At 75.3% G+C, this 55229-nt stretch carries 55 protein-coding genes, 1 tRNA gene and 2 pseudogenes (2 of these 58 cut by a window edge); 31 read left to right on the forward strand and 27 right to left on the reverse strand.

What is annotated here, in order from left to right; all coding sequences use genetic code 11:
- The 7 genes and pseudogenes from CO540_RS02815 to CO540_RS02845 form a co-directional block, all read left to right on the forward strand.
- Positions 1 to 1362 carry the 3' portion of a DUF4012 domain-containing protein gene (locus CO540_RS02815; RefSeq protein WP_099160783.1) on the forward strand. 423 nt of this gene lie to the left of the window's left edge, so only the last 1362 of its 1785 coding nucleotides appear in the window; its start codon lies beyond the left edge, outside the window; its stop codon occupies positions 1360 to 1362.
- A gap of 13 nt (positions 1363 to 1375) precedes the next feature.
- Entirely contained in the window at positions 1376 to 2002 is a 627-nt protein-coding gene (locus CO540_RS02820) for a hypothetical protein (RefSeq protein ID WP_099160784.1), read from the forward strand.
- 99 nt (positions 2003 to 2101) lie between these two features.
- Positions 2102 to 2521, forward strand: coding sequence for a protein-tyrosine phosphatase family protein (locus CO540_RS02825; protein WP_099160785.1), 420 nt, complete (start codon positions 2102 to 2104; stop codon positions 2519 to 2521).
- Positions 2522 to 2610: 89 nt separating this feature from the next.
- Complete coding sequence (locus CO540_RS02830) at positions 2611 to 3879, forward strand: D-alanyl-D-alanine carboxypeptidase family protein (RefSeq protein WP_099160786.1); 1269 nt, start codon at positions 2611 to 2613, stop codon at positions 3877 to 3879.
- 91 nt (positions 3880 to 3970) lie between these two features.
- Entirely contained in the window at positions 3971 to 5140 is a 1170-nt protein-coding gene (locus tag CO540_RS02835; protein ID WP_099160787.1) for a glycosyltransferase, read from the forward strand.
- Positions 5137 to 5859 carry a polysaccharide deacetylase family protein gene (locus CO540_RS02840; RefSeq protein WP_099160788.1) on the forward strand — a complete coding sequence of 241 codons (723 nt, stop codon included), beginning with the start codon at positions 5137 to 5139 and terminating at the stop codon, positions 5857 to 5859. Before CO540_RS02835 ends, CO540_RS02840 begins: the two co-directional genes overlap by 4 nt.
- A gap of 89 nt (positions 5860 to 5948) precedes the next feature.
- Positions 5949 to 6845, forward strand: a pseudogene (locus tag CO540_RS02845) (D-alanyl-D-alanine carboxypeptidase family protein); the annotation flags it as partial.
- Positions 6846 to 7261: 416 nt separating this feature from the next.
- Here the strand turns inward: CO540_RS02845 and CO540_RS02850 are convergent.
- On the reverse strand, positions 7262 to 8287 hold the full coding sequence (locus CO540_RS02850) for a LacI family DNA-binding transcriptional regulator (protein WP_099160789.1): 1026 nt from the start codon (positions 8285 to 8287) through the stop codon (positions 7262 to 7264).
- A 206-nt stretch (positions 8288 to 8493) separates the two neighbouring features.
- Between CO540_RS02850 and CO540_RS02855 the strand changes: the two genes are divergently transcribed.
- From CO540_RS02855 to CO540_RS02870, 4 genes are all read left to right on the forward strand, one after another.
- Positions 8494 to 9459 carry an acetylxylan esterase gene (locus tag CO540_RS02855; protein ID WP_099160790.1) on the forward strand — a complete coding sequence of 322 codons (966 nt, stop codon included), beginning with the start codon at positions 8494 to 8496 and terminating at the stop codon, positions 9457 to 9459.
- Positions 9460 to 9469: 10 nt separating this feature from the next.
- Positions 9470 to 10327, forward strand: coding sequence for a M15 family metallopeptidase (locus CO540_RS02860; protein WP_099160791.1), 858 nt, complete (start codon positions 9470 to 9472; stop codon positions 10325 to 10327).
- Between the two features lie 94 nt (positions 10328 to 10421).
- Positions 10422 to 10928 carry a DinB family protein gene (locus tag CO540_RS02865; RefSeq protein ID WP_099160792.1) on the forward strand — a complete coding sequence of 169 codons (507 nt, stop codon included), beginning with the start codon at positions 10422 to 10424 and terminating at the stop codon, positions 10926 to 10928.
- A gap of 161 nt (positions 10929 to 11089) precedes the next feature.
- A complete protein-coding gene (locus tag CO540_RS02870; protein WP_099160793.1) occupies positions 11090 to 12130 on the forward strand; it encodes a zinc-dependent alcohol dehydrogenase family protein in 1041 nt (346 codons plus the stop codon).
- Between the two features lie 169 nt (positions 12131 to 12299).
- On the opposite strand, the gene CO540_RS02875 is transcribed toward CO540_RS02870, so the two are convergent.
- Complete coding sequence (locus tag CO540_RS02875) at positions 12300 to 13073, reverse strand: alpha/beta hydrolase family protein (RefSeq protein WP_099160794.1); 774 nt, start codon at positions 13071 to 13073, stop codon at positions 12300 to 12302.
- 170 nt (positions 13074 to 13243) lie between these two features.
- Here CO540_RS02875 and CO540_RS02880 point away from each other — a divergent pair, with 170 nt between their 5' ends.
- From CO540_RS02880 to CO540_RS02895, 4 genes and pseudogenes are all read left to right on the forward strand, one after another.
- A complete protein-coding gene (locus CO540_RS02880; RefSeq protein ID WP_253866392.1) occupies positions 13244 to 13576 on the forward strand; it encodes a hypothetical protein in 333 nt (110 codons plus the stop codon).
- A 100-nt stretch (positions 13577 to 13676) separates the two neighbouring features.
- A complete protein-coding gene (locus tag CO540_RS02885) occupies positions 13677 to 14084 on the forward strand; it encodes a hypothetical protein (RefSeq protein WP_099160795.1) in 408 nt (135 codons plus the stop codon).
- A 304-nt stretch (positions 14085 to 14388) separates the two neighbouring features.
- A tRNA-Glu gene (locus CO540_RS02890) sits at positions 14389 to 14461 on the forward strand.
- Positions 14462 to 14491: 30 nt separating this feature from the next.
- Positions 14492 to 15690: pseudogene (locus CO540_RS02895) on the forward strand (RtcB family protein).
- Between the two features lie 78 nt (positions 15691 to 15768).
- On the opposite strand, the gene CO540_RS02900 reads toward CO540_RS02895, so the two are convergent.
- The 3 genes from CO540_RS02900 to CO540_RS02910 form a co-directional block, all read right to left on the reverse strand.
- Complete coding sequence (locus tag CO540_RS02900) at positions 15769 to 15987, reverse strand: helix-turn-helix transcriptional regulator (protein ID WP_091574225.1); 219 nt, start codon at positions 15985 to 15987, stop codon at positions 15769 to 15771.
- A complete protein-coding gene (locus tag CO540_RS02905; RefSeq protein WP_253866394.1) occupies positions 15987 to 16307 on the reverse strand; it encodes a DUF2975 domain-containing protein in 321 nt (106 codons plus the stop codon). Before CO540_RS02905 ends, CO540_RS02900 begins: the two co-directional genes overlap by 1 nt.
- Before the next feature lie 211 nt (positions 16308 to 16518).
- Positions 16519 to 17112, reverse strand: coding sequence for an HD domain-containing protein (locus tag CO540_RS02910; protein ID WP_091577565.1), 594 nt, complete (start codon positions 17110 to 17112; stop codon positions 16519 to 16521).
- 138 nt (positions 17113 to 17250) lie between these two features.
- Here CO540_RS02910 and CO540_RS02915 point away from each other — a divergent pair, with 138 nt between their 5' ends.
- From CO540_RS02915 to CO540_RS02935, 5 genes are all read left to right on the forward strand, one after another.
- Positions 17251 to 18177: an LpqB family beta-propeller domain-containing protein gene (locus tag CO540_RS02915; RefSeq protein WP_099160796.1), complete on the forward strand. Its 927-nt coding sequence runs from the start codon at positions 17251 to 17253 to the stop codon at positions 18175 to 18177.
- A gap of 139 nt (positions 18178 to 18316) precedes the next feature.
- A complete protein-coding gene (locus CO540_RS02920; RefSeq protein ID WP_099164560.1) occupies positions 18317 to 19093 on the forward strand; it encodes a class I SAM-dependent methyltransferase in 777 nt (258 codons plus the stop codon).
- A gap of 55 nt (positions 19094 to 19148) precedes the next feature.
- On the forward strand, positions 19149 to 20150 hold the full coding sequence (locus CO540_RS02925) for a hypothetical protein (RefSeq protein WP_091574230.1): 1002 nt from the start codon (positions 19149 to 19151) through the stop codon (positions 20148 to 20150).
- Positions 20147 to 20800, forward strand: coding sequence for a hypothetical protein (locus CO540_RS02930; RefSeq protein ID WP_099160797.1), 654 nt, complete (start codon positions 20147 to 20149; stop codon positions 20798 to 20800). The genes CO540_RS02925 and CO540_RS02930 overlap by 4 nt, the downstream gene beginning before the upstream one ends.
- A gap of 21 nt (positions 20801 to 20821) precedes the next feature.
- Complete coding sequence (locus tag CO540_RS02935; RefSeq protein WP_253866396.1) at positions 20822 to 21718, forward strand: inositol monophosphatase family protein; 897 nt, start codon at positions 20822 to 20824, stop codon at positions 21716 to 21718.
- On the opposite strand, the gene CO540_RS02940 is transcribed toward CO540_RS02935, so the two are convergent.
- On the reverse strand, positions 21684 to 21998 hold the full coding sequence (locus tag CO540_RS02940; protein ID WP_099160799.1) for a hypothetical protein: 315 nt from the start codon (positions 21996 to 21998) through the stop codon (positions 21684 to 21686). The two genes, CO540_RS02935 and CO540_RS02940, sit on opposite strands and share 35 nt — an antisense overlap.
- A 60-nt stretch (positions 21999 to 22058) precedes the next feature.
- Between CO540_RS02940 and CO540_RS02945 the strand changes: the two genes are divergently transcribed.
- Positions 22059 to 22460, forward strand: coding sequence for a VOC family protein (locus CO540_RS02945; RefSeq protein WP_099160800.1), 402 nt, complete (start codon positions 22059 to 22061; stop codon positions 22458 to 22460).
- Between the two features lie 6 nt (positions 22461 to 22466).
- On the opposite strand, the gene CO540_RS02950 is transcribed toward CO540_RS02945, so the two are convergent.
- Positions 22467 to 22958 carry a MarR family winged helix-turn-helix transcriptional regulator gene (locus CO540_RS02950; protein ID WP_216642328.1) on the reverse strand — a complete coding sequence of 164 codons (492 nt, stop codon included), beginning with the start codon at positions 22956 to 22958 and terminating at the stop codon, positions 22467 to 22469.
- Between the two features lie 39 nt (positions 22959 to 22997).
- On the opposite strand from CO540_RS02950, the gene CO540_RS02955 reads away from it, so the two are divergent.
- A complete protein-coding gene (locus CO540_RS02955; protein ID WP_099160801.1) occupies positions 22998 to 23624 on the forward strand; it encodes a disulfide bond formation protein DsbA in 627 nt (208 codons plus the stop codon).
- On the opposite strand, the gene CO540_RS02960 is transcribed toward CO540_RS02955, so the two are convergent.
- Positions 23611 to 24411, reverse strand: a complete 801-nt coding sequence (locus CO540_RS02960) for an SDR family oxidoreductase (RefSeq protein WP_099160802.1) — start codon at positions 24409 to 24411, stop codon at positions 23611 to 23613. The genes CO540_RS02955 and CO540_RS02960 overlap by 14 nt on opposite strands.
- Before the next feature lie 137 nt (positions 24412 to 24548).
- Here CO540_RS02960 and sigJ point away from each other — a divergent pair, with 137 nt between their 5' ends.
- On the forward strand, positions 24549 to 25418 hold the full coding sequence (gene sigJ / locus CO540_RS02965; protein ID WP_172967779.1) for an RNA polymerase sigma factor SigJ: 870 nt from the start codon (positions 24549 to 24551) through the stop codon (positions 25416 to 25418).
- Between the two features lie 13 nt (positions 25419 to 25431).
- On the opposite strand, the gene CO540_RS02970 is transcribed toward sigJ, so the two are convergent.
- Genes CO540_RS02970 through CO540_RS02985 form a run of 4 tightly spaced genes read right to left on the reverse strand, consistent with a single transcriptional unit; the run spans position 25432 to position 28402 of the window.
- Positions 25432 to 26331 carry a GNAT family N-acetyltransferase gene (locus CO540_RS02970; protein ID WP_099160803.1) on the reverse strand — a complete coding sequence of 300 codons (900 nt, stop codon included), beginning with the start codon at positions 26329 to 26331 and terminating at the stop codon, positions 25432 to 25434.
- A 9-nt stretch (positions 26332 to 26340) separates the two neighbouring features.
- Positions 26341 to 27048 carry a methyltransferase domain-containing protein gene (locus tag CO540_RS02975; RefSeq protein WP_172967780.1) on the reverse strand — a complete coding sequence of 236 codons (708 nt, stop codon included), beginning with the start codon at positions 27046 to 27048 and terminating at the stop codon, positions 26341 to 26343.
- Positions 27045 to 27731, reverse strand: coding sequence for a DUF2064 domain-containing protein (locus CO540_RS02980; protein ID WP_099160804.1), 687 nt, complete (start codon positions 27729 to 27731; stop codon positions 27045 to 27047). Before CO540_RS02980 ends, CO540_RS02975 begins: the two co-directional genes overlap by 4 nt.
- Positions 27728 to 28402 (reverse strand): glycosyltransferase family 2 protein, encoded by a 675-nt coding sequence (locus CO540_RS02985; protein ID WP_091574238.1) that lies wholly within the window; start codon positions 28400 to 28402, stop codon positions 27728 to 27730. The genes CO540_RS02980 and CO540_RS02985 overlap by 4 nt, the downstream gene beginning before the upstream one ends.
- A gap of 145 nt (positions 28403 to 28547) precedes the next feature.
- Here CO540_RS02985 and CO540_RS02990 point away from each other — a divergent pair, with 145 nt between their 5' ends.
- Complete coding sequence (locus CO540_RS02990) at positions 28548 to 30023, forward strand: hypothetical protein (protein WP_099160805.1); 1476 nt, start codon at positions 28548 to 28550, stop codon at positions 30021 to 30023.
- 25 nt (positions 30024 to 30048) lie between these two features.
- Here the strand turns inward: CO540_RS02990 and CO540_RS02995 are convergent, their stop codons facing one another.
- The gene (locus CO540_RS02995; RefSeq protein ID WP_099160806.1) at positions 30049 to 31113 is read right to left on the reverse strand and encodes an NAD-dependent epimerase/dehydratase family protein; all 1065 of its coding nucleotides are present in this window, start codon (positions 31111 to 31113) and stop codon (positions 30049 to 30051) included.
- A gap of 189 nt (positions 31114 to 31302) precedes the next feature.
- On the opposite strand from CO540_RS02995, the gene CO540_RS03000 reads away from it, so the two are divergent.
- Positions 31303 to 32652: a molybdopterin-dependent oxidoreductase gene (locus CO540_RS03000; protein ID WP_099160807.1), complete on the forward strand. Its 1350-nt coding sequence runs from the start codon at positions 31303 to 31305 to the stop codon at positions 32650 to 32652.
- Positions 32645 to 33091, forward strand: a complete 447-nt coding sequence (locus CO540_RS03005) for a hypothetical protein (protein ID WP_099160808.1) — start codon at positions 32645 to 32647, stop codon at positions 33089 to 33091. Before CO540_RS03000 ends, CO540_RS03005 begins: the two co-directional genes overlap by 8 nt.
- 628 nt (positions 33092 to 33719) lie before the next feature.
- Here CO540_RS03005 and CO540_RS03010 read toward each other — a convergent pair.
- Entirely contained in the window at positions 33720 to 34952 is a 1233-nt protein-coding gene (locus CO540_RS03010) for an SLC13 family permease (RefSeq protein WP_099160809.1), read from the reverse strand.
- Between the two features lie 108 nt (positions 34953 to 35060).
- Here CO540_RS03010 and CO540_RS03015 point away from each other — a divergent pair, with 108 nt between their 5' ends.
- A complete protein-coding gene (locus tag CO540_RS03015) occupies positions 35061 to 40841 on the forward strand; it encodes a TIR domain-containing protein (RefSeq protein WP_099160810.1) in 5781 nt (1926 codons plus the stop codon).
- 106 nt (positions 40842 to 40947) lie between these two features.
- On the opposite strand, the gene CO540_RS03020 is transcribed toward CO540_RS03015, so the two are convergent.
- The 3 genes from CO540_RS03020 to CO540_RS03030 are packed head-to-tail and all read right to left on the reverse strand — an operon-like array spanning position 40948 to position 42492.
- Entirely contained in the window at positions 40948 to 41538 is a 591-nt protein-coding gene (locus CO540_RS03020; RefSeq protein WP_099160811.1) for a GNAT family N-acetyltransferase, read from the reverse strand.
- Between the two features lie 4 nt (positions 41539 to 41542).
- Complete coding sequence (locus tag CO540_RS03025) at positions 41543 to 41734, reverse strand: DUF397 domain-containing protein (protein WP_099160812.1); 192 nt, start codon at positions 41732 to 41734, stop codon at positions 41543 to 41545.
- Entirely contained in the window at positions 41725 to 42492 is a 768-nt protein-coding gene (locus CO540_RS03030; RefSeq protein ID WP_099164564.1) for a Scr1 family TA system antitoxin-like transcriptional regulator, read from the reverse strand. Before CO540_RS03030 ends, CO540_RS03025 begins: the two co-directional genes overlap by 10 nt.
- A gap of 123 nt (positions 42493 to 42615) precedes the next feature.
- On the opposite strand from CO540_RS03030, the gene CO540_RS03035 reads away from it, so the two are divergent.
- Positions 42616 to 42945, forward strand: a complete 330-nt coding sequence (locus CO540_RS03035; RefSeq protein ID WP_253866398.1) for a hypothetical protein — start codon at positions 42616 to 42618, stop codon at positions 42943 to 42945.
- A gap of 281 nt (positions 42946 to 43226) precedes the next feature.
- Here the strand turns inward: CO540_RS03035 and CO540_RS03045 are convergent, their stop codons facing one another.
- From CO540_RS03045 to CO540_RS03075, 7 genes are all read right to left on the reverse strand, one after another.
- Positions 43227 to 44465 (reverse strand): glycoside hydrolase family 16 protein, encoded by a 1239-nt coding sequence (locus CO540_RS03045; RefSeq protein WP_099160813.1) that lies wholly within the window; start codon positions 44463 to 44465, stop codon positions 43227 to 43229.
- Positions 44466 to 44618: 153 nt separating this feature from the next.
- On the reverse strand, positions 44619 to 45881 hold the full coding sequence (locus CO540_RS03050) for an MFS transporter (RefSeq protein WP_099160814.1): 1263 nt from the start codon (positions 45879 to 45881) through the stop codon (positions 44619 to 44621).
- The gene (locus CO540_RS03055) at positions 45878 to 46453 is read right to left on the reverse strand and encodes a winged helix-turn-helix domain-containing protein (RefSeq protein ID WP_099160815.1); all 576 of its coding nucleotides are present in this window, start codon (positions 46451 to 46453) and stop codon (positions 45878 to 45880) included. The genes CO540_RS03050 and CO540_RS03055 overlap by 4 nt, the downstream gene beginning before the upstream one ends.
- Before the next feature lie 60 nt (positions 46454 to 46513).
- Positions 46514 to 46951, reverse strand: a complete 438-nt coding sequence (locus CO540_RS03060; protein ID WP_099160816.1) for a VOC family protein — start codon at positions 46949 to 46951, stop codon at positions 46514 to 46516.
- Positions 46952 to 47065: 114 nt separating this feature from the next.
- Positions 47066 to 47557, reverse strand: a complete 492-nt coding sequence (smpB, locus tag CO540_RS03065; RefSeq protein WP_099160817.1) for an SsrA-binding protein SmpB — start codon at positions 47555 to 47557, stop codon at positions 47066 to 47068.
- A gap of 61 nt (positions 47558 to 47618) precedes the next feature.
- On the reverse strand, positions 47619 to 48176 hold the full coding sequence (locus CO540_RS03070; protein WP_157779045.1) for a hypothetical protein: 558 nt from the start codon (positions 48174 to 48176) through the stop codon (positions 47619 to 47621).
- Between the two features lie 44 nt (positions 48177 to 48220).
- Positions 48221 to 49927: a S8 family serine peptidase gene (locus CO540_RS03075; RefSeq protein WP_099160819.1), complete on the reverse strand. Its 1707-nt coding sequence runs from the start codon at positions 49925 to 49927 to the stop codon at positions 48221 to 48223.
- Between the two features lie 203 nt (positions 49928 to 50130).
- Here CO540_RS03075 and CO540_RS03080 point away from each other — a divergent pair, with 203 nt between their 5' ends.
- Both CO540_RS03080 and CO540_RS03085 read left to right on the forward strand, forming a co-directional pair.
- Positions 50131 to 51009 (forward strand): NAD(P)-dependent oxidoreductase, encoded by an 879-nt coding sequence (locus CO540_RS03080; RefSeq protein ID WP_099160820.1) that lies wholly within the window; start codon positions 50131 to 50133, stop codon positions 51007 to 51009.
- A 96-nt stretch (positions 51010 to 51105) separates the two neighbouring features.
- Complete coding sequence (locus tag CO540_RS03085) at positions 51106 to 52170, forward strand: PKD domain-containing protein (RefSeq protein ID WP_099160821.1); 1065 nt, start codon at positions 51106 to 51108, stop codon at positions 52168 to 52170.
- Positions 52171 to 52219: 49 nt separating this feature from the next.
- On the opposite strand, the gene CO540_RS03090 is transcribed toward CO540_RS03085, so the two are convergent.
- Genes CO540_RS03090 through CO540_RS03100 form a run of 3 tightly spaced genes read right to left on the reverse strand, consistent with a single transcriptional unit; the run spans position 52220 to position 54410 of the window.
- Positions 52220 to 52861, reverse strand: coding sequence for a lysoplasmalogenase (locus CO540_RS03090; RefSeq protein WP_099160822.1), 642 nt, complete (start codon positions 52859 to 52861; stop codon positions 52220 to 52222).
- Entirely contained in the window at positions 52858 to 53685 is an 828-nt protein-coding gene (locus CO540_RS03095; RefSeq protein WP_098744685.1) for a sterol desaturase family protein, read from the reverse strand. The genes CO540_RS03090 and CO540_RS03095 overlap by 4 nt, the downstream gene beginning before the upstream one ends.
- Positions 53682 to 54410 (reverse strand): FadR/GntR family transcriptional regulator, encoded by a 729-nt coding sequence (locus CO540_RS03100; RefSeq protein ID WP_091577582.1) that lies wholly within the window; start codon positions 54408 to 54410, stop codon positions 53682 to 53684. The genes CO540_RS03095 and CO540_RS03100 overlap by 4 nt, the downstream gene beginning before the upstream one ends.
- A gap of 143 nt (positions 54411 to 54553) precedes the next feature.
- Here CO540_RS03100 and htpG point away from each other — a divergent pair, with 143 nt between their 5' ends.
- Positions 54554 to 55229, forward strand: the start of a protein-coding gene (gene htpG / locus CO540_RS03105) for a molecular chaperone HtpG (RefSeq protein ID WP_099160823.1). Its footprint extends 1217 nt past the window's final position; only the first 676 of its 1893 coding nucleotides appear in the window; the start codon lies at positions 54554 to 54556; its stop codon lies beyond the right edge, outside the window.

Consider the following 55229-nt stretch of genomic DNA (forward strand, 5'->3'; position numbering starts at 1 on the left):
GTGCCGAAGCAGGGCAAGCTCGACCTGAACCGGCTGCGCGCGGTCTCGGCGGAGGTCTCCACCGCCGACCAGGCGGTCCGGCGCACGGCGCAGCGGTTGGCGGCCGTCCCGACCGCGGACCTGGTGGCGCAGGTGCGGGACGCGGTCACCGCCCTGCGTTCGGAGCTCGAGCAGTTGGGCGAGCTCACCTCGGCCGCGGACCGCGGCGCCCGCCTGCTGCCGCCGCTGCTCGGCGCCGGCGGCCCGCGCACCTACCTGCTCGTCTCGCAGAATCCGGCCGAGTTGCGGTCCACCGGAGGCATGTTCGGCGCCTACGCCGTGCTGCGCGCGGAGGACGGGCGGATCCGGATGGTCACCCAGGGCACGTCGAGCGAGTTGCGGTTCTTCGACCCGCCGCTCAAGGTTGCTCCGGAGACACGCCGGCTCTGGTCGGACCTGCCGGGAATGTATCCGGCCGACGTCAACCTCGACCCGGACTTCCCAACCGCCGCCGCGCTCTACCGGGAGATGGTGCGCCGCCGCACCGGGACCACCGCGGACGGGGTGCTGGCCGTCGACCCGGTGGTGTTGTCCTACCTGCTCGGCGCGATCGGTCCGGTGCCGGTGCCCGGCGGTCCGGCGTTGGCCGGCAGCACCGCGGTGCGGACCCTGCTGAGCGACGTCTACCGGGACCTGGACACGAATGCCCAGGACGAGTTCTTCGCCACGGCGGCCGCCCGCGTCTTCGATGCGATGTTCACCAAGACGGTGGATCCGCGGTCACTTTTGACCGTTTTCAACCGTTCAATCAGTGAAAGTCGGATATTGTTCTGGAGTGCCCGACCTGAGGAGCAGCGCGCGCTCGCCGGCAGCCGACTGGCCGGGCAGCTCCCGGAGAAGGACACGGTGCCGACGGTCGGCGTGTTCCTCAACGACGGCAGCGGCGCGAAGCTCGGCTACTACCTGAGGTTCTCGGCCGCCCTCACGGTCGGCGACTGTCAGCCGGACGGGCGCCGCGAGCTGCGGCTCCGGGTGACGGTGGGCTCCACCGCCCCGCGGTCGGGACTGAGCCGGTCGGTCACCGGCCTGGCCATGTCCGGCGACAAGTACACACCACGCACCTTCGTCTCGGTGTTCACGCCGACCGGCGGCGCCGTCCTCACCGGACGGCTGGACGGACGCGACACCGCGATGGGTAGCGGAACCCACGGCCGCCGCCAGGTGGCGGTGGCGACCGTGGAGGCCAAGCCGGGGCAGACCCGGACCCTCGACGTCACGCTGCTCACCGGCCAGACCGGCGCCGGCACGGCCGAACTGGTGCACACACCCACCGTCACCCCATGGACCACCCGAACAGTCAACGCACCAAGCTGTGAACAGTAGGAGGGAATCCATCATGCGGCTATCCCGCATCATCATGGCGCTCACGGTCGGCCTGGCCGTGGCGGCCGTGCCGACCGCGGCCGGCGCGGCGCAGCCGCAGCCACCGTACGTGCCGCCGGGCGCGGCGCTGACGGTGTCGCCCACGACGATCCGTCTCGGCGAGACCTTCACGCTCCGGGGCACCGGCTTCCAGGCCGGCGAGACGGTGCGGATCGACGTCGCCATCTCGAATCTCCCGGCCGCGGCCCCCGCCGAGGGGACCGCACGGCGCAGCGACGGCAGCACGGTGGCCATGGCCCCGGTCGCCTACACGCCCAACCGCGCGCAGCCGCAGCCCGCGCCGACCACCTTCACGGTGACGGCCGACGGCGACGGCGCCTTCACCGTGCAGTACCGGCCGACCCGCACCGGCCGGCACACCTTCACCGCCACCGGGCTGACGTCGGGTCGGATCGCCAGCGCCACCGGCACCGTCCTGCCCGTGCACGGACGGCCGACGACCCGGCCGCCGCACCACGGCGGTCTGCCGGTCACCGGTGACAGCATCGGCACGCCGCTGAAGCTCGGTGGTGGCCTGGCCGCCGCCGGCGCGGTCCTGCTGCTGGCCTCCCTGGCCTGGCGCCGCCGTCGCCTCGGCTGAGCCGAGGCGCGCCGGGGGAGGACCCGGCCGATCGTGAGTGCCCGCCGGACCCGGTCCGGCGGGCACTCACGCGTCCGGAACACGAGGCAGAATGACGTCGTGGCACCGACGCGACCGTGGGCCGACCCGACCGGCCTGCTCACGCTCCCCGGCGGCGCCGTCGTGCGCGGGCGGCGCGTCGCGGCGCCCGGCACACCCGCCGACTTCGCCCTGCTGCTCGCGCCCGGCCCCGACCCGGCCTGGCCGACCCGACGGATCGACTGGCCCGACTTCTGGGTCCCGCGCGACCGGGCGGACGCCCTCGACGCGCTGCGCGAGGGCCGGCGGCGCGCGTACGCGGGCGAGCGCGTCGAGGTCGCCTGTCGCGGCGGGATCGGTCGGACCGGCACCGCCCTGGCCGCCCTCGCGGTGCTGGACGGGCTCGCGCCGGGCCCGGCGGTGGCGTGGGTGCGTGCCCGCTACCACCCGCGCGCGGTGGAGACCCCCTGGCAGCGGTGGTGGCTGCGCCACGTCGACTGACCACGGCACGCAGCCGCGGGTTGGGCGCAGCGTCACCGGCCGGGTGAGCCGCGCCGGTCCGGGTCCCGGGCTGGGTAGGGTGCCTCCTCATGAGAGCCCGGGTCCTGGCCGTCGCCACCGCCGTCACCCTGCTCGTCGCCGGGGCGCCCGTCCCGGCGCGGGGCGCTTCCGTGGTCGCCGCCGCGCCGGTGGCCACCGCGCCCTGTCCCCGGCTGCCCGCGCCGAAGGTCTCCCGGCCACCGCGCCCCGTCCCGCCGGAGCCGGTGCCCGACCAGCAGGTCGTCGGCGGTGACGCGCTGGCCGCTCCCGGGCTGGTCGCCCCGCCCGGCAGCGCCGCGCCACCGGCGGTGACCGCCACCACCTGGCTGGTCGCCGACCTGGACAGCGGCGCCGTGCTCGGCGCGTGCGGGCCGCACGTGTACGGCACCCCCGCCAGCACCCAGAAGCTGCTGCTCGCCGCCACCATGCTGAGCCGGCTCGACCCGAAGCAGGTGGCCGTGGCCACCCGCGCCGACCTGGACATCGAGCCGGGCAGCTCGGCCGTCGGCCTGCTCGTCGGCGGGCGGTACGCGGTGGAGACGCTCTGGTTGGGCCTGCTGCTGCAGTCCGGCAACGACGCGGCGAACATGCTGGCCCGGCTGGGCGCGGGCAGCGCCCGGGCCGGGGTCACCGAGATGAACGCCGAGGCCCGCCGGCTCGGTGCGCTGCAGACCCGCGCCGTCACCCCGTCCGGCCTGGACGGTCCGGGCCAGTTCACCAGCGCGTACGACCTGGCGCTGATCGCCCGGGCCTGCTTCGCCGACGAGCGGTTCCGCCGGTACGCGCTGACCGAGCGGGCGCAGATCCCGGCCCAGCCGGCGCTGAAGAAGGGCGGATTCCAGATCCAGAACGAGAACCAGTTGATCTATCGCTATCCGGGGGCGCTGGGCGGCAAGACCGGCTTCACCGAGCTGGCCCGGCACAGCTACGTCGGCGCCGCCCAGCGCGGCGGTCGTCGGCTGGTGGTCACCCTGCTCGGGGCCGAGGCCCGGCCGGTGCGGGGCTGGCAGCAGGGCGCCCAACTGCTCGACTGGGGCTTCTCGCTGCCCCGCGACGCCTCCGTCGGCCGGCTGGTCGAGCCCGGCGAGCTGGACGCCGCGAAGGCCGAGCCGCGGCAGGCCCCGGCCGCCGCCGCGGCCCGTCCGGAGCCGTCACCGTGGCGCGGGCCGGCGGGGACCGCGCTGCGTCGGGTGGCCGACGGGGACTGGCAGGTGATCGTGCCGTTGGCCGGGCTGCTCGCGCTCGTCGTCGGCGGGACGGCGGCCGTGCTCGCCGCCCGCCGGGGCCGCTCCCGCCGACCGGGTCGCCGCCGCGCCTGACCGCCCGGGCGCGGCCGTCGCCGCGCCTGGCCCGCCGGCTGTCCGCCGGTTCCGGTCGCGTGGACGTCGCCGTCGTGGGTATGCGCGGCGCATGGAGCACCCGGGACGCGTCGTGGTGGTCTCCGCGGACATCGGCGCCGGGCACGACCGGGCCGCCGACGAGCTGGCGGGGCGGCTGCGCGCCCGGGGCTTCGCTGTGGACCGGCTCAACGTTCTGCACCTGCTGCCCGGTCCGCTGCACCGGGCCGTGCGCGAGGCGTACCGGGGACTGCTGCACCGGCTGCCCGGGGGCTACCACCTGCTGTTCCGGCTCACCAGCCGCTCGTCGGTCCCGGTGCGCGCCGTACGCGCGCTGCTGCGCCCGTTCCGCCGGGCGATGCGGCGGCGCATCCCGCCGGACACCCGGGCGGTGGTGACCACCTATCCGTTCGCGAACCAGATCCTCGGGCCGTTGCGCCGCCACGGGCGGCTGCGGGTGCCGGTGATCACGTACGTGACCGACCTCGTGGTCCATCCGTCCTGGCTCGCCCCGGGCGTCGACGTGTACTGCACGGTCCGGCACGCGGAGCTGCGGCCCTCGGACGGCGTCGACGTGACGGTGGTCGAGCCGCTGGTGTCGCGGGCGTTCGGCGCGTGCGACGGGACCGACCGCCGGCGGGCCCGGCACCGGTTCGGCCTGCCCCCCGACGGTGTCCTCGCGCTGGTCGTCGCGGGTTCCTGGGGTGCGGGGGAGGTGGCGGCCACGGTCGCGGAGGTCGGCGCGACCGGGGCGCGGCCGGTGGTGGTGTGCGGGCGGAACCGGGCGTTGCGCCGGCGGCTGAGCGGGGCCGGCCGGGACGTCCTGGGCTGGGTGGACGACATGCCCGCGCTGATGCGGGCCGTCGACGTGGTGGTGGAGAACGCGGGCGGCCTCACCTGCCAGGAGGCGCTCGCGGCCGGGGTGCCGGTGGTCACCTACCGCCCCATTCCCGGCCACGGACGGGCCAACGCCGCCATCCTGGCCCGGTCCGGCCTGACCCGGTGGGCCGGCTCGCCCGACCAGCTCGGACCCGTGCTCGCGGCGGTCACCGGGGCCGACCCGGCGTCCCCGGCCCGCGACGCGCGGTCCCTGGAGGACCCGGCCGGGCTGGTCGCCGAGGCCGCCCGCGCCGCCGCGCCCGCCGGACCGGCCGCCGCGGGCCGCCGGTCGCTGCTGGAACCGGTCGGCGACGCGATCGCCGTCGTCGCCGCGCTGCTCCAGGCCGGCGGCGGACTGCGATGAGGACCGCCGCCCTCGCCGGGCTCGCGACGGCGGCGTTCCCGGCGGTCCAGGTGGCGCCGGCGCTGACCGTGCTGCCCGGCCTCCGCCGCCGTCTGCTGCCCGGTCTGCACGGCCTCGGCCCGCCGGACCGCGTCGCGCTGACCTTCGACGACGGCCCGGACCCGGAGTCCACGCCGTGCTTCCTGGACCTGCTCGCGGCGCACCGGGTCCGGGCCACGTTCTTCGTCCTCGGCGCGATGCTGCGGCGCCGCCCGGACCTGGGCCGCCGGCTGGTCGACGCCGGCCACGAGGTCGCCGTCCACGGTTGGACGCACGACAACCTGCTGCTGCGCGGACCGGCCGGCACCGTCCGCGACCTGACCCGGGCGTACGACCTGGTGGCGGACGTGACCGGACGGCGACCGCGGTTCCTCCGCCCGCCGTACGGGGTGCTCACCGGCGCGACCCTGCTGGCGGCCCGGCGGCTGCGCCTGCGGCCGGTGCTGTGGAGTTGCTGGGGGCGGGACTGGACCGCCACGGCGACCGCCGACACGGTCGCCCGGACCGTCCGGGCCGGGCTGGCCGGTGGGGGCACGATCCTGCTGCACGACTCGTCCCGCGCCGCCGTGCCGGGCGCGTGGCGCGCCGGGCTGGCCGCGCTGCCCGACATCCTGGCCGAGTGCCACCGCCGCGGGTGGCGGGTCGGCCCGCTGGGCGCGCACCGGCTGCCCGCGCGTTGACCGGCGCACCCTATCCCGCGACCCCGGACCGGGGACGCGAATCCCGGAGCCGGCGACCCGTTCGGGTCGGCGTGGCTAGCCTGCGGGTCATGAGGACCTGGGGACCGTCCGTGGCGCTCGCCGCCGCCCTGCTCCTGCCGCTGTCCACGCCGCCGACGCCCGCCGTGGCCGCGGTCCGCCCGGGCGCCGCGCCGGCGCGCCGGCTGCCGGCCGCGGCGCCGCCCTGCCCGAACGTGCCCGCCCCGTCGACCCGGCCGCCGCAGCCGCCGCCCCCGCCCGGACCGGCGGACCGGGCCGTGGGTGGCGCCGCGCTGGACACCTCGGGCCTGGTCGTCCCGCCGGTCGCGACGGTGCCGCCCGCGGTGGCGGCGACGTCGTGGGTGGTCGCGGACCTGGACACCGGCGCGGTGCTCGGCGCCTGCGGCCCGCACGAGTACGGCGTGCCGGCCAGCGTGCAGAAGTTGCTGCTGGCCGCCACCATGCTGCCCCGGCTGGACCCGAACCGCGAGGTCACCGTGACCGCCGGCGACGTGGCGATCGAGCCGGGCAGCTCGGCGGTGGGGCTGGCCGAGGGCGGGCACTACCGGATCGAGACGATCTGGCTGGGCCTGCTGTTGAAGTCCGGCAACGAGGCGGCCAACGCGCTGGCCCGGCTCGGTGGCGGCCCGGACGGGCTGGCCGGCGGGGTCCGGGCGATGAACGCCGAGGCCCACCGTCTCGGCGCCCGGCAGACCCACGCCGTCACCCCGTCCGGCCTGGACGGTCCGGGCCAGTTCACCAGCGCGTACGACCTGGCGCTGATCGCCCGGGCCTGCTTCGCCGAGCCGGCCTTCCGCCGCTACACCGCCACCCGCACCGCGCAGGTGCCCGCCCAGCCGGCGTTGCGGGAGAAGGCCTTCCAGATCCAGAACGACAACATGCTGCTGGACCACTATCCGGGGGCGATCGGCGGCAAGACCGGCTTCACCGACCTGGCCCGGCACACGTACGTCGGTGCGGCCGAGCGTGGTGGGCGGCGCCTGGAGGTCACCCTGCTCGGCGCGGAGGTCACCACGCAGCGCGGCTGGCAGCAGGGGGCCGCGCTGCTGGACTGGGGTTTCGGGCTGCCCCGAGACGCCGCGGTCGGCCGCCTGGTGGAGCCGGGAGAGTTGGACCGCGCCACGCCCCCCGCCACGGGGGCGGCGTCGGCCCTGGCCGGGCACGCCGACCTGCGCGGCGGCGCCCCGCCCCCGGCTACCGGCCCGGCGCGGGACTGTCGGTCGCGGTGGGCGCGGTGCTGGTGGCCGGGGGAGCGGTGCTGCTGGCCCGACGTCGTCGGCACGCCGCCACGGTCGCCGCGTCGACCGCCGTGGTGCCGCGGGAGGGCGAACTTCCGGAAGTCGACTGAAACGACCCGGGCCGGTCAGCGGCCGGCCGGCCCGGCGGTGCTGTCCCGCACCACCAGCTCGGTGGCCAGCTCCACCCGGGGCGACTCGATCTCCTCGCCCTGGGCCAGGCGCAGCACCGTGCGGGCGGCGAGCCGGCCCATCTCCACCAGCGGCTGGCGCACGGTGGTCAGGGGCGGCGAGGCCCACCGGGCCTCGGGCAGGTCGTCGAAGCCCACCACGCTCACGTCGTCGGCGACGCGCAGGCCGCGCCGGCGTACCGCCTCGTAGACGCCGAAGGCCATCTGGTCGCTGGCCGCGAAGATCGCCGTCGGCGGGTCGTCGAGGTCGAGCAGGGCGCCACCGGCGGCGAAGCCGGAGGCGTGGTAGAAGTCGCCCGGCTGGACCAGACTGTCGTCGGCCGGCACGCCGGCGGCCGCCAGCGCGGCGCGGTAGCCGTCGAGCCGGGCGCGGCTGCACAGCAGGTGCGGCGGGCCGGCGACGAAGCCGATCCGGCGGTGGCCCCGGGTGAGCAGGTGTTCGGTGGCGGCCAGGCCGCCGGTCCAGTTGGTGGCGCCGATCGCCGGCACGTCCGTCCCGGCCACCCCGGCGTCCGGGTCGACCACCACCACCGGCACGTTGAGCCGGCGCAGTTGCGCCTGGACCGCCGGGCCCAGGTGCGAGGTCACCATGATCACGCCGTCCGAGGCCCGCCCGCGCAGGTTGTGCAGCCACTGCCGGGTCGAGCTGGACTCGCGGTGCACGGCCGAGACCACCGTGCCGATTCCGGCGGCGTGGTTGACGTCCTCCACCCCACGGATGATCTCCACGGCCCACGGGCTGTCCAGGTCGTTGAAGACCAGGTCGACCAGGTTCGCCCGGCGTACGGTGCGGCTGCCGCGGCGCCGGTAGCCGTGGTGACGCAGCAGCTCCTCGACGCGTTCCCGGGTGTCCGGCGCGACGTCGGACCGCCCGTTGAGCACCCGCGACACGGTGGGCACGGAGACGCCGGCCTCCCGTGCGATCGCGGTGATGGTCACCCTGCGCTCGTCGTCCGCGTTCACCCCGAGTCCCCTTCGCCGGCTGCCCGGAACCGACCGGCAAGCCGTGCCGCCCCACCGACATCTTGCCGTACGGCGTGGTCTTGACGACAGGTCGGGCCGGTCCTAGCGTTCGCACGGGTTGCGGAAAGCTTCCGGAACGCGGCGGGGCGCCTTTCGGCGACCCGTCGTCGTCCTCCCCACCACCGGACGACGAGGAAACGTCAGGCGTGTTGACCGACCTGCCCGAGGCGGAACTCCGCCGCCACCGCAGCGACCTGCGCGAACCATCCGACTTCGACGCCTTCTGGGCCGACACGCTCGCGCAGGCCCGCTCCTGCGGCGAGCCCGTCGAGGTGACACCCGTGCCCACCCCGCTGGCCGGGGTGGACGTGTTCGACGTGACCTTCCCCGGGTTCGCCGGTCAGCCGGTGCGGGCCTGGCTGCGGGTGCCCCGCGGCGCGTCCGGCCCGGCGCCGGCGGTCGTGCAGTACGTCGGCTACGGCGGCGGGCGCGGCCACCCGCTGGAGAACCTGCTCTGGTCCGCGGCCGGGTTCGTGCACCTGCAGATGGACACCCGGGGGCAGGGTTCCGGGTGGAGCCGGGGCGACACCCCGGACGTGGCCGCGGCCGGACCGCAGGCCCCCGGGATGGCCACCCGCGGGGTGGAGGACCCGCGCCGGTACTACTACCGGCGTTTCCTCACCGACGCCGTCCGCGCGGTGGACGCCGCCCGCGGCCTGCCGGCCGTCGACCCGGACCGGGTCGCCGTGCTCGGCCACAGCCAGGGCGGCGCGGCCGCGCTGGCCGCCGCCGCGCTCGCGCCCCGGGTCCGTGCCGCGGTGGTCCACGTGCCGTTCCTCTGCGACGTGCCGCGCGCCGTGACGCTCACCGACTCGGCGCCCTACCGGGAGATCCGGGACTACCTGGCCGTGCACCGCGACCGGGAGGAGCAGGTGCTGCGCACGCTCGGCTACGTCGACGGGGTGGCGTTCGCCCGCCGCGCGACCGTGCCGGCCCGCTTCTCCGTCGCGCTGATGGACGACATCGTGCCGCCGTCGACGGTCTACGCCGCCTACCACGACTACCGCGGCGACAAGGAACTGGCGGTGTGGCGGTGGAACGGCCACGAGGCGGGCGGCGTCGACGACGACGCGGCCGCGCTGGACTTCCTCCGCGCCGCCCTGGACGGCTGACCGGCGGTCGATGCCGGCCCGGGCGCCGGGTCGGGCTGGTAGACACGGCAGGGTGGGCACCGGCAGACGCGCGGCGACGGTCCTGGCCGTGGCCGCCGTGGCGCTCGCCGCGGCCTGCCAACGGCCGGCGCCGCGTCCGGCCCCGCCGTCGCCCACCCCGACCGGCCCGCGCGCCCCGGCCGACGTGGTCGACCTGGCCGCCGTCGACCCGACGATCCGCACCGACATCCGGTACGCCGGCCCGCACAACTTCGTCGGCCGGCCGATCGACGGCTACCCCGAGCCGCTCTGCCTGCTCACCCGCCGGGCCGCCGAGGCGTTGCACCGGGTGCAGACCGCGGCGCTGGCCGGCGGCCACAGCCTGAAGGTCTACGACTGCTACCGGCCGCAGCGGGCGGTGGACGAGTTCGTGGCCTGGGCCAAGCGCCCCGACGAGCAGCGGATGAAGGGCGAGTTCTATCCCGACGTGCCCAAGGACCGGCTCTTCGCCGACGGGTACATCGGCGCGCCGACCGCGCACAGCCGGGCCAGCACGCTCGACCTGACCCTGGTCCCGGTGCCCGGCCCCGAGCCGGCCCGGTACGTGCCCGGCCAGCCCCTGGTGCCGTGCACCGCGCCTGCCGGCCGTCGCTTCGCCGACGACTCGGTCGACATGGGCACCGGGTTCGACTGTTTCGACCCGCGCGCCCACACGGACGACGCCCGGGTCACCGCCGCCGCCCGGGACAACCGGGAACTGCTGCGGGAGCTGATGAGCGCGCAGGGCTTCGAGAACTACCCGCGGGAGTGGTGGCACTACCGCTACGTCGACGAGCCGTACCCGGACACCTGGTTCGACTTCCCGGTGGCCCGGTCCTCGCTGCGGTGATTGCCGGCACCTCATGATCCACACCGGCTAGGCTGCCGGCGACCGCCGCCGTCCACCATCGGCGGGCCGCCGGCCCGCCCGGAGAGGATCCACCGTGCCGACCGAACGGATCGGCCCGCCGCTGCGGGCCGGTGAGCGGGAGACGCTGCGCGCGTTCCTCGACTTCCACCGCGCCACCCTGGCCCTCAAGTGCGAGGGGCTGACCGACGAGCAGCTGCGCCGGCCGGCGTCGCCGCCGTCCACCCTCTCCCTGCTCGGGCTGCTGCGGCACATGGCCGAGGTGGAGCGCACCTGGTTCCGCCGCGTCATCGCCGCCGAGGACGTGCCGCTGATCTGGTCGGAGACCGGCGACTTCCAGGCGGCGTACGACGCGCGGGAGGCCGACGGCGCGCAGGCGTGGGAGGCGTGGCGGCGGGAGGTCGCGCACGCCCGCCGCATCGAGCGGGAGGCCGAGTCGCTGGACGTGACCGGCCACCAGGCCCGGTGGGGCGAGGACGTGTCACTGCGCCTGGTGATGCTGCACATGATGCACGAGTACGCGCGGCACAACGGCCACGCCGACCTGATCCGCGAGGCCGTCGACGGCACCGTCGGCGCGTAAGGCCGGGCCCCCGGTTAACGCCTCCGGTAGAGGAGGGGCCCCCTCTTGACACGTCGATCACCGTGCGCGGGACCGAGGTCCCGCGCACCGGGCCCTCCGGCCCTGCCCCCGCCCACCGCCGCGGAGAAGCGTGGGAGGTGACAACGGCGTGAGGAGGAGCCATGAAGGCACTCGTGTACGGCGGGCCGGGCGAGAAGTCCTGGTCCGAGATCCCGGACCCCACCGTCGCCGGCCCTCGCGACGCGATCGTCCGGGTCGACGCGGTCACCATCTGCGGGACCGACCTGCACATCCTCGGCGGTGACGTGCCCGAGGTCCAGCCGGGCCGGGTGCTCGGCCACGAGGCGGTCGGCACGGTCGTGGCGGTCGGTGACGGCGTCGCCAACCTCGCCGAGGGCGACCGGGTCCTCGCCTCCTGCATCTCCGCGTGCGGCGTGTGCCGCTACTGCCGCGAGGGCGTCTACGGGCAGTGCCTCGGCGGCGGCGGATGGATCCTCGGGCACACCGTCGACGGCGTGCAGGCCGAGTACGCGCGTATCCCGTTCGCCGACCTGTCCACCTACCGGCTGCCCGAGACGGTCTCCGACGAGGCCGCCGTGCTGCTCGCCGACATCCTGCCCACCTCCTACGAGGTCGGCGTGCTCAACGGCGGTGTGCGCCCCGGCGACACCGTGGTGGTCGTCGGCGCCGGCCCGATCGGCCTGGCCGCGATCCAGACCGCCCGGCTCTTCTCGCCCACCCACGTCATCGCCGTGGACAAGGCGCAGAGTCGGCTCGACGCGGCCAAGCGGTTCGGCGCCGACCTGACCGTCCTCGTCGACGACGACCCGCTCGACGTGGTCCGTTCGGTCACCGCCGGACTCGGCGCGGACGTGGCCATCGAGGCGGTCGGGGTGCCGGCCACATTCGAGCTGTGCACCACGCTGGTCCGCGCCGGCGGACGGGTGGCCAACATCGGCGTGCACGGCGCGCCGGCCACGCTGCACCTGGAGCGGCTGTGGATCCGCGACGTCACCATCACCACCGGCCTGGTCGACACCCGCACCACGCCGAAGCTGCTGGACATGCTGGTCGCCGGCCAGCTCGACACCGCGCACATGGTCACCCACCGGTACGCGCTCGACCAGATCGTCGAGGCGTACGACGTGTTCTCCCGCCCGGCCGAGACCGGCGCGCTCAAGGTCGTGCTGACCCGTCGCTGAGGGAGGTGCCCGATGACCCCACGAACCAGGTGGACCCTGGCCGGGCTGGCCGCCATGGCGGTGGCGGCGGTGGTCGCGTACCCGGTGCGGGTGCGCCGACCGCGACCAGCCCGGCGGTGAGCCCACCGTGCCGCGTCCCCGGCCGCGCGCCGGGGGCGCGGCGCGCCGGTCAGGGCCGGCGCAGCGGCAGCCAGGCCAGCACGTCCTGGATCCGGGCGTCCCAGTAACCCCACTCGTGGTCGCCGGGACCGAAGTCGACGGTGAGCGGCACCCCGCGTCGCCGGGCGGCGTCGACGAACCGGACGTTGTCCTCGTGCAGGAAGTCCTCGGTGCCGCAGGCGACGTAGAGCGCCGGCAGGTCGGCGCCGGCCCGTTCCAGCAGGCCCACCGTGTCGTCGTGCTCCGGCGCCGGCCGGTCGCCCCACACGGTGTGCCACACCGCCGGGTCGACCGGCCGGGTCGGGTGGTCCCGCCGGCGCACCACGTCGAGCGCCCCGGAGAGACTGGCCGCCGCGGCGAACCGGTCCGGGTGGCGCAGCGCCCACTTCACCGCGCCGTAGCCGCCCATGGACAGGCCCGCGACGAACGTGTCCTCGCGCCGGGCGGAGAGACGGAAGAACGACCGGCACACCTCGGGCAGCTCCTCGGTGAGGAACGTCCAGTACCGGTTGCCGTGCGTCTCGTCGCAGTAGAAGCTCCGCTGCACCTGCGGCATCACCACGGCCAGGCCGAGCGGGGCGACGTAGCGCTCGATCGCGGTGCGCCGGGTCCAGACCGTGTCGTCGTCGGTCAGGCCGTGCAGCAGGTAGAGCACCGCTGGGTCGCCGTCGGCCACGGCGCCCGGCATGCCGATGCCGGCCGCGCCCGCCTCGGGCAGCAGCACGGTCATCGAGGTGCCCATGCCGAGGGCGGAGGAGAAGAAGTCACACCTGATCCGGGCCATGAGCCGGCAGCGTACCCCCGGCGAGGGACCGGAAGGGCCCGACGGAGTTCGGATCGACCGTTCCTATTGCCCTGGGCGGTCGGTCGGGACAGGATGGCCATGCGTGCCGGAAACATGACCGTAACCTGCACGCGCTGCTGGTCTCTGTCACGAGGAAGTGGGAGTCAGTCATGAGCGACGTCTCGGCGGCACTGGGTGTGCGCCTCTACCCGGACCTGGTCGAGCCCGGCGGTCTGGCTCCCGCGCTGACGCAGACCGCGACCGCCCACCAGCTCGACGTCGGCCGGGTCACCGCCCCCGAGCAGGGTCGCAGCCGGTTCACCTGCGCCGAGACGACCTCCGACCGGGGCGTCGTCTGCGTCAGCCTCGGCGCGCAGGCCCGCTACTTCATGATCGACCTGCGGGTGGACGGCGAGGTCCAGGCCGGGGCGACGCCACCGACCTGCTCCAGGTCGCGCAGGTGGCCGCCGCCTGGCGGGCCGGCACCACGCTCGCCGAGCTGACCGCCCGCTACCCGTTCATGGAGGAGATGAGGCGCCACCCGGTGGCGCACGCCGGCTAGGGGCGACCGGTCCCGCCGCTCGCGTCGGCTGACGTGACGCCGTGGAGCACACGGCCCGACTGATCACCCGGAGCTGCACCACCGGTTGGGCGGACTGGATCCACGGTGAACTCTGGTTGTTGCCGCACCTGCTGGTGCGCCGTCGGCTGAGCCTTCGGGAGACCCGCGCGCACGCCAACGGGCGGACGGTTCCGCACCCGCTGCCCGAGGTGCCGGCGTCGACCCTGGACCTGGCCGCCGTCGCCGCCGCCCACCCCTCCAACAAGGTCCTGGCGCTGGACGACGTGATCGGGGCCCGCCTGCACCGGGGGGTCCTCAGTGACCGGCTGGCGCTGACGATGCGCGACGGTGGCCGCCACAAACTGCTCTGGCTCCGGGTCGATCCCGCGTACGAGGTGCTGGGCCCCGCGCTCGCCGAGTCGCTGGGCGACCGTCTCCGGCGGGACTGACCGCGCGGATATCGGGTTGCCGCCACGTCCGCCGCGCCCGTACCGTGAGCGGGCACCGTCGACCTGATCCACCCGGGGGAGCCCACCGTGTCGCAGCAGAATCGCACCCGAGCCGAGCGGCCCGCGCCGCGCGGTGGTGCCCTGCTGTCCGAACCGGGCACGTGCCGCCGCCGTCGGCAGCGGCAACCAGGGTGGTGGCGCGTCTAGCGCCGGCGCGACGATCCGCGCGAACCGCCCGCCCCCAGACCGGAGCCGGGCGGTTCTCCGTGTCCGGGGCACCTTCGAGACGGCGTCGGCCGTCCCGGGGCCGTTGGAGCAACTGGCAGCTCACCCGGTTCTCAGCCGGGAGGCTACGGGTTCGAGTCCCGTACGGCCTACGTCAGACGGACACGAGCAAGGAGACGACGATGGGTTTCACCCCGCTGGCCGGTACCCGGGCGCCGGTCCGGGTCTGGACCGACCCGTACACGATCGAGGCGCAGGCGGCCCGGCAACTGCGTAACATCGGCGCGCTGCCCTGGGTGCACGGCGTCGCGGTGATGCCGGACGTGCACTTCGGCAAGGGCGCGACGGTCGGGTCGGTGATCGCCATGCGGCAGGCGGTGTCGCCGGCCGCGGTCGGCGTCGACATCGGCTGCGGCATGTCCGCGGTGCGTACCTCGCTGACCGCTGTCGACCTGCCCGACGACCTCGCGTCGCTGCGGTCGGCGATCGAGGCGGCGATCCCGGTCGGCTTCGCGATGCGCGAGGACGCGGTGGACCCGCGCCGGATCCGCGGGCTGGAGCAGGCCGGCTGGGACGACTTCTGGCGCCGGTTCGGCACGCTCGACCGGAAGGTGGCCCAGCTCCAGACCCGGGCGCAGCGTCAGCTGGGCACGCTCGGCGGCGGCAACCACTTCATCGAGGTCTGCCTGGAGCAGGGCGGCCCGGACGACGGTCGGGTCTGGTTGATGCTGCACTCCGGTTCCCGCAACATCGGCAAGGAGCTGGCCGAGCGGCACATGGCGGTGGCGCGCGGGCTGCCGCACAACACCGACCTGCCCGACCGGGACCTCGCCGTGTTCCTCGCCGGCACGTCGGAGATGGAGGCCTACCGCCGGGACCTGTGGTGGGCGCAGGAGTACGCCCGGCGCAACCGGGCCGTGATGCTCGCCCTGCTCTGCCAGGTGGTCCGGGAGGCGTTCCCGCGGGTGGGTTACGACGAGCCGATCTCCTGCCACCACAACTACGTGGCGGAGGAGAGCTACGACGGGGTGGACGTGCTGGTGACGCGGAAGGGGGCGATCCGGGCCGGCCGGGGGACCTGGGCATCATCCCCGGCTCCATGGGCACCGGCTCCTACGTGGTGCGCGGCAAGGGCAACCCCGACGCGTACTGCTCGGCGTCGCACGGCGCCGGCCGGCGGATGTCGCGGGGGCAGGCGAAGCGGACGTACAGCACGGAGGACCTGGCCGCGCAGACGGCCGGGGTGGAGTGCCGCAAGGACGCCGGGGTGGTCGACGAGATCCCCGGCGCGTACAAGGACATCACCCAGGTGATGGCCCAGCAGGACGACCTGGTCGAGGTGGTCGCCCACCTCAAGCAGGTCGTCTGCGTGAAGGGCTGAGCGGCGGGGCCGGCGTCGAGGGGGCGCCGGCCCTACCGGGCGCGGCGGCGAGCAGCGCGGCGGTGGCGAGCAGCGGTCTCACGGCTCCTCCCCGTCCTCGACGTATTCGAGCAGGTCGCCGGGCTGGCAGCCGAGCACCCGGCACATGGCCTCCAACGTGCTGAACCGGACCGCCTTGGCGCGGCCGTTCTTCAGCACCGCGACGTTGGCCGGGGTCAACCCGACCCGCTCGGCGAACTCGCCGACGCTCATCTTGCGCTTGGCCAGCTCGACGTCGATGCGGACCACGATCGGCATCAGATCACCGCTTCCATGTCGGTGCGCAACGTCGTGGCCTGCCGCAGCAGCGCGCGCATCACGACCATCAGCAGCCCCAGCACGCTGACGCCGGTGGTCAGCAGGAACAGCAGCAGCGGCAGCCCCGGGTCGTCGGCGTGGAAGCCGACGTAGAGGAAGACGCCCACCAGCACCAGCCAGGCGGCGGCGATCGCCCAGACGATCCCGTCGACCCAGGCCAGGGACGCCGGGGTGAAGATCCGGTCGTTCTTGACCAGGGTGAGCAGCTGCCAGGTGCAGACGATCACCACCTGCACGCAGAGCACCCAGAAGATGGTCACGGCGGTGGCCCCACCTCAGGTACGCCATGTCCGGGTCCTCCCGGGCCATGTGCGCGAACTGCCCGGGCAGCGACATGGTCTGGAACAGGACCAGGATCCCGAACAGCAGGACGAGGAAGGCGCGGAGAGGTGTCACCGCGCGTTGCGCTGTCAGCATGCATCGACTATCGCGCGGAAGCTATCGAAAGTCAATCGGTCCATAGGGATGCGCTCAGCCGTACACCGGGTGTTCGGCCTGGAAGGCGAGCCGGCGGTCCGCGTCGGCGGCCAGTTCGGCGAGCACGTCGTCCAGCTCCAGGAACGTCTGCCAGCGCTCCTGGCCGGTGATGCCGGCGAGCCGGTCCACCACGAGCTGCTCCAGGTCGGTGACGCGGCGGCCCTTCCACACCTTGTCGGCGAGGCTGACCAGCAGGTCCTCCAGCTGCACCCCGGGGGAGTGCCAGGCGGCGTGGGTGACCGCGAAGCGGGCCCGCTCCTCGGGTACGCCGAAGCGCAGCAGCAACTGGTAGCCGGCCTCCTCGTGCTCCGCGCCGGGGCCGGTCAGCTCGGCCGGGTGTTCGACCTTGCCGAGGTCGTGCACGGCCGCGCCGAACAGCACCGCCTGCCGGTCGAACGGCACCGCGGGGAACCGATCGGCGAACGCGGCGGTGAGGTGCCACGCGACGTCGTGCACCAGCCGCAGGTGCGCGCCGAGGCGCGGCGGCGCCGCCAGGGCGGCCAGCAGTTCGGTGGCCACGCCGGGCAGCGGGAGCAGCGGCGGATCGCCCGGGTCGGTCAGGGCGCGGTGCAACGCGTCGGAGGTCACCGGGGCGAGGGTACCCGCCGCCCGGCCGGTCACCGTGCGTGGTGACCGAGAAGCCGAAGGTGAATGGTCCACTCGTCTGATGCCGGAACGACTGTCCTGTCCGGAGGGTGGACGAGACTTCTACCACGGGGGTTCCTCATGACCGCAATGAACAGGCGCGCCCTGCTGCGTGCCGCCGCCCTGACCGGGGCGGCCGCCGCGACCGGCATCGCCGGCTCGCCCGCCGCCGCCGCCGAGATCGTGAACGGGCCGTGGATCGTCACCGGCCCGGGTGTGCTCCAGATCAACCGGGGCCGCACCACCCCGCAGGTTCTGCTGCCCGACGGCACCGACGCGACCGTCTCGCCGGACGGGCGTTACCTGGCCGTGGTCGACCAGAAGCCCGCTCCCATCTTCGACCCGGTCCTCAACCTGCACGATCGGGTGACCGGGCAGAGCCGCACCCTGATCACCGATCCCTTCGGCGCCCACTACGGGTGGCCGACCTGGTCACCCGACGGCACCGAGATCGCCATGGTCATCCGCGACACCACGCTGGTCGCGGTGAACGTCGCCACCGGCGCCCGGCGGATCCTCGTCGAAGGCCACCGCATGTTGCGGCCCAACTGGTCCCGCGACGGCTCGATGATCGTGATGGAGTGGATCAGCCGCTCGGAAGGGCACCAGCTCCGCGCGCTGGAACTGGCCACCGGGAAGGTGCGCCGGGTCTACCAGCCCGAGCCGGGCGAGACCTTCGGCTGGCCGGTGTTCACGCCCGGGTCGAACCGCGTGGTGTTCAGCACCAACCGGTGGACCCGGGACGTGGAGATCGTCGGTGGGTCCCTCGGCTCGGTGCGCGTCGGCGGCACCGGCCTCAAGCGGCTGACCGACGAGCCCCGGGTGTTCCTGTCGCCGGTGTTCTCCCCGGACGGGCGCTACTGCGCCGCGCTGTCGGTGCCGCCCACGAACGAGTACCCGGACGGCGGCAACATCATCGTCTTCACCAGTGGCTTCGGCGAGCCGTGGTGGATCCCGGGCGACGAGTACGACGACAGCATGCGAGTGGACTGGGCGCGGGCGATCTGACACCCGCCGGGACGCGGCGGCCGGCGTGCCGGCCGCCGCGTCCCCGTGTCCGGGGTGGAGTTCCAGCCCGACGGCCGGCGGCGGTGCGAGGCTTGGGGGCGGACGCCGCCGACGGGGCCGGGTCCGCCGTGGAGGGATGATGGCCGAGCCGCCGACCGGGACGTCGTCGCACCGCGCCCAGGCGCACGGCCGGCACGCCAACCATCGCCGCTACCACGACGGCGCGGAGGTCGACGGGTACGTCGACGACCCGTACCACCGGGTGCGTCGCGCGGTCGCGGCCCGGCTGGTGACCGACGGGGTGACCGGCGACGGGCCGGTGCTGGAACTCGGCTGCGGACCGCGCGGCATGCTCGACCCCACCGCGCTGGCCGGCCCGCTCGTGCTCGCGGACGCGGCCGAGGCCGCGTTGGGCACCGCCCGGCGGGCGGCCGGCGGCCGGGCGCTGCCGGTCTGCCTGGACGCCACCCGGGGGCTGCCGTTCCGGGCCGGCAGCTTCGCCGGGCTGCTCGCCGGCGAGCTGATCGAGCACGTCTACGACCCCCTGGCGCTGCTGCGCGAGTGCCACCGCGTCCTGGCGCCGCACGGCCTGCTGGTGCTGACCACCCCGAACCTGGCGCCGGTGCAGGATCGGCTGGCGTTCCTCGCCGGGCGCGCGCCACGCCAGGTCGACCCCCTGCACCCCTACCTGTGGCTGCACATCCGTCCCTTCACCGCGTCGCTGCTGCGGCGGACGCTGCGCCGGGCCGGGTTCACGCCACTGGCGATGCGTTCCAACGAGGTCGGCTGGCGGCTGCCCGGCGGGCGGTGGCTCGCCTCGCGGTGGCTGGCCCGGGCCGCGCCCGGCCTCGGCGGATCGCTCATCTGCGCGGCCCGTCGCGGCGGCGCACCGCCACCGCCCCGAAACGCCCCGTGATCGCGACATTGACAAAGGGCTATCATGGAGGCTCCGTCGTCGACCGGGGGATGTCATGACGCGCCTGTTCGCCTGGGTCGTCACCAATCTCGACGCGTTCATCGGCCTGCTGCTGGCCGTCACGGTGGCCGTGCTGGGCCTGACCAACACGGTCAGCCAGGACGTGGTCAACAGCGCCATCCTGCTGGTCCTCGGCCTGCTCGCGCAGGCGGTGCTGCGGGACCGGCTGCGCCGGCGGACCGCCGAGCAGCAGGTGCGTCAGGTCATGGTGGACACCCGGGACCGGCTCACCGACCTGGTGCCGCAGATGCGCGAGATCACCGGCCCCGAGGGCGCGCTGAACCGGGCCCGGGAGGCCATCGACAGCGTCTCCATGGTGCGGGTGCTGCACGGCAGCGAGGTCGGCCAGACGCTCGCCGAGGCCCGCCGGCACACCGACCGCTGGACCTTCAAGGGCGGCACCGGCACCTACCTGCGCGCGGTCACGTTGCCGGAGTGCCTGGAGCACGCGCGCCGCCGCAACGCCACCCTCACCGTCGCCGTCGAGATCATCGACCCGACCGACGAGGACGTCTGCGAGCGGTACGCGCGGTTCCGCCGCAGCCTCGACCCGGACGCGCCGGGGGAGCGGTGGACGGTCGACCGGACCCGCAAGGAGTCCTACGCGACGGTGCTCGCCGCCTGCTGGCACCTGCAGCGTTCCGGCCTGCTCACGGTCGAGGTGCGGCTCTCCGCCCAGATGACCACGTTCCGCTACGACCTCTCCTCCTCCTGCGTGGTGATCACCCAGGAGAACCCGCAGACCCCGGCGCTGCGCATCGACCGGGGTGAGCTCTACTACAACCGGTTCAACATCGAACTCGACTACAGCCGCAAGCAGAGCCGGCGGGTGCCGATCGAGGCGGCCGGTCAGGTCAAGCTCGACGACGAGCCGTCGGTCGAGCAGGTACGCCGGCTGTTCGCCGCGCTCGGGCTGACGCTGCCCCGGTCCTTCGGCGACCGCGAGGTCGCCGACATCGTCGGCAAGGCCATCCAGGCGAGGAATCCGTACGCATGACGAGCTACGCCGACCTCGAACGGGAGATCGACCGGGGCACCCGGCCGGACCTGCTGCGCGACTGGGTGCTGGACGTGCTCGCCGATGTCGCCGACGGGCGGCGGGCCCTGCGGGCCGTCCGGCACCCGCTCGGGTTCACCTGCCTGCCGGTCGAGCGCGACGGGCCGGACGGGATCTGCGTGCACGCCTGGCCGGCCGACCCGCCGCCGGTGCGACCGACCACCTCGACCATGCACTCGCACAGCTGGGACCTGCTCAGTCACGTGCTGCACGGCACGGTCCGCAACGAGCTGATCGACATCGACGACGCCGCCGCCGACCCGGCCTGGCGGATCTACGAGGTGCACAGTTTCGGCGAGGTGGACGAGATGGCCGCCACCGACCGGTTGGTCACCGCGACGACCGCCACCGTGGAGACGCACTCGGCCGGCGACTCGTACGCGCTGCGCGCCGGCGGATTCCACACCTCGGAGGTCGACGCCGGCGCGCCGGCGGTGACCGTGGCGCTCGGCCGGACCACTCCCGGCGCGTGCGACCTGAGCCTCGGCGCGGTGGACGGGCGCAGCCACCGGGTACGCCGGGACCGCTGCGACGCGGCGGAGACCGCGCGGATGGCGCGGGAGATCGCGCGACTGGTGGCACGGGGCTGACTGGCTGGAGGAGCCGTGGACGTGGAGCCGAACAGAGGCGGGCCCGACCTGCGCGACGCGCACCGGTTCGCGGTGGAGGTGGCCCGGGCGGCGGGCCGGCTGCTGCGCCGGGGCACCCGGGGCGAGATGCACGCCCGGGCCAAGAACGACTCCGGTGACCTGGTCACCGATCTCGACCTGGCCGCCGAACGGCTGATCGTGGACCGGATCCGGGCCCGCTGGCCGGAGCACGGGGTGATCGCCGAGGAGGGTGGCGAGTACGCCCCGGACACCACCTGGGCGTGGCTGGTGGATCCGCTCGACGGCACCAACAACGTGGCGATCGGGCTACCCGCGTACGTGGTGGGCATCGCCCTGTGCGAGCGCGGCTCGCCGGTGCTCGGCGTGGTGCACGACCCGGTCGCCGGCCACACCTGGTCCGCGGTCCGGGGCCGGGGCGCGTTCGTGCACGCCTCCGGCCCGGTGGGCCGCCCGCTGCGCGCCGCCCACCGGCCGGTGCCGGCCGCGCCGGTGCTGGCCTGGACCCAGGGGCACGAGGTACGCCGGGACGACAGCACCGCCCGGGCGCTGAAGGTGGTCCTCGACACCACCGCCCGCCGGGTGCTCCAGCTCTGGGCGCCGCTGCTGTCCTGGGTGATGCTGGCCCGGGGCGACATCGACGGCATCATCGGCTACCGCCCCGAGTCGATCGACCTGCCGGCCGGGATGCTGCTGGCCGTCGAGGCCGGCATGGCGGTGCGGGCTCTGGACGGCGGCACGTTCGACGACCGCTACGGCTGCCCGGCCGAGCGGCGCAGCTTCGTGGCCGGCCCGCCGGAGACGATCGACCGGCTGGTCAAGCTGGTCACCGCGGCTCAGTGGATCGAGCCGCAGGTGCGCCGGCTCACCCCGGTCGGTCTCGGCTCGGTCGGTTGGTGAGCTGACCCGCGCCGGGGGCGGCCCAGCAGTGGGCGCCCCGGAACCGCACCCCCGGCACGTCCGCGAGCAGGCGCTCCGGGTCGACCAGATCGGCCAGGGCCAGCGGCAGGTCCGCCCGCAGCGCGGTGGCGGCCTCGTCGAGGGTGTCCGCCTCGTCCGCCCAGTCGATGTCGGCCTGCCGCAGCTGCCGCTCGGCGAGCGCCGTCACCGCGCCCGGGTCGTCGACCACGACCTCGACACGGCAGTAGACGTGCACCACCACCGGCTCGTCGTCCCGCACGCCCGGCAGGATCCCATCCGGCGCGCCCTCGGCGCCACCGGGATCCGCTAGCCTCCTCCGATGGCCGCCAGACAGCTCAAGCTCGGGCTCCGGGTGCGCGACCTCGACCGCTCCCACCGGCTCTACCTGCGCCTCGGCTTCCGACAGATCCCCCAGGAAGGCCAACCGCACCTGCGCTACCTGACCTTGGGCCACACCTGGCTGATCCTGTCCGACCTGCATCGGCACGGGCACCACAACGACGACCGGGAGCGCGTGGTCAAGGCCGGTCCGCCGGGACTGGGCGTGGTGCTCACCGTCCCCACGACCGACCTGGACGCCACGTACGCGCTCTGGCGCGACGAGGGACTGCCGGTCACGCTGGAACCGGAGGACGTCGGCTGGGCGAGGATCTTCTACGGTCTCGACCCGGACGGCTACGAGGTGATGTTCGAGCAGTTCCACCCGGTGACGCGCGCCTGACCGGGTTCACCGGTCCACAGTGCGCGCCAGCGTCTCCAACAGGCGCTCCAGGTCCGCCCGCTCGCGGTCGGTGAGGCCACGCAGGAGGGCCGCCTCGTTGGCCAGATGCTCCTCCACGAGCCGGTCGACCAGGGCCAGCCCGGCGGGGGTCAACCCGACCACCCGGGCGCGCGCGTCGGTCTCGTGCGTCGCCCGGGACACGAGCCCGCGGGCGATCAGCCGGTCCACCCGCTTGGTGACCGCTCCGGTGGTGACGAGCATCCGGTGGCTCAACTGCCCGGGCGTGAGCGTGTGCGGCGCGCCCGCCCGGCGCAGTGCCGCGAGCACGTCGAACTCGCCGTTGCCGAGACCCGCGGCGGCGAGCGGCGGACGCAGGGCCGCGTCGAGGGCGTCCGCCAGCCACTGGATCCGGCCGACGACCAGCATCGGGCTCGGATCGAGGTCCGGCCGCTCGCGACGCCACTGGCCGACGATCTCGTCGATGTGGTCACTGTTCACTATTGCATCTTACCTTCCATGGAAGATAAGTTCTCTTCCATGGAAGATGCTCTGGTCGATGCGTCGTCGCCGACGGTCACGGCCTACGTGGACCCGTCCTGCCCGTTCGCCTGGATCACCTCCCGCTGGCTCCTGGAGGTGGCCCGCCTCCGTCCGATCGCCCTGCGCTTCGAGGTGATGAGCCTGGCCGTGATCAACGAGCACCGCGAGCTGGAGCCGTGGTATCGCGAGTTCAACGACCGCGCCTGGGGGCCGGCGCGGGTGTGTGCGGCCGCAGCCGCGCACCACGGCTCCGCCGCCCTCACGCGTCTCTATCCGGCGCTCGGTCGCCGGATCCACGACGAGGACGACAAGAACCTGGACACCGTCGTTCCGGCAGCCCTGGCCGAGGCGGGTCTTCCCCTCGACCTGGCCGACGCCGCCCACCACGGCGACGTCGATGCCCTGATGCGGGCGAGCACCGCCCGCGCGCAGGAACTCGTCGGTGAGGACCTCGGGACGCCGACCGTGGTCGTCGACGACGTGGCCTTCTTCGGCCCGGTGCTCACCTCGATCCCTCGCGGCGACGAGGCGCTGCGGGTCTTCGACGGCGCCCGCCTGCTGGCCACCTGCGGAGCCTTCTCCGAACTCAAACGCGCCCGCGCGGAGGGGCTCAGCTTCGCCTAGCCCCGTCGCCACGGCGCGCACCGGCGCGCTGAGCCCGCCGCGCCAGGAAGTCGTCCCAGGTCCGTACGCCGACCGTCGCGCCCGGCCGGGCCAGGTTGGCCCCCTCCCGGTACGCCCGGCCGGCCCGCCCGGGAATCCGCACCGGCACCCGTAGCCGACGCCGGCCGGTGGCGGTCAGGTAGCCCGTCAGCAGCTCGTCGACGCCGTGCGTACCAGGGCCGGCCAGGTCGGGCGTCAGGCCGGCGGGTGCGCCGAGCGCCAGCTCCACCAGCCGCGCCGCCACCTCGCCGGCGTCGACGGGTTGCAGCCGCAGCCCGCCGGGGACCGGGACCACCGGCAACCTCGCCATCGTCGCCAGCATGGTCAGCACCAGATCGTGGAACTGGGCGGCCCGCAGCACCGTCCACGGCAGCCCCGAGTCGACCACCGCGCGCTCGGCGTCGAGCTTGGACCGCATCCAGGCCAGCGGCACCCGGTCGGCACCGACGACGGAGACGTGCACCAGGTGCGTCACACCGGCCCGGCGTGCCGCCCGGACCAGGTTGCCGGCGGCCCGGTCGTCGCCCCTGGCGCCGCCGGCCAGGTGCAGCACGGTGTCGACGCCGCGTACCGCGGGGACGAGGTCCGCGTCGGTGAGCAGGTCGGCGGTGACGTGGGTGACGCCGTCACCGGCCCGGCCGCCGCGCCGGCTGAGCACCCGGACCGGGTGCCCCGCCGCCCGCAGCAGCGGTACGACGTGCCGGCCGAGCGTGCCGGTGCCGCCGGTGACCAGAATGGGTGTCGCCATGGTGTCCTCCCCGTCGGGGTCGTGGTGTCACCTCCCCGACCCGGGGCGGTGGGCCGGTGTGACCGATGTGATCGCGGTCACCTGTCGTCACGTCCGGGTGCCGGCGCGGGTCGGGACGGTAGGCGGAAGGGGAGGCTGTGACGGTGGGTGACACCTTGGCGGAGCGGTTCGAACGGCAGCGGCCCCGGCTGCGGGCGGTGGCCTACCGGCTGCTCGGTTCGCTGTCCGAGGCCGAGGACGCCGTGCAGGAGACCTGGCTGCGGCTGGCCCGCGCCGACGCCGGCGCGATCGACAACCTGGACGCCTGGCTGACCACTGTGGTCGCCCGGGTCAGCCTGAACACGTTGCGGTCCCGTGCCGCCCGCCGGGAGGACCCGCTCGACGGCCACCTGCCCGACCCGGTGGTGGAGCCGGACGCCGACCCCGCGCGCGCGGCGGTGCTCGCCGACACGGTGGGCCTGGCGCTGCTGGTGGTGCTGGACACGCTCACCCCGACCGAGCGGCTCGCGTTCGTGCTGCACGACATGTTCGGGGTGCCGTTCGACGAGATCGGCCCCCTGGTCGACCGCTCGCCGGCGGCGGCCCGGCAGCTCGCCAGCCGGGCCCGCCGTCGGGTACGCGGGCAGGCGCCCGCCCCGGACCCGGACCTGGCCCGTCAGCGCGCGGTGGTGGACGCGTTCCTGACCGCCGCCCGCGACGGCGACTTCGACGCGCTGGTCGCGGTGCTCCACCCGGACGTCGTGCTCCGCTCCGACGGCGGGACCGCGCGGGCCCGGCACACCACCGTGCTCACCGGCGCGCCGACGGTGGCCGCGCAGGCGACGACGTTCGGCCGGCTGTCCCCGTACGCGCGACCCGTGCTGGTCAACGGCGCCGCCGGGGTGCTGGTGAGCACCGGCGGGCGGACGCTGTCGGTGATGGCGTTCACGATCGTGGCCGGACGCGTCGCCGCCGTGGACGTGATCGCCGACCCACGCCGGCTGGCCGCGCTCGGCCTCGCCGGCTGACTCGGAAGCGGTGTCAGCGCACGACGACCAGGTTGGCCATGTCGACCACCGGCCGGAAGCCGAGCCGTGCGTAGAGCCGGTTCGACGTCGGGTTCGCCTGGTCGGTGTAGAGGCACACCCGGGCGCCCTCGGCCCGCAACAGGCGGCTGACCTCGGCGACCGCGGCGGCGGCCCAGCCCCGGCCGCGCTGCTGCGGCGGCGTGTAGACCGGGCCGACCCGGGCCACGCCGAACGACGTCGGGTTGGCGGCGGTGAGGTGCACCGGCCGCCCTGCCGGGTCGGTCCACAACCAGACCCGCCCGCCCCGGATGCGGCGGAGCAGCTCCTCGCGGTCGGGCGTCTCGTGGGCGCTGGCGCCGCGCGCGCGGCCCGCCTGCTCGTCGGCGTCGGCCATGAACGCGTCGAACCACGCGGCGACCAGGTCGACGTCGTCCTCCGCGGCGACCCGCAGCGCGCCCGGGGTCGACGCGGGCGGCACCAGCTCGTCGAGTTCGTGCAGCCGGGTGTGCTGGGCGACCTCGACCCGGCCGCCACCGAGACGGGCCACCTCGGCGGCGCACTCGCGGGCCGCCGGCAGGGCCCCGTTGACCGCGGTCACCTCCTCGCCGCGCTCGTGCCACGTCCGGGCCAGCGCGACGGCCGCCTCCGTCGGCATCGGCAGCAGGAACGGCGGGCGCGGCGGGAAGGGGGCGGCCCGCATCCCCACCCCGACCACCGCGCCGCGGGCGTCCCGGACCACCAACCACCAGTCGCCGTCGGGTGTCGCGACCCCGTCGGCCCGGCGGACGGCGGCCCGGTTCGTGACGCTGGCGACCACGGTGCCGACCACCGGGTCCGCGGCCAGGTGGTCGCCGGCGACGGCGAGGAACTCGCCCGGATCGGCATGGAAGTGGAGGGTGGGGGCGGCGGTCATGGACGCACGCTAGCGGCCGGCCGCCGCCGCGCCGAAACCCTTTTCCGCGGCGTCCGGCCCGAGGGCTCGTCCGGCGGCCAGCTCCGCGAACCAGCGTCCGCCGGCCGGTCGCACGTCGCGCACGGCCAGGCCGGCCGTCGCGGCGGGACCGTGCACCGCCCGGGTGTCCAGCCGCGCCCAGCCGAAGCTGGGCCCCCGGCGCCGCCCGGAGACCACGTACGCCTGACCCTGCCAGGCGCCGCTGCCCGGCGGCTCCAGCTCGACCAGGACCGTGCCGTCCGGGTGCAGCAGCTCCCGGCACCGGCGCAGCAGGCGCCCCGGATCGCCGCCGATGCCGATGTTGCCGTCCAGCAGCACCACGTGCCGCCACCGGCCCTCGGCGGGCAGCGGATCGAACAGGTCGGCCCGCAGCGCGACCGCGCCCCGGGACCGGGCCAGCGCCACCGCCCGGGCGCACACGTCGACCCCGAGCGTGGTCACGCCGGAGCGCGTCAGCGCCGCGGTGAGCCGGCCCGGGCCGCAGCCGAGGTCCAGCGTCGGCCCGTGGCAGCGGTCCACGACCGCGGCGATCGCCGGCTCCGCCCGGCCGTGCCACCGCTCCACCGGCAGCCGGCGCCGCACGCCGTCGGCCTGCACCAGCCAGTGCGCGCCGGCCCGCCGCCGCAGCGCGGCCCCGAAGCCGTCCCGCGGCTCCACCGCGGTGCTGAGCCGGCTCACCGGTCGCCGCCGGGCACCAGGACCGGCCGCAGCGCGGCCACCTCGCGGGCGAACCGTCCGCCCGGCGCGGCGCGGGCCACCGCCCGCGCGTCGGCCCAGTCGTCCACGTCGCGCAGCGTCGGCAGCGCCGCGACCCGCAGGCCGGCGCCGACCAGCGCCGCGTGGGTGAGCCGGCCGGTGTCGGCGGTGGACATCGGCACGCCGCGCAGCGCCGCCGCGCGCCTCGGATCCCGCAGCCCCAGCGCCCACCAGCCGCCGTCCGCCGCCGGCCCGAGCACCGCGTCGGTCCCGGGCAGGGCCAACCGGCGCACGGCGGCGGCCAACCGTGCCGGGGTCAGCTGCGGGGTGTCCATGCCGATCTGGAGCACCGGCCGATCCGGGTACGCGTCGGCCGCGTCGGCGTGCGCGTGCGCGAGCCGGTCGGCCAGGCCGTCACCGCGCTGCGGCAGCACCGCCCACCCGGCCACGGCGGCGGCCAGGTCCGCCCCGTCCTCGGCGTCGGCGAGACGCCCGGCCAGCGCCAGGACCGGCACGACACCCGGGGTGGCGGCGACCGCGTCCACCGTGTCGCGCAGCGCCGCGGCGGCGATCCGGGCCGCCCGCACCGGGGACGCCGGTGGGCAGAGGCGGGTCTTCACCGCGCCGGGCACCGGCGCCTTCGCCATCACCAGCAGGACGGTCACCGCCGGCCGTCCACGGTGCGCAGGACCGTCAGGAAGTCGCGGGTGGCCCGGACCGTGCCGCGTACCGAGCCGGACACCTTGGACCGGGTGCCGGCGGCGCGCGGGGCGTAGCGCACGTCGTGTTCGTGGATCCGCCAACCGGCCGCCGCCGCCCGGATCATCAGCTCCAGGGGGTAGCCGAACGCGCGGTCGGTGACCCCGAGCGCGAGCAACGCCTCCCGCCGCGCGACCCGGATGGGGCTGAGGTCGCGCAGCGGCACCCCCCGCTGCCGCAGCAGCGCGGCGACCACCGCGGTGCCGGCCCGGGCGTGCCACGGCCAGGCCGAGGTGGACACCGGCCGCCGGCGGCCCACCGACAGGTCGGCCGTGCCGGCCGCCACCGGGGCGACCAGCGCCGGCAGCTCACCGGGATCGAACGAGCCGTCCGCGTCCAGCACGCAGACCAGCTCGGTCTCGGCGTGTTCCAGCCCGGTGTGCACGGCCGCGCCGTAGCCGCGCCGGGGCTCGCGTACCACCCGGGCGCCGTGCCGGGCGGCCACCTCGGGCGAGCCGTCCCGGGAGCCGTTGTCCACCACGATCGCCCGGTAGCCGGGCGGCAGCGCGCCCAGCACCCCGGGCAGGGCGGCGGCCTCGTCCAGGCACGGCAGCACCACGTCGATCTGTGTCCGCATGCCGCCGACGCTAGGCCGGGACCCGCCGCGCCGTACCCCGATCGGGCTTACGGAACCCTTACCGAGCAGGGATTTCTTACCATCCGGTGACACGCCTGCGGCGTGTGTCCCGCGGGGCGGCGGCGGGCCGTACCGTGCGGTCGTCATGAGATCCGCACCCACGCTGCGCCGCGCCCCCGCCGCGGACCGGACCGGAGCCCCGCACCGGGGCGACCTGGTCGTGGTCGCGGTCGAGGCGGCGCTGCTCGCCGCCGCCGTCGTGGTCGGCCTGGCGCTCAACCGGCGCGGCGTGGGGCTGCACGCCGACGCCGCGCCGCTCTACGCCACCTGGCGTCCGCACGTCGGCTGGGGTACGCCGCTGGCGGTCCTGGTCGCGCTGGTCGTGCTCGGGCCCGGGCTGCGCTGGGCACGCACGGCACGCTGGGGACCGTTGCTGGCCGCCGGCTGGCTGGCGGCGGTGGCCTGGACGCTGGCGCTGGCCCTCGTGGACGGCTGGTCGACCGGGCTGGCCCGGCGGCTCACCCCCCAGGCCGAGTATCTGCACGAGGTGCCCGGGGTGACCGACATCCCCCGGATGCTGGCCGGCTTCACCGACCGGATCCTGGACTTCCAACCCGACTCCTGGTCCACGCACACCGCCGGACACCCGCCGGGCGCGCTGCTGGTCTTCGTCTGGCTGGACCGGGTCGGTCTCGGCGGCGGCGCCGCCGCCGCGCTCTGCTGCGTGCTGGTCGGCGCGACCGTCGCGGTGTCCGTGCCGGTCACGCTGCGGGCGCTCGGCGCCGCCGACGCCGCCCGGACGGTGCTGCCGTTCCTGGTGCTGCTGCCCGGGGCGGTGTGGCTGGGCGCCTCCGGCGACGCGGTGTTCACCGGCGTGGTCGCCGCCGGGCTGGCCCTGCTGGCGGTACGCGGACCGACGGCCGCGCTGGCCGGCGGGCTGCTGCTCGGCTTCGCGCTGCACCTGTCGTACGGGTTCGTGCTGGTGGGCGCGCTGGCGGTGACCGTGCTGGCGCTGCGACCCGACCGGCGCCGGTCGGCGCTGCTCGCCGCGACCGCCGGTGTCGCCGCCGTCACCACGCTCTTCGTGCTGGCCGGCTTCCGCTGGTGGGAGGGGTACGACCGGGTGGTCGAACGCTACTACCAGGGCTGGGCGGCCGACCGCCCGTACGCGTACTGGGTCTGGGCGAACCTGGCGGCGTTGCTGATCTCCGCCGGGCCGGTGCTCGGGCCGGCGCTGCGTCGCGCCGCCGTGGCCGCCCGGGCCGGCTGGCGGACCGGCGTCGACCGGGTCGGAAGCACGCGGGCCACCGCCGTGGCGGACGCCGGCGGGACCGACCCGGTCGGCACGTCCTCGTCACCCGGTCGGTCGGCGGGCCGGCTCGTCCGGCGGGTCGTGGCGCTCGGGCCGACCGTCCTGCTGCCGGCCGCCGCCGCGCTGGTGGTGGCCGCCGCCGACCTGTCCGGGATGAGCAAGGCCGAGGTGGAGCGGATCTGGCTGCCGTTCGTGGTCTGGCTGCTGGTCGCCGTCGCGCACCTGCCGGCACCGGCCCGCCGCCGCTGGCTCGCCGCCCAGGCCCTGACCGCCCTCCTGGTCAACCACCTCCTCCTCACCGTCTCCTGACCCCCGCGTCGGCGGAGCGGGGGAGTCAGGCGGGGGAGAGGGCGGCGGGGGCGCGGAGGGGATCGGTGGCGAAGGCGGTGACGCCCTCGACGAAACCGACCCGCGCGGTGTAGCCGAGCAGCTCCCGGGCGCGGGCCGGATCGGCCACCACGTGCCGCACGTCGGCCGCCCGCGCGCCGCCGACCACCTCCGGCGCCGGGCCGTCCATCGCCCGGGCCAACGCCACCGCCAGGTCGCCGACCGTGTGCGGCTCGCCGGAGCAGACGTTCACCGCGACCAGACCGTCCGGCGGCGGCGCGGTCAGCGCCAGCAGGTTCGCCCGGGCCACGTCGGTCACGTGCACGAAGTCCCGCCGCTGGCGTCCGTCCTCCAGCACGACCGGCGCCCGCCCGGCGGCCAGCGCCGAGCGGAACAGCGAGGCCACCCCGGCGTACGGGGTGTCGCGGGGCATCCGCGGCCCGTACACGTTGTGGTAGCGCAGCGCCCACACGCCGCCGCCGGTCTGCCGGGCCCACGCCGCGGCGTAGTGCTCCTGGGCCAGCTTGCTGGCGGCGTACGTGCTGCGCGGCTCCAGCGGCGCGTCCTCGGGCACGAGGGCCGGGGCGAGCGTGCCGCCGCAGGCGGGGCAGGTCGGGTCGTAGCGGCCGGCGGCCAGGTCGGCGGTGCGGCGCGGGGCCGGACGGACCACGCCGTGCCGGGCGCAGGTGTAGCGCCCCTCGCCGTAGACCACCATGGAGCTGGCCAGCACCAGCCGCCGTATCCCGGCCCGGTGCATGGCGGCCAGCAGCACCGCCGTGCCGAGGTCGTTGTGCCCCGCGTAGTCGGGAGCGTCGGACGGGTCCAGCCCGTGGCCGACCATCGCCGCCTGGTGGCAGACCGCGTCGACGCCGGGCAGCAGGCGGTCCAGCAGCGCGGCGTCGCGCACGTCGCCGACCACCGGGTCGTGCCGGCGGGACCACTCCGGCAGCGTCCCGCCGTGCGCCTGCGGCAGCAGGGCGTCCAGGCAGACCGGCTGGTGGCCCTCGGCGGCCAGCAGGTCGGCGATCTGCGATCCGATGAACCCGGCCGCGCCGGTGACCAGTACCCGCATACCGGCCCACGCTAGGGCACCCGGGAGCGGCCGGGGGCCGGTTCGCCGGGGACGTCAGCGGTCCGTAAGGGACGGCGGTGGTAAGGCTTCGGTAATGCGGCAAAAGCCGCCGTGAGGTGGCGTCGACGTCTAGCGTCCGAATCCGGGAGCGCCGGCCGTCCGGCCGGCGCCGACGCCCAGGGAGGTGCCGTGCCCACCGATGCTGCGACCGCGGGAGGCGGCGGGTCCGACGCCCCGCCGCCGCCCGGACCCGGGCCCGCCGCTCCGGCCCGGCTCTGGCGCGCGCTGGACCGGCGCCGTCCGCCCGGCGTCGACGCGGTGGACCGGTCCTGGCGCAGTCCGGTACGCGGACCGTGGCTGACCTCGGTGCTGGGCGCCGCGCTGCTGGTCACGCTGCCGCTGGTGATCGTCACCGGGCTGCTCGACTGGATCGCCTACGGCCCCCGCCTCGGGCAGGCGTTTCCCCGGGACGTGGGCTGGCTGCACCCACCGGTGTTCGACTGGCCGACCCGCCCGGTGTGGCTGTTCCGCCTCACCCAGGGGCTGCACGTCACGCTCGGGATCGTGCTGGTGCCGGTGGTGCTGACCAAGCTCTGGTCGGTGGTGCCGAAGCTGTTCGCCTGGCCGCCGGCCCGCTCGCTCGCACAGGTGCTGGAACGCCTGTCGTTGCTGCTGCTGGTCGGCGGGATCCTGTTCCAGAGCGCCACCGGCCTGCTCAACGTCCAGTACGCGTACCTGTTCGGCTTCGACTTCTACACCGCACACTGGTACGGCGCCTGGGTGTTCACCGTCGCGCTGGTGGTCCACGTGACGATCAAGCTGCCCCGGCTGGTGACCGCGCTGCGCGGGCCGGGCTTCGCGCGTACCCCGGTGGCACGGACCCGGCCGGAGCCGCGCGATCCGGACGGCCTGGTGGCCCGCCACCCGGGCCCGGCGACGATGAGCCGCCGAGGCGTGCTGGCGCTGGCCGGTGGGGGCGCGCTGCTGCTGGCCGCGCTGACCGTCGGGCAGAGCGTGGACGCGCTGCGACGGACCGCGTTGCTGCTGCCCCGCAGCCGGCGGGTGGGCGACGGGCCGACCGGTTTCCCGGTCAACCGCACCGCCGCCGCGGCCGGCGTCACCCCCGAGCAGACCGGCGCCGGCTGGCGGCTGACGCTGCGCGCCGGAGACCGGACGCGGACGCTGGACCGGGCCCGGCTGCTCGCGCTGCCCCAGCACACCGCCACCCTGCCGATCGCCTGCGTGGAAGGCTGGTCCACGTCGCAGACCTGGACCGGCGTACGCCTGCGGGACCTGGCCGCGCTGGTCGGGGCCGACGCGCCCGCCGTGGCCCGGGTCCGGTCGCTGGAGCGGAGCGGGCAGTTCAACCGGGCCACCCTGCACGGCGGTCAGGTCACCGACCCGGATGCGCTGCTCGCGCTGCGGGTCAACGGCGTCGACCTCAGCCCCGACCACGGCTTCCCGGCGCGGGTCGTGGTGCCCGCGCTGCCCGGCGTGCACTGCACCAAGTGGGTCGAGGAGATCGTGTTCGATGGCTGACTTCCGGCGGGCGTACGGCGCGGCGCCCTGGCATCTGCTGCTCCTGGTCGGCTGCTTCGCGGTGACCGGGTGGATCGCGTTGCGGCTGGCCGGCGAGCCGACCGCCGGCCGGATGCTGCTGTGGTTCCTCGGCGCGGTGGTCGCGCACGACCTGGTGCTCTTCCCGGCGTACGCGGCGGTCGACCGGTTGCTGGGACGGGTCGGCCCGACGCCGCGCAACCACGTCCGTGTCCCGGCGCTCGGGTCGGGGCTGCTGTTCCTGGTCTACCTGCCCGGCATCCTCGGACTGGGCGACGGCACCTACACGGCGGCCACCGGCCTGGCGCCCCGGCCCCTGCTCGGCCGCTGGCTGGCGGTCACCGCCGTGCTCTTCGCCGCCAGCGCACTGCTCTACGCGCTCCGCCGGACCAGACACCGTCCGCCCGCACCACCGCCGTGACCCCGCCCTCCGGCGTGCGTGCGATGGCCCGGCGTGCGGTGGTCTGGCGTGCGACGTCTCGGCGGGTGGCGGTCGAGCCTCCGACGGCCTGCCGTGCGACGTTGCGGCCCACGGCGGGCGGCCCACGGCGGGCGGCGTGCGGCCCACGGCGGGCGGCGCGGCTCACGGCGCGCGGCTCACGGCGCGACCAGCGGGCAGATGCGTCGTCGTCCGCCGCCCCGGGGCGTGGCGGTATTCGGCGGTTCCGACGGCCTCTCGTTGTCCCGCCCGTAGCCAGGACGGTTGACCTCCTGAGACCGATATACCGAATAGGCATAATTATGACTCTCCGGTATATCGGTGAAAGCGAGGGCCTTCCCGCCCCGAGTCACGCTCCGTGACCTCCTCGATGGAGGGCCGGCGTCGGAGTCCGCAGCTGGCCACCGGCCACGGCCACCGGCCACGGCCACCGGTCATCGGCCCCGGCCGCGGGCGCCGGCCGCGGGCACCGGGCGCCGGCCGCGGGCACCGGGCGCCGGCCGCGGGCTGCCGGTGGTCCGGGAGCTGCCCGCGACGGCTGGCGGGCCGGGCGGGGCAGGGGAGAACGTCACGATGGAAACGGGCGCGGGTCGGACAGGAACGGGACCGGTCAGGCGCCGGGGCCGACCAGCAGGGCCGCGACCGTGGCCGCCGTGGCGAGCGCGGCCAACGCGGCGCTGGTCGCCACGAACCGGCCGAGCGGCACCGCCACGCCGGCGGCGCGGCAGCGTTCGTACCAGATCAGGGTCGCCAGCGAGGCCCACGGCGTGGCCAACGGGCCGACGTTCGTGCCGACCAGCAACGCCAGCAACTGGGTGTGCCGGTCGACGGCGATGACCGCCTCGCCGGCCAGGTAGGCCGGCAGGTTGTTGACCACGTTGCTGAACAGCGCCCCGACCGCGCCGGCCCGCAGCGCCCCCTCGGCCCCCGGGTCGGCGCCGATCAACGCGCCCATCACCGTGTCCAGGCCGTGCCGGCCGATGGTCTGCACCACCAGGAACAGCCCGGTCACGAAGACCAGCAGCCGCCACGGCACCAGCGCCGGCCGTAGCCGGTGCCGGGCCCGCACCGCGAAGCCGGCGACCAGGATCGCGGCGGCCACCCCGGAGGCGATCCCGATCTCGATCCCGGCCAGGACGGCGGCGACGAACAGCAGGCAGGCGGCGAGCGCGGTCCGGTAGAGCGTCCGGTCCGGCGGCACGTACGGCGGCGGCGGGACGAACGGATCAGCGCCGGCGCGGGCCGGTCGCCAGTACCACCACCAGAGCAGCAGCATGGTGATCGCGATGGCGACCAGCTGCGGCCACCACATCCGGGCCGCCCAGGGCAGCGGGTCGAGACCGATCCGGTCGCTGGCCAGGATGTTGGTCAGGTTGGACACCGGCAGCAGCAGACTCGCCGTGTTGGCCAGCCACACCGTGGTCATCGCCAGCGGGGTCGGCGGCACGTTCAGGGTGCGGGCCAGGGCGATCATCACCGGCGTCAGCAGCACCGCCGTGGTGTCCAGGTTGAGCGCGATCGTGGTCAGCGAGGCGACGGCGACGCAGAGCCAGAACAACGCCCGGAAGCTGCCCCGGGCGGTGATCGCCACCCGGGCGGCGAGCGCGTCGAAGACCCCGGCCACCGCGGTCAGCTCGGCCAGCACCACCACCGTGCCGAGGAAGATCAGGATGGGGACGATCCGCCGCACGGTGGCCTCGGCGTCGGCGCGGGGGAGCAGCCCGGTGAGCACGCAGCCCACACCGACCACGGCCAGCCCGATCGCGATCCAGTCCAGCGTGTGCAGGCGCCGCCGACGGGGCCGGTCCGGCGCGGCGGACGGCGGATCGCCGACGGTCTCCACGAGGGATGATCCTCGCACACCCGGCCGCGCCCGGTCCGACCCGACGCGATCACGGCCCGGGCAGCCGAGGGTGTCGATCTGTTGACCGTCGGTGGCCATAATGACCACGTGGCTGTAGGCGCGCACCCCACCCGGTCCGACCGCCCCATCGACTTCTTCATCAGCTACTCGCCCGCCGACGAACGCTGGGCGACGTGGCTGGCCTGGGAGTTCGAGGCCGCCGGTTACCGCACCCTGCTCCAGGCGTGGGACTTCGTCGCCGGCACCAACTTCATCGACTTCATGGACCGGGGGGTCCGTGAGGCCGAGGTGGTGGTGGCGGTGCTGTCCGAACGCTACCTGCACTCGACGTACGGCAAGCTGGAGTGGCAGGCGGCGCTGCGCGCCGACCCGGACGGCACCGGCAACAAGCTGGTCACCGTGCGGGTGGAGGACTGCCCCATCGACGGCCTGCTCGCCACCATCACCTACGTCGACCTGGTCGGGGTGGACGACCCGGCGCAGGCGCGCGCCCGGGTGCTGGACCGGATCCGGGAGGCGCTCGACGGCCGGGCCAAGCCGATGCGGCAGCCGGCCTTCCCGCACCACCCCGACGACCCGCACGGCGTGCTCGCCGCCCCCGCCGGCGGCGCGCCCGCCCAGCGCCGCGCCCGGCGTACGCCGATCAACCCGCCGCCGTTCCCGCCGGCCTCGGTCGCCCCGCCGACGGCCCGCGACACGGTCACCGTGCTCCAGGTCGCCGGCCCCCGCTTCGGCCGGGGGGTGATCTCCCCGGGTGACCCGGTCACCCCGGGCGAACGCCAGGAGCACCTGATGGGTGACCTGACGCTGCTGATGAACGACGGGGTGCCCCGGCCCGACCTGCTCGTGGTGGCCGGCAACCTGACCGAGTCCGGCAGCCCGCGCGAGTTCTCCGACGCGTTGAGCTTCCTCACCGGGCTGCGCGTGCTGCTCGGGCTGGAGCCGCACCGCCTCGTCGTGGTGCCCGGCCCGCGGGACGTGACGATGGCCGCCTGCCGGGCCTACTTCGCCACCTGCGAGGCCGACGACGTCGACCCGCAGCCGCCGTACTGGCCCAAGTGGCGGCACTACGCGCGCCTCTTCGACGAGCTCTACCAGGGTCTCGACGACCGGATCTTCGACAGCGAACAGCCGTGGACGCTGTTCGGCGTGCCCGACCTGCGGGTGGTGGTGGCCGGGCTGAACTCCACCATCGCCATCACCCACCGCGAGGAGGACCGGTACGGCTTCCTCGGCGAGGCACAGTCCAGCTGGTTCGCCCAGCGGCTGCGCCACTACCAGCAGTCCGGGTGGCTGCGGCTGGGCGCGATGGCGCACGCCCCGGGCCCGCGCAGCCCGTACGCCGACGAGGCCCCGCCGGACGGGGTGTCGCTGCGCGACCGGGGCTCGGTCAACCGGCTCGTCGGCCCGATGCTCAACCTGCTGCTCTCCGACGCCGCGCCGGCCGCCCGGGTCGACCCGGTGGTGCCCCTGGCCACCGCGCCCCGTGACGCCCGGGCGCAGGTGCTGCGGCTCGGCGCGGACGGGATGACCCGGTGGGTGCTCGGCCGCGACGACCGGCTGGAGGTCGGCGAGTCGACGGCGGTGAGCTGGCCGCGCGCCGAGGCCACCTTCGGCGCGGCCGGGCCGGCCCAGGTGCCCGACCCGCGCCGGCCGGCCGCCGTGGAGGGGCCCACCCAGAGCGAGCCCGCCGCCCCGGTGGCGACGCCGCGGTCGCCGGTGGACCGGCTGCTCGACCGCCTCGGCGAGGTCTGCGAGGCCCGCTACGACCGGGTGGTGGTGCGCCGGATCGACGCCGACCCGCCGCACCTGTACGTCAGCTACCGCTCCGACGGCGTCGTCCGGCAGCAGCGGGTCGGCGCGCACGTGGGCACCCCCGGGCCGGCCGACGTGGACCGGTTCGCCCGCCGGGTCCACGCCACCGACCCGGACCTCGGCTCCGAGCTGGTCTACGACGGCGACCGGGCGCCGCGCGGGCTGGCCGAGGAGGCGCAGCGGCGCGGCGTACGGCTGCTGCACCTGACCGAGTTCCAAGGTCTGCTCGACCTGCGCGACTACGTCGCCGCGCAGACCGCCCGGCTGCAGGCCGACCGGCTCTACCCGCCCGGGCAGTACGTGCCGCAGCGTTACCGCCACCTGGTCGGCGCCGACCAGCGGGTCCGCGACGACGTGGTGGACGAGCTGCTGGAGACCGTGTCCGCCCCGGACGGCCGGTTCGTGCTGGTGCTCGGTGACTTCGGGCGCGGGAAGACGTTCGCGCTGCGTGAGGTGGCCCGCCGGCTGCCCACCGCCGCGCCGGACCTGATCCCGATCCTGGTCGAGCTGCGCGCGCTGGACAAGGCGCACTCCGTCGACGGCCTGGTCGCCGCGCACCTGGCCAACCACGGCGAGCAGGTGATCGACCTCAAGGCGTTCCGCTACATGTTGCGGCAGGGCCGGATCGTGCTGCTCTTCGACGGGTTCGACGAGCTGGTGGCCCGGGTGACCTACGACCGGGCGGCCGACCACCTGGAGACGCTGCTCCAGGCGGCCGAGGGCAACGCGAAGATCGTGGTGAGCAGCCGTACCCAGCATTTCAAGACCAACTCGCAGGTGCTGACCGCGTTGGGCGAGCGGGTCGGTCTGCTGCCGCACCGCCGGGTGCTGGCCGTGGAAGACTTCACGCCCGGCCAGATCGAGGCGTTCCTGCGCAACCGCTACGGCGGCGACGAGCAGGCCGCCCGGGAGCGGCTGAACCTGCTCGCCGGCGTGAAGGACCTGCTCGGCCTCTCCCGTAACCCGCGCATGCTCGGCTTCATCGCCAACCTCGACGAGGGCCGGCTGGCCGCCGTCGCGGGGGCCGGTGGCACGTTCAGCGCCGCCGCCCTCTACCGGGAGATCCTGGAGTCCTGGCTGGACTTCGAGGAACGGCGCACCCAGGGCATCCCGGGGGCGCCGGTGAACCTGCGCCGGCCCGAGCTGTGGCAGGCGGTGAGCCGGCTGGCGTTCCAGCTGTGGGAGAGCGGCGAGTCCTACCTGCGGCTGTCCGAGCTGACCGAGGCCACCGGCCAGCTCGCCGGGCGGGCCGAGTCCCGGCTGTCCGGGCCGCAGGCCGCGCACGCGGTCGGCGCCGGCAGCCTGCTGGTGCGCACCGACGACGGACTGTTCGGGTTCATCCACACCTCGGTGATGGAGTGGCTGGTCGCCGAGGGCGTCGCCGAGCAGCTCAACCGGGGCGAGGAGCCGGCCGCGCTGGCGGTCCGGTCGTTGTCCGCTCTGGCCGTGGAGTTCCTCGGCGACCTCGCCGACCCGGCCCGGTGCACCGCGTGGACCGCCCGGGTGCTCGGCGACGAGACGGCCGGCGAGACGCTGCGCGCCAACGCGCTGCGGCTCAGCGCGCGGCTGCGCCTGCCCGACCGGGCCGACCTGCGCGGCGCGGTGCTGCGCGGCGAGGACCTGTCCCACCGGGAGCTGGCCGGGGCCGACCTGACCGGCGCCGACCTGACCGACACCCGGCTGGTCGCCACCAACCTGACCGAGGCGCGGCTGGAGCACGCCCGGCTGCGCGGCGCCCGCCTGGACCAGACCCGCCTCGCCGGGGCGGACCTGCGCGACGCGGAGCTGGCCGGCGCCCGCCTGTTCCGCGCCGACCTGAGGGGGGCCCGGATCGCCGGCAGCAGGTGGCACCGGACGGCGCTGATCGACGTCAGCGCGGACGCGGCGCTGCTGCGGGCCCCGGAACTGCGGGGCGCCGTCGTCGCGCCGGGCCGTGCGGTGGCGCCGGGCCTGGCGCCACCCGCGGTGGGCGTCGGGTACGGCTTCGAGGTGGGCCGGCTGCCGGTGCCGGTGGCGTACAGCCCGGACGGCGCGGTGCTCGCCGTGGGCAGCGACGACGGTGGTGTGCTGCTGTGCGACACGGCCACCGGGCTGCCGGTGCGCACGTTGCCGGGGCACCGGTCCCGGGTCTACGCGGTGCGCTACGACGCCGCCTCGCACCAGCTCGTCACCGGCGCGGCCGACCTCACCGTCCGGCTGTGGGACGCCGACCACGGCGACGTGCGGCACGTCATCGAGGACGTCTTCGCCGGCTGGGTGTGGCCGCTGCTCACCGACGGCCGCCGGGGCCGGCTGGTGGTCGGCGACGCGGCCGGCGTGGTCCGGCTCTTCGACACCCGTACCGCACGGATGCGCCACGAGTGGCCCGGGCACGCCGCGCCGATCTGGGGCACCTCGTTCAGCCCGGACGGCCGGCGGGTGGTGGTCGCCGACAGCGCCGGCGCGGTGCGCGGCTGGGACATCCACACCGGCAAGCTGGCGTTCGAGGTGCGCGAGCCGGAGGTGGTCTACCGGGTGGTGCACTCACCGGACGGCCGGCTGCTGGTCGCCGTGGGGCAGCACGGCCGGGTGTGGGTCCGGCGGGCCACCGACGGCGCGACGGTGCGCCAGCCGCGCGGCCACGAGGCCGACGTGTACGCCCTCGACATCCACCCCGACGGCACGCTGATGGCCACCGGTGACACGCACGGCGCGCTGCGCCTGTGGGAGACCGAGACCGGGCGGCCGGTCCGGGTGCTCGGCCGGCAGCGCGGCGCGATCTACAGCGTCCGCTTCAACGGTGACGGCAGCCTGCTCGCCACCGCTGCCAGCGACGGCGCGATCCAGATCTGGGACACCGACGACGGTCAGGTGCGGCACGAGCTGACCCGGCACCGCGGCTCGGTCTGGCCGGTGGTCTGGCGGCCCGACCAGGCGCAGGTGGCGACCAGCAGCAACGACGGCACCACCCGGCTGTGGGACGTGCGCAGCGGGCAGCTCCAGCACACCTTGCGCGGGCACGGGCGGCGGGTCACCGCGCTGTCGTTCCGGGACGACGGCGAGGTTCTGGCGGCCTGCGGCAACGACGGGGTGATCCGGCTCTGGGAGCCGCGGACCGGCCGGTTGCTGCGGCAGCTCGCCAGCCCGGCGGACCGCCTGCTGTCGGTGGTGTTCTGCCCGGAGGAGCCGCTGGTCGCCACGCCCAGCGGCGACGGCGGCGTGCACCTGTGGAACACCGACACCGGCGCGGACGAGCGGGAACTCAACGTCGACACCGACCACGTCTGGGCGGTCGCGTTCAGTCCCGACGGCGACGCCCTGGCCACCGCGAACGACGACGACACCGTCCGCCTCTGGTACCGCCGCACCGGCCGGCACTTCGCCACGCTCACCCCGCACCGGGGCCGCGTGCGCACCGTGGCGTTCAGCCCCGACGGCGAGACCATCGCCACCGGCTGCGACGACCAGACGGTACGGCTGTGGGACGCGGCCACCGCCACCTGCCGGATGACGTTGGAGCACCACACCGACCGGGTCTACTCGGTGGGCTTCAACAGCGAGGGCACGTTGCTGGCCAGCGCGGGGAACGACGGCGCCGCGGTGGTGTGGGACGTGGCCACCGGGGAGGCGCGCACCGTGCTCACCGAGCACACCGGTCGGCTCTGGTCCTGCGCGTTCAGCCCGGACGGCAACCTGCTCGCCACCGCCGGCGACGACCTGGTGATCCGCCTCTGGGACCCGGGCACCGGGCGGCTGCACGGCACCCTCGCGGCGCACACCCGGCGGGTCTGGTCGGTGCACTTCAGCCCGGACAGCAGCCTCCTGGCCAGCGCCGGCGACGACGGCACCATCCGACTGTGGGACGTGGCCGACCCGGAGCACGCCCAGTTGCGGACCACGCTGATCGGCCTGCCGGACGGTTGGGCGGCGGTCAGCCCGGACGGCCGGTACAAGCTGGACGGTGACCCGGGCGGCCAGTTCTGGCACGTCATCGGCACCTGCCGGTTCGAGGTCGGCGAACTCGACCCCTACCTCACCCAGGTCCGCCGCCTGGCCATCGACGCCCCCTTCTGACCCCGCTGGCCCCGGTCGCGACGGTCCGGGCTTGATCCACTCCGGGTCGGCGAGGTGGCGGGGTCCTGGCGCGTTCGACCCCGCCACGTCGGCGACCTGGTGTCGATCATGCCGGGCCGACCCAGCGGACCTCGCCGTCGTGCCACACGTAGGTGGGGGCCAGGCCGCAGGCCGTGGCCACCGCCGCCGACGCGCGGTGGTCGGGGTGGATGTGGGCCACGAGGGTACGCACCCCGCCCTGCCCCAGCCAGCCGGCCATCGCGCGGGCGGCCTCGGTGGCGATCCCGCGCCCCTGCCAGGGGGTGCCCACCACCCAGGCGATCTCCGCGACCGGCCCGGCGGCGGCCGGGTCCGCGTCGGTGAGGTGCCGGTGGCCGACCGCCCGCGCGCCGCCCGTCGCGCCGTCCGGTGCCGACCCGTGGGGCTCGGTGACGGTGGCCTGCACGGTGCCGGCGAGGTGGCCCGAGTCGCGTACCCGGATCACCCAGTTGCACCACGACTCGGCCGGGTCGGGCGAGCCGGCGACCAGCCGTTCGTAGCGGGCCCGCAGCGCCGTCGCCGCGGCGGGCGCGCCGCCGATGAAGGTGTGCAGCGCCGGGTCGGCGAGCACGCCGGCCATCTCCTCGGCGTGGTCGGCGCACAACGGCAGCAGGAGCAGGCGCGCGGTGTGGATCGTTCCGGGGGTGAACCCGCCCATGGCGTCAGCGCCGGGGCGCGAGGTGGGCGACGAACGCCCGCCAGGCCGGCGGCGTGAAGACGAGGACCGGTCCGCTCCGATCCTTCGAGTCGCGCACGCCGACCACCCCGGCCACGCCGTCGGCCACCTCGACGCAGTCGCCGCCGTTGTTTCCGCTCTTCGTGCTCGTGCGCCACCGCGCACCGGTCAGGTCCATGAACGTGCCGCTTCCCTTATGACGTCGAGGGAGTGTGCTCTGGACAGAGCCTCGCCGCGCAGCCGCTCCCAGCGCCGTTCCAGGGTAGCAACGTCCTCGGCTTTGTCGATGATGTGCGCCTGAGCCTGACTGTCCACGTGCGCGACCCGTCCACCGTCGGGCAGTTCCGCCAGGGTGAAGGGGCCGCCGAGTCCCGGGTACATGCCGGCCGACAGCGGCACGACGTAGACCTGGACCGCGGGCAGTGTGGCGCACTCGGCCAGGTGAGCGAGCTGCTCGGCCATCATCGCCCGATCGCCGCCGGCGGTGCGCCGGAGAACGGACTCGTCGATGACGGCGATCAGGAGCGGGGGGCGGTCACGGCGCAGGATCGCGTGCCGGGCGATCCGCGCGGCGGTCAGCCCGGCGATCTCGGCTTCGGACAGCGCCTCTCCCGCCAGGGTCGCCCGTGCGTAGGCCTCGGTCTGCAACAGACCCGGAATCCAGGCGAGCTGAAAGCTTCGGAGCGACGTCGCTTCTCGTTCGATGTCGGCCCAGGGGCGGAACCAGGCCGGTTCCTTGCGCTTGAGCGCGTCCGGCCACAGCTCCGCCGCGTCCCGGCCGAGCAGTTCGGCGACCTGGGCGCGGTGCCTGGTCTGCGGGATGCGGCCCTGGCTGGCCCAGCGGGCCGCGGTCTTCGGGTCGACGCCGACCCGCTCGGCGAGGCTCTCGGCGGTGTGGCCCGCCTCGGCCATCGCGGCCGCCACGGCGCGGTTCATCCTGACGTCCTCCTCGAACATCCCGGGCATCCCGCAGCCATCCTGCAACGCAGTGTGATTGTCCCGCAACGCTCGGCAGGGTTCTGGTCGACGGCATGTCGCCGCGACGAGAGGGGACGGTCGATGCCGGAGGAGCGGGCCCGCGTGGTGGGGCCGGACGTACCCGAGGGGGAGCGGGACGGATCGCCGGGCCGGCACCGGGCGACCGGTCCGGCCTGGGTGTGCGACGCCTGCGGCGCGGACTGGCCGTGTCCGGCGTGGACGGCGACGCCCACGGACGCGGCGCGGCGGGCGGAGCTGCTGCCGGAGTTCGTCCGGCTGGCCCGGCGGGCGATCCGTGACCTGCGCGGCCGTCCCGGTGGGCCGCAACCGCCGCAGATCGTGCGGCGGTTCCTGTGGTTCCTGCCGTTGACCGACGAGGAGGCGCGCGCGGTCGCGCTGAGGCTGCGGTGAGCCGGGGTCGCCGGGAGCACGTCCCGTCGCGGCCGACCTGGCGGTGCCGGGCGTGCGGGATCGCCTGGCCGTGCTCGCCGGCGAAGCTGCGGCTGCTCGCGGCCTACCGGGAGGCGCGTCCCGCGCTGCTGGTCCTTCTGGCCACGCTGTACGCGCAGGCCGAGGCGGACCTGCCCGCCCCGGCGCGGGGCGGGCAGGCGGTCGACCGTTACCGGCGTTCGTCGGTTGGGTGGGGCGCCGGGGCGGGCGGTGAGCGCCGCCCGTCCGGGCGGGGGATCCGGTCAGCGCCGCCACTTCTGGTTGGCGGTGCCGCCGCACTCCCAGATCTGCAGCCGGGTGCCGTCGGCCGAGCTGGGGCCGGTGGCGTCCAGGCACTTGTTGGCCTGCGGGTTGACGATGTCGCCGGCGGAGCTGAACACCCACTTCTGCGCTCCGGTGCCGTTGCAGTCCCACAGTTGCACCTTGGCGCCGTTGGCGGTCGAGCCGGAGGTGACGTCGAGGCACTTGCCGAGCGCGCGCACCGAGCCGTCGGCGTTCCAGGTCCAGCGCTGGGCGGCGGTGCCGTTGCAGGTCCACAGTTGCACGGCGGTGCCGTTGGCGGTGTTGGCGCCGGCCACGTCGACGCACTTGTCGCCGTAGCCGACGATCTGGCCGCCGCCGGTGCCCCCGCCGCCGTTGTCCCAGGCCTGCACCCGCACGTAGTCGATCGTCATGGTCTGCGGGAACGTGGTGGAGCCGTCCGGCGAGCCGGGCCAGTTGCCGCCCACCGCCACGTTCATGATCATGAAGAACGGGTGGTCGAAGACCCAGCGGTTGCCGCCCGCGTCGGCCGGGGTCTTGCGGGAGTACGCGACGCCGTCGAGGTACCAGGTGATCGAGTCGGGCGCCCAGTCCACGGTGAACGTGTGGAACGCGTCGGCGAGGGCCTGCCCGCCGGGCAGTGAGGTGGACGCGCCGATGCCGTTGCCGCCGGAGTAGCCCGGGCCGTGCAGGGTGCCCCACACGGTGGACGGCGCGTAGCCGACGTTCTCCATGATGTCGATCTCGCCGCTGTTGGGCCACGGGTTGGTGCCGATGTCGTTGCCGAGCATCCAGAACGCCGGCCACAGGCCCTGCCCGCGCGGGACCTTGATGCGGGCCTCGAACCGCCCGTACGCCTGGGCGAACGTGCCGTTGGTGAGCAGGCGGGCCGAGGTGTACTGGCAGCTGCCGTACCAGCAGTTGTAGCCGGCCGGGTTCTCCTTGCGGGCGGTGATGACCAGGTTGCCGTTGCCGTCGAGCGCGGCGTTGCGGGTGCTGGTGGTGTAGTACTGCAACTCGTTGTTGCCCCAACCGCTGCCGCCGACGTCGTAGCGCCACCTGCTCGCGTCGGGTGCGGCGCCGGCCGGGCCGTTGAAGTCGTCGGACCAGGTGACCGCGCCGGGGGCGGCCATCGCGGGGGTGCTCGGAACGGTGGTGAGGGCGGCGGTGAGGCCGACCGCCGCCATCGCCAGTGCGGCGACGGTACGGATGCTGCGCACGGGGTGCCTCCTGCGGTGGTGGGGGTGGGTCGTTCCCGTGCCGGCGGCCGGGCCCGCCGAACGGTAAACAAACCATAAAGATAGGCTTCGATGAAGGTATGAACGAAGCCGTCCCCTGTCAAGAGAGCGCTCCCCGTCGATGCGTGCCGGTCGTCAGGCGGCGTCGGCCGGCACCGGCTGTCGATCCCGCGCCGACGGCGGTCGGCGCATCTCCCGCCACGGCCCGCCGAGCAGCGGCGTCAGCACCACCAGCAGGTAGCAGGCGCCGATGGTGACCAGCGTGGACGTGGGACCGAACCGGTCGGCCGCCAGGCCCGCGCCGACCGCGCCGACCGGCATGGCCGCCCACGCGCCGGCGCCGATCACCCCGAACACCCGGGCCCGCATGCCCGGCGGCACCCGCTCCACCTCCACCGCGCCCATCAGCGGGTTGAGCGCGCCGGCGGCCAGCCCGGCCACCGCCACCACCGCGACCACCACCGGCAGCGGCGGCGCGGCGGCGAGCGCCCACAGCGGCGGCGCGCCGCACACCGCGAAGGCGGTGACGAACGTGGCCCGGCGGGGCAGCCGGTGGCCGATGGCGCTGAACACCAGCGAGCCGACCAACGCGCCCCCGCCCATGGTGCCCACCAGCAGGCCGAACGCGGCCGGCCCGCCGAGTTCCCGGTCGGCGACCACCGGCAGCAGCACCTGGCTCTTGGCCGCGTCGAACAGGTTGGTCACCAGCACCAGCAGGACCATCGCCCGCAGCAGCGGCTCGCGGACCAGGAACCGCAGCCCGGCCGCGAACTCCGACCAGTAGCCGCGCCGGTCGGGCTCCGGCTCCTCGGCGGCCGGGCGCAGGCCGCGCGGCACCAGCAGCGCCACGACCAGCGCCGACACGGCGAACGTCACCGCGTCGATGGCCAGCACCGGCACCGCACCCAGCACGCCGACCAGCAGCCCGGCGACCGGCGCACCGATCATGCGGGCGCCGCGCGAGGTCGCCTCCTCCCAGCCGATCGCCCGCTCGATCGGCACCCCGGCGGCGGCCGCGGCCTCCGGCATCAGCGCGGTCCGGGCGGTCTGGCCCGGGGTGTCCAGCAGCCCGCTGACGAAGACCAGCGCCAGCAACGCCGGGAACGGCAGGCCGACGGTGGCGTGCAACAGGGGTACGGCGGCGATCGTCACGCCGGAGACCACGTCGGCCAGCACGCTGGACCGGCGGTAGCCGATCCGGTCGACCAGCACGCCGCCGAACGCGCCGCCGAGCACCACCGGCGCGGTGGCGAACGCGCCGGCGAGCCCGGTGGCCGCCGGCGAGCCGGTCTCGGCCAGCACGTAGAGCGGCAGCGCGATCAACGTCAGCACGTTGCCGGTCAGCGAGACGGCGTGCCCGATCAGCAGCCCGGCCAGCGGCCGGCGGTCGCCCGTCACCGCGGGCCCCGGTAGGCCTGCCAGATCAGCGTCACCATCTCCGCGCCCGGCCGCCCGGGCGCGCCGCGTGCCTGCCACCGGGCGCCCAGCTCGGACAGCTCCCGGCGCAGCTCCACCAGCTCGTCCGGGGTCAGGTGCAGCACCGTGTCGCTGCTGGTGGTGCCGCGCACCCAGGCCCGGTCGAGGTCGGCCTCGGACTCCAGGTATGCCAGGTAGCGGTCCACGTAGCGCTGCATGGCGGCCCGGCGCAACAGGTCGGAGGCGAGCCGGCGCTCCGGGTCGTCGAGCAGCTCGACCGGTTCCCACTGGGTGCGGGCGTGCGCCGCCTGCCACCACCGCTCGCGACGGTCGCGGGCCAGGTCGGGCGCCTCCGTCACGAAGCCGTGCTCGGCCAGCTTGCCCAGGTGGTAGCTGACCGAGCCGACCGCCTCGCCGGTGTGTTCGCTCAGCAGGCCGACGGTCTGCGCACCGCGCCGGCGCAGCTCGCCGAGCAGGCGCAGCCGGGTGGGATGGGCCAGCGCCCGCATGGCCCGCGCGTCGGTCAGGTGCACGGTGCTCGGATCGTCCGCCATGCCGCCACGCTAGACCAACAAGAAATGATGTACAAGGAGTGTTGTATGTCGCCGCCTCGATCAGTCGACGCAGAACTCGTTGCCCTCCGGGTCCGCCATCACGATGTGGCCGGCGGCCAGCGGGGGAGCGGGCTCGTGCCGGTCCCCCCGGGTCGCCCCGAGCGCGACCAGCCGGTCGGCCGCCGCCTCCAGCGCCGCCATCCGGGCCTCGCCGGTGAGCCCCGGCGCGGCCCGCACGTCCAGGTGCAGCCGGTTCTTGGCCCGCTTCGGCTCCGGCACCCGCTGGAAGAACAGCCGCGGACCGGAGCCCTCGGGGTCGACCACCGCCGACGCGTCGTTGTGCCGCTCCGGCGGCACACCCATCGCGGTCAGCGCCTGCTCCCACGAGTCGAAGCCCTCGGGCGGGCCCTGGACCCGGTAGCCGAGGGCCTCGGCCCAGAACGCCGCCAGCTTCGCCGGGTCGGCGCAGTCGAAGGTGATTTGCACGTCGCGGGCCATCTCAGCTCGCCTTCCGTCCTGCCCGCCGGCGAGGCGGCGGCGCGTGTGATCGGTCGCCGTCCAGCTTGCCGGAGCCAGCGGACAGGAACTGTCCGCAACACGTGGGCGGACCGATCAGGCGCGGCGGCCGACCGTACGGCCCTTGAGGCGGCGGCCCATCTCCCGGGCGATCTCCCGGTTGGCGTCGCGCTCGGCGAGCACCTGGCGCTTGTCGTACGAGCGGCGGCCCCGGGCCAGCCCCAGCTCGACCTTGGCCCAGCCGTCCGCGAAGTACATCGACAGCGGCACCAGCGTGATCCCGCCGTCGCGCAGCCGTTCCAGGATCCGGGCGATCTCCACCCGGTGCAGCAGCAGCTTGCGGGTACGTCGGGGCGCGTGGTTGGTCCAGGTGCCGAAGCCGTACTCGGCGATGTGCAGGCCGTGCAGCATGATCTCGCCGTCGTGCTCCTGGGCGAACGCGTCGACCAGCGACACCCGACCCTCGCGCAACGACTTCACCTCGGTGCCGGCCAGCACGATGCCCGCCTCGTAGGTCTTGAGCACGTCGTAGTCGTGCCGCGCCTTCTTGTTCGAGGCGATCAGCTTGCGCCCGTTCTCCCTGGCCACGCCGGCAGGATACCCGCCGGCGCCGGCACGGAGCCGACGCCGGCGGGCGTGGTGGGGAGGATCAGACCCGGCACTGCCAGGAGTACGGGTCGCCGAAGCGGACGAAGCGCTCGACGGTCGCGTACCCGAGGGTGGTCTCCCGGCAGGCGGCCAGCACGTCGATGTCGGAGTAGGTCACGCCGGCCCGGCTGTAGCGCACGCAGCGCCAGTCGTAGACCGTGCCGCCGCGCAGCTCCGCGGTGGAGTTGCCGGTGACCTGGCACCAGCGGGTCAGGTCCGGCGTCACCACGTCGGCGCGGACCCGCCAGCAGCGCACCGAGGTCGGATCGTAGAAGTCGCCGATCCGGTCCGTCGCCGCGTCGGTCCGGTACGTCCATCGGCACGCCGCCTCGAAGGTCAGGTCGCCGAGGCGGCCGTCGCCGGCCCGGCAGTGCCAGTCGTACGCGGTCTGACCGGTCAGCACCGCGTCGGCCGCGCCGAGCGACCGGCAGTACGCGCCGAGGTCGAGGCCGCCCAGCTCCTGCGGGGGCGGCGGGGAGGCGTGCGCCGCGGCGGGTCCGCCGAGCGCGGTGGCGAGCAGGGCCAGCGTGGTGAGCAGTGCGCGCACTGTGCGTCGCATGGTCGTCCTTCCGGTCACGGGGTGAGGCGGTGGTGGTGCGGTGGTCAGCGGTCGCAGGGCGGGACGCCCCGGAATCCGGTGGTGAGGTCGGCGACGACCTGGACGGTGCCGGGCGCGCCGGTGGTGACCGTCCGGTCGGCGACGTCGGCGCAGCCGGCGTCGCTGTCGGTCCAGGTCTGCTCCACGTGCGCCCAGTCGCCGAGCGTGTACTTGTAGGCCAGCTCGGTCCCGGCCGGCACGGTGAGCACCGTGCGGTACGGGCCGGTCCGGTCGACCGGGCGCAGCGGCACGCCGGACGGATCCCAGTCCGGCAGGCCGGTGCCGAGCCGGCTCAGCGTGCCGGCCAGGCGTACCCCGGCGCTCTCGACCGTCGGCTCGCCGGGGCGCACCTCGGCCCGCACCAGCAGGCGGGTGGTCGCGCCGGGTCGGCCGGTGGCGGCGCGCAGCGCCAGGTCGACGTCGAGCACCCCGGCGCCGCAGCGGCACTCGTCGGGTCGGGCGCTGGGCCGGGCGGTCGCGGTGAGCAGCGCCGCCGCCTCGGCGGGACGCAGGTCGGGGCGGCGGTCGAGCAGCAGCGCCACGGCGGCGCTGACGTGCGGCGCGGCCATGCTCGTGCCGGCGTACGCCGCCCAGCCGTCGCCCTCGGGCACGGTGCGGCCGGTGTCGACGGTGGACCGTACGCCGTGCTCCCGGTCGCCGCCGGGGGCGGCCAGCTCGACCGCCGTACCCCGGTTGGAGTAGCCGGCCCGTTCGCCGTCGACGGTGCTGGCCGCGACCGTGAGCACCCCGGCGCAGCTCGCCGGCGTCTGCTGGGCGGCGTCGGCGCCGGCGTTGCCGGCGGACACCACCACTGTCGCGCCCCGCGCCACGGCGTCGTCGATCGCGGCCTGCGTGGCCGGGTCGCACGAGCCGGGCGCACCGAGGCTGAGGTTGAGCACCCGGGCGGGGGTGGGGTTGTCCGGCACCCCCGGCACGCGTCCGCCGGCGGCCCAGACGATCGCGTCGACCAGGTCGGCGGTGGTGCCACCGCACCGGCCCAGGACGCGCACCGGCTGGATCCGCGCACCGGGGGCGAGCCCGGCCACCCCACTCTCGTCGCGCGCCGCGACGGTGCCCGCGACGTGGGTGCCGTGCCAACTGCTCGGGCGGAACTCCGCGCCGCAGTCGCCCGGCTCGGCCCAGTCGCCCTGGTCGGTGGCGTCCGGGTCGCGTCCGTCGCCGTCGCGGGCGTCGTCCGGCGCGCTGACGAAGTCGTAGCCGGGGAGCAGCCGCCCGGCCAGGCCGTGGTGCCGGGTGACACCGGTGTCGAGCACCGCGACGGTCACGCCGGCGCCGTCCGCGCCGGTGGCCCAGGCGGCGTCCGCGTACACGCCGCCGACCGGGTCGTGCAGGTCCCACGCGACGGGCGGGACCGGGTCGGTGTCGGCGCGCAGTCGGGTCTCCTGGCCGGCCCAGGCCACGTCGGCGCGGGCGCGCAGCCGGTCGAGCAGCGCCGCCACGCCGCGGGCGGGCAGGGCGTGGTCGGCGCGCACCAGCAGGTCACCGGTGGCGAGCGTGCGCCGGACGGCCAGCCGGACGCCGTCGGCCCGCCCCACCGCGGCGAGGTCGTCGGTGAGCGCGGCCGGGCCGGCGGCCGGTCGCACCAGGAACGCGGGCGCAGCGGCCGGCGGGGGCCCGGCGACCGCCGGGGCCGGCGCGGGGACGGTGGCGAGGACGACCACCGCGAGCGGGAGGGCGAGGCGACGAAGCACGCCATCACGCTAGGAGCGCTTGGAAAATCTTTCAAGGCTTGCAAGTGGACAGTCTTGATAAGAAAGGATTTCCGGAAACTTGCGAAAGTGAACGATGGTCCGGTGAGCTGCGGACCGACCCGTCGGTCCGATCCGGGGTGTGGGACGCCGCCGCCCGGTCCCGCGCCTAGGCTGGCCGGGACGGGTGACGACGGGAGCGGTGGATGACACGGGTGGCGGTGCTCGGCCTCGGCGGCATGGGGACGCCGATGGCGGCCAACCTGGTCGGCGCCGGCCTGGACACGGTGGTGTGGAACCGGCACCCGGAGCCGGCCCGCGCGCTCGCGGACCGGGGCGCCGAGGTGGCCGCCGACCCGGCCGACGCGGCCCGGCGGGCGGACGTGGCGGTGACCATGGTGACCGACGCCGCCGCGGTGCGCGCCGTCGCCGTCGACCAGGGCATGCTCGCCGCGCTGCCGGCCGGGGCGGTCTGGGCGCAGATGAGCACCATCGGGGTCGCCGAGACCGCACGGCTGGTCGAACTGGTCGCCGCCGAGCGCCCCGACGTCACGCTGGTCGACGCGCCGGTGGCCGGCAGCCGGGGCCCGGCCGAGCAGGGCAGGCTCGTGGTGCTCGCCTCCGGGCCGGACCAGGCCCGTGAGCGGGTCGCGCCGGTCTTCGACGCGGTCGGCCAGCGGACGCTGTGGCTCGGGCCGACCGGCGCCGGCTCGCGGCTCAAACTCGTCAACAACCTGCTGCTCGCGTTCGTCAACGAGGGCGTCGCCGCGGCGGTCGCCCTCGGCGACACGCTCGGCCTCGACCGCGACACCGTGCGGGAGGCGCTGGGCGGCAGCCCGCTGGTGTCGCCGTGGGCGGCCGAGAAGCTGGGCCGGATCGTCCGCGACGAGCACGGCGCGCAGTACGCGCTCGCGCTGGCGCTCAAGGACGTGGAGCTGGCGCTGCGGGAGGCGCCGCCGGGCAGCTTCCCGGCCGGCGAGGCGCTGGCGGCCGAGTGGCGGCACGCGGTGGACCAGGGCCTCGGCGACGACGACCTGACCGTGGTGACCCGGGTGCTCGGATCCGGCGCGACCCGCCGACCTTAACCTCGGCGAGAGCTTCTCTTAGCCCGGCCCTGGGACGCGGGCTCCTACCGTGGCCCGGTCGCATCCACAAGGGATACGGGGCCCCCAGGAGGAGAAGTGGTCAACCGACAGCTCGCCCGGATCGCCGTCGCGGTTCCGGGCGTGGTCGCCCTGCTGGCCGTCAACGCGGCGGGCGCGTCCGCCGCGACCGACGCGCCGGCCAACGACAACCTGACCGGCGCGCTGCCGGTCGGCGCGCTGCCGTTCGTCGACGGCCAGGATCTCAGCGCCGCCACCGTGCAGGAGGGCGAGCCGTCGTCCTGCTTCGAGGCCGGCCGGACGGTCTGGTACTCGTACACGCCCGCCGCGGATCAGCTGGTCACCGCCGGCACCGGACCGGACTACCTCGGGGTCGCGGTCTACACCGGCGACTCCCTCGGGACCCTCGCCGAGGTCACCTGTCGCCCCACCTACGGCGGCACGCCCGTGACGTTCCGGGCACGGGCCGGCACGACGTACCTTCTCCGGATCGGCGCGGACCACGCCGAGCAGACGACGTTCCGGCTGGACGTGGCACCCGGCCCGGAGGTCGACTTCGACGTGGCCGACGTGGAGTGGAGCGTCTTCGACGAGGTCGCGTTCTGGCCCCGGCTGTACGACCCGGCCGGCCTCGGCATCGACCTGGGTTCGCTCGTCTGGGACTTCGGCGACGGCACCACGTCGACCGAGCAGTATCCCCGGCACCGCTTCACGTCCGACGGCGACCACCGGGTGCGCCTGACCGCGCGCACTGTCGACGGGCGCACCGCCTCGGCCACCCGCACCTCCGTGGTCCGCACCCACGACGTGGCGGTGGTCAAGGTGAACACCCCCTCGACCGCCCGTGCCGGACAGCGTGTCGGCGTCACCGTCGAGGTGCGCAACAACCGCTACGACGAGCACGTGGAGGTCCGCCTCGAACGCAGCAACCCGTGGGGATTCGAGCAGGTGGACGCCGCCACGAAGCCGGTCCCGGTGACGGGCGGCGGTGGACGCACCTCGTTCTCGTTCACGTACACGGTGACGCCGGAGGACGCGGCGATGGGCAAGGTGACCTTCCGCGCGGTGGCCGCGGTGCGGGACCACCGCGACGCGCTCCCGGCGGACAACCAGCTGATCTCGACCCCGGTCCGGGTGCGCTGACGGATCCCGTGGGCGGCGGCGCGCCCTCGCGCCGCCGCCCGCGTCGGGGTCAGGCCGGGACCGGCGCCGGGTCGCGGGCCGGGCCGGCGGCGGCGCGGTCGGCCGCCCAGCCGGTGGTGATCAGCAGCAGCGCGGCGCTGTAGGTGCCCATCACCAGCAGGCCGGCGCCGGGCAGGTCCCCGCCGGCCGCGCCGACGCCGATCAGCAGGTCGGAGGCGAGGAAGAGCGCGCCGCCGGCTCCGGTCCGCGCGGACACCCCGGTTGCGGCAGCGGCCATCAGGCACAGCGCCAGGCTGTAGCCGAGCACCGGCAGCCGCAGCGGCCCCAACGCGCTCCACAGCAGGGCGTTGCCGGTCGCCCAGGCGAGCAGGTAGCCCACCCACGCCAGGGCCGGCGGGCGTCCGCGCCGCAGGAATCCGGTGAGGAACGCCAGCTGCGCCACCAGGAAGAACCCCATGCCGAGCAGGAACGCGGCCCGGCCCGGCACGAGCAGGGCCACGTCCCCGGCGGTGGCGGCGACCAGACCGAGGGCCACCGCGTCCGCCCGCCGTCGCCGCTGCCACAGGTATGCCAGCAGCACCGGCGCCAGCAGTGGCTTGGCCAGCCACTGGAGCGCCGTCGAGTCGAGCGCGACGCCGACCAGCTCGACCGCGGCCACCAGCCCGAACAGGGTCAGCCAGCAGCGCCTCACCGGGCCGGCTGCCAGCCGGGTCGGCCGAACAGGTAACCGAGGCGGTGCCGCCAGCACGTGGCCCGGCGCACGTCGGACCAGATCGCGGCGAACTCGTGGGTGGCCACCCGCAGCGGGTTGTAGGTGCCGATGTTCTTGGTCAGCCCGTAGCGCGCGGTGGCCCGCTCCGGCTCGAAGGTGCCGAACAGCCGGTCCCAGATGATCAGAATGCCGCCGTAGTTGCGGTCCAGGTATTCGGTGTTCGAGCCGTGGTGCACCCGGTGGTGCGACGGCGTGTTGAAGATCCACTCGATCGGCCGGGGCAGTACGTTGATCCGCTCGGTGTGCAGGAAGAACTGGTAGAGCAGGCTGACCGACTGCTGGAGGAAGATCATCCACGGCGGGATGCCGAGCAGCGCCAGCGCCAGCCAGAACGGCAGCGAGGTCATCGGCGTCCAGCTCTGCCGCAGCGCGGTGGAGAGGTTGTAGTAGACGCTGGAGTGGTGCACGACGTGGCTCGCCCAGAGCACGCGCACCTCGTGGTGGGAGCGGTGGAACCAGTAGTAGGCCAGGTCGTCGGCGAAGAAGAGGATCACCCAGGTCCACCAGTCGCCGGGGGAGAGGTGGACCGGCGCGACCGTCCACAGGGCCGCGAAGACACCGACCGTGAGCAGCTTCCACGGAAAGCCGATGATCTGACTGCCCAGCCCCATCGACAGGCTGGTGGTGGTGTCGCGCAGCTCGTAGCCGCGTTCCTCGTCGTCGGGCAGGAAGCGGTAGGAGACCGCCTCGATGATGATCAGGAGCAGGAACGCCGGTACGGCGTACAGCACGGCGGGGATCATGCGCGCGCTTCCCTTCCGGTGGTGGGGGTGGTGGGGGTGGTGACCGGGGCGGTCAGGAGCGCCCGGGCGTGCCGGGCGGCCGCCGCGCCCTGACCGGACGCGATCGCGGCGGCGAGGCGGCGGTGGCCGGCGACGTCGAGCAGTTCGGCGGTACGGGTGTCCGGGGGGACGTCGCCGACCGCGAACGTGCCGGCGACCAGGCTGTTGAAGGCCAGCTGGTAGGCGGTGTTGCCGCTGCCGCGCACGACCAGGCGCCAGATCGCGATGTTCGCCTCGGCCATCCGGTCCAGGTCGGGGGCGAGTGAGCCGTACTCCTCGGCGGCCCGGACCAGGGCGGCGACGACCGCCGTGTCGCCGCGCTCGGCGCAGAGCCGGGCCGCGTCGATGCCGACGCAGGCCCGCATCTCCAGCATGTCGCGCACCAGCGTCGCGACCGGAAGCACGTCACCGGAGCGGGCCAACGACAGCGCCAGGTCGAGCCCGGCGTGCACCCGCCAGTCCAGCACCCGGGTCGCGCCGCCCTGGCTGACCCGGACCAGGCCGAGCTGTTGCAGCCGGCGCAACGCCTCCCGGACCGCGTGCCGGTTCACCGCGAAGGCGGCGGCCAGCTCGCGCTCGCCCGGGAGGGTCTCGTCCGGGCGGTAGCGACCGGACACGATCGCGTCGCGGAGCTGGCCGAAGACGTGGTCGGAGACCGAGGCGCGGGGGGCGGGGGCGAAGGCCATGGCCAGCAGTGTGGCCCCGCACACATCAACCCGTCAACTGGTTGGACCAGTCAGGTTTCGGTACCGGTCCGGCCGGTGGGTGCCGTCCCGGTCACCCCTCGTATCCTTTCCGCCGTAGCCCCGCAACCGGGAAGGGAGTCGGTGTGAGCGACCGGGTCGAGACGCTGGAGTTCCAGGCCGAGGCGCGTCAGCTGCTGCAGCTGATGGTGCACTCGATCTACTCGAACAAGGACGTCTTCCTGCGCGAACTGATCTCGAACGCGTCCGACGCGCTGGACAAGCTGCGGCTGGCGTCGCTGGTCGACAAGGACCTGTCGGTCGACGCGTCCGACCTGCACATCGAGATCGAGGTGGACCGGGAGGCCCGCACGCTGACCGTGCGGGACAACGGCATCGGCATGTCCCGCGACGAGGTGGTCGGCCTGATCGGCACGATCGCCAAGTCCGGCACCGCCGAGCTGCTGCGCACGCTGCGCGAGTCCAAGGACGCCGCCGCCGACCAGGACCTGATCGGGCAGTTCGGGGTCGGCTTCTACGCCACCTTCATGGTCGCCGACCGGGTGACGCTGCTGACCCGGCGGGCCGGGGAGACCGGCGGCACCCGTTGGGAGTCCACAGGCGAGGGCACCTACTCGGTGGAGGCGGTCGACGAGGCGCCGCAGGGCACCTCGGTCACCCTGCACCTGAAGCCGGTCGACGCCGACGACAACCTGCACGACTACACCGCCGAGCGGACCATCCGCGAGATCGTCAAGCGCTACTCCGACTTCATCGCCTGGCCGATCCGGATGAGCGTGGACGTCCCCGGCGAGGACGGCG

Origin of the sequence: Micromonospora sp. WMMA2032, assembly GCF_002688545.1 — a bacterium.
Lineage (GTDB): Bacteria > Actinomycetota > Actinomycetes > Mycobacteriales > Micromonosporaceae > Micromonospora > Micromonospora sediminicola.

What these genes read in the sequence shown, in the direction of transcription:
- CO540_RS02820 (WP_099160784.1), top strand. Translation starts at nt 1,376, where the DNA reads ATGCGGCTATCCCGCATCATCATGGCGCTCACGGTCGGCCTGGCCGTG.
- CO540_RS02830 (WP_099160786.1), top strand. Translation starts at nt 2,611, where the DNA reads ATGAGAGCCCGGGTCCTGGCCGTCGCCACCGCCGTCACCCTGCTCGTC.
- CO540_RS02835 (WP_099160787.1), top strand. Translation starts at nt 3,971, where the DNA reads ATGGAGCACCCGGGACGCGTCGTGGTGGTCTCCGCGGACATCGGCGCC.
- CO540_RS02840 (WP_099160788.1), top strand. Translation starts at nt 5,137, where the DNA reads ATGAGGACCGCCGCCCTCGCCGGGCTCGCGACGGCGGCGTTCCCGGCG.
- CO540_RS02860 (WP_099160791.1), top strand. Translation starts at nt 9,470, where the DNA reads ATGCCGGCCCGGGCGCCGGGTCGGGCTGGTAGACACGGCAGGGTGGGC.
- CO540_RS02870 (WP_099160793.1), top strand. Translation starts at nt 11,090, where the DNA reads ATGAAGGCACTCGTGTACGGCGGGCCGGGCGAGAAGTCCTGGTCCGAG.
- CO540_RS02875 (WP_099160794.1), bottom strand. Translation starts at nt 13,073, where the DNA reads ATGGCCCGGATCAGGTGTGACTTCTTCTCCTCCGCCCTCGGCATGGGC.
- CO540_RS02880 (WP_253866392.1), top strand. Translation starts at nt 13,244, where the DNA reads ATGAGCGACGTCTCGGCGGCACTGGGTGTGCGCCTCTACCCGGACCTG.
- CO540_RS02900 (WP_091574225.1), bottom strand. Translation starts at nt 15,987, where the DNA reads ATGCCGATCGTGGTCCGCATCGACGTCGAGCTGGCCAAGCGCAAGATG.
- CO540_RS02915 (WP_099160796.1), top strand. Translation starts at nt 17,251, where the DNA reads ATGACCGCAATGAACAGGCGCGCCCTGCTGCGTGCCGCCGCCCTGACC.
- CO540_RS02920 (WP_099164560.1), top strand. Translation starts at nt 18,317, where the DNA reads ATGGCCGAGCCGCCGACCGGGACGTCGTCGCACCGCGCCCAGGCGCAC.
- CO540_RS02925 (WP_091574230.1), top strand. Translation starts at nt 19,149, where the DNA reads ATGACGCGCCTGTTCGCCTGGGTCGTCACCAATCTCGACGCGTTCATC.
- CO540_RS02930 (WP_099160797.1), top strand. Translation starts at nt 20,147, where the DNA reads ATGACGAGCTACGCCGACCTCGAACGGGAGATCGACCGGGGCACCCGG.
- CO540_RS02945 (WP_099160800.1), top strand. Translation starts at nt 22,059, where the DNA reads ATGGCCGCCAGACAGCTCAAGCTCGGGCTCCGGGTGCGCGACCTCGAC.
- CO540_RS02955 (WP_099160801.1), top strand. Translation starts at nt 22,998, where the DNA reads ATGGAAGATGCTCTGGTCGATGCGTCGTCGCCGACGGTCACGGCCTAC.
- CO540_RS02960 (WP_099160802.1), bottom strand. Translation starts at nt 24,411, where the DNA reads ATGGCGACACCCATTCTGGTCACCGGCGGCACCGGCACGCTCGGCCGG.
- CO540_RS02970 (WP_099160803.1), bottom strand. Translation starts at nt 26,331, where the DNA reads ATGACCGCCGCCCCCACCCTCCACTTCCATGCCGATCCGGGCGAGTTC.
- CO540_RS02985 (WP_091574238.1), bottom strand. Translation starts at nt 28,402, where the DNA reads ATGCGGACACAGATCGACGTGGTGCTGCCGTGCCTGGACGAGGCCGCC.
- CO540_RS02990 (WP_099160805.1), top strand. Translation starts at nt 28,548, where the DNA reads ATGAGATCCGCACCCACGCTGCGCCGCGCCCCCGCCGCGGACCGGACC.
- CO540_RS02995 (WP_099160806.1), bottom strand. Translation starts at nt 31,113, where the DNA reads ATGCGGGTACTGGTCACCGGCGCGGCCGGGTTCATCGGATCGCAGATC.
- CO540_RS03005 (WP_099160808.1), top strand. Translation starts at nt 32,645, where the DNA reads ATGGCTGACTTCCGGCGGGCGTACGGCGCGGCGCCCTGGCATCTGCTG.
- CO540_RS03020 (WP_099160811.1), bottom strand. Translation starts at nt 41,538, where the DNA reads ATGGGCGGGTTCACCCCCGGAACGATCCACACCGCGCGCCTGCTCCTG.
- CO540_RS03025 (WP_099160812.1), bottom strand. Translation starts at nt 41,734, where the DNA reads ATGGACCTGACCGGTGCGCGGTGGCGCACGAGCACGAAGAGCGGAAAC.
- CO540_RS03030 (WP_099164564.1), bottom strand. Translation starts at nt 42,492, where the DNA reads ATGAACCGCGCCGTGGCGGCCGCGATGGCCGAGGCGGGCCACACCGCC.
- CO540_RS03035 (WP_253866398.1), top strand. Translation starts at nt 42,616, where the DNA reads ATGCCGGAGGAGCGGGCCCGCGTGGTGGGGCCGGACGTACCCGAGGGG.
- CO540_RS03055 (WP_099160815.1), bottom strand. Translation starts at nt 46,453, where the DNA reads ATGGCGGACGATCCGAGCACCGTGCACCTGACCGACGCGCGGGCCATG.
- CO540_RS03060 (WP_099160816.1), bottom strand. Translation starts at nt 46,951, where the DNA reads ATGGCCCGCGACGTGCAAATCACCTTCGACTGCGCCGACCCGGCGAAG.
- CO540_RS03070 (WP_157779045.1), bottom strand. Translation starts at nt 48,176, where the DNA reads ATGCGACGCACAGTGCGCGCACTGCTCACCACGCTGGCCCTGCTCGCC.
- CO540_RS03080 (WP_099160820.1), top strand. Translation starts at nt 50,131, where the DNA reads ATGACACGGGTGGCGGTGCTCGGCCTCGGCGGCATGGGGACGCCGATG.
- CO540_RS03095 (WP_098744685.1), bottom strand. Translation starts at nt 53,685, where the DNA reads ATGATCCCCGCCGTGCTGTACGCCGTACCGGCGTTCCTGCTCCTGATC.
- CO540_RS03100 (WP_091577582.1), bottom strand. Translation starts at nt 54,410, where the DNA reads ATGGCCTTCGCCCCCGCCCCCCGCGCCTCGGTCTCCGACCACGTCTTC.